This is a genomic window from Shewanella sp. 10N.286.52.C2, assembly GCF_002874545.1.
Lineage (GTDB): Bacteria > Pseudomonadota > Gammaproteobacteria > Enterobacterales > Shewanellaceae > Shewanella.
In genome coordinates this window covers 1-52,987 of sequence record NZ_MCTV01000024.1, presented here as the reverse complement: position 1 = coordinate 52,987, position 52,987 = coordinate 1, and the positions used below count along the sequence as shown (strand labels likewise).

The window sequence follows — 52,987 nt, the reverse complement described above, 5'->3', positions numbered from 1 at the left end:
TACAATGCAGTTACTTACAAATAGTGTCGATTGATCCGCTGTAGCAAATAACTACTCATGTTCTTCAGTTAATTTATCAACCATTTGGCTAACATCCGCCGGAGCAAGCAAGCTAAAGCATTCAAGTTTACGCTGAAGATCTTCAACATTTTTTGATAACTCATTGGCTGCAGTAGCAAAATTAGTGCGCTGCTGCGATTGACTATAAGTTCTGAGTAACCAGCGGTGTTTATGACTGAGTAGATTATCTAACTTTATCAGCTGAGCGGCAATCACTGCGTTAACCTTATTATGCTCTGATGACAAATAAGCGGTTATTTCAGCTCGCACTTGTTCGATCTCACTCATATTTATCGCAATGGTTGCCGGCGCGTCTTCATAGTTAAAGCTGCGGGCTAATATCGCCCTTGCATGCATTAATGCTTTAGGTTCTTGATTAAGTCTAAAATCATCTTCAAGTTTAATGGCATCACCAAGCTGCCCTTTTACCTTAATTTGTAGACCTTCAGCAAATGAAAAGACTAATGTGGTTCCCTGCCTTAACATGGTCGCGGATTTTTTCGGTGCGACACCTGAGCGAGTATACAAACGAAAGCCTTGGCCTACGCCACGTTTTAGCTGGCTAATGAGATTGTGATCATTATCTACAATCGTATTGACTTGCTCTTGAACAGACACCTTAAAAAGTGGCTGACAAGTTAAAATGATAGTCGCACCTTGCAGCACATTCGCATTATTAAACTTCAGCTCTTTTACTATGACCTCAGCAATAGGCTGGCTCAATGCCGGTAATATCGCAAAATCACTTACTTCATCAGGTAGGCTAAGATGTAAAGTCTGATGCTGATCCACTTCATATTTAACGGGCTGACTTAATAAATGGTTATACATGTACTTACCTCTGATTTTTTTAAATTGTAACCAGCAAAATGATTTGCGTCACCAATTAATACTTAAGCCTATAAAATTAAGTGCTTTTTATATAATTCAGCTTTAATGACAAAGCGGTTTTTATACCATCAACAAGGTTTAATAATTTGCTCAAACGTCCCTTAAACCAGCAAAAATGCTCGATGCTAGAGTTAAAATCCAGCCAAACAAGTTACCACAGGTAAACATTCGTAATTAACAGTGCTAAGATGGCAAAACATGAGTTATAGGACAATAGTTAATTATGGCATGCGCTTTACAACCTACTCTCTTCTGGCACGATTACGAAACCTTCGGGGTAAGCCCAGCAAAAGATCGCCCTTCTCAGTTTGCAGGCATCCGTACTGATTATGATTTAAACATCATTGGTGAGCCTGAAAACTTTTATTGTAAGCAAGCAACTGATTATCTTCCTAAACCTGAAGCAATACTTGTTACAGGGATCACGCCGCAATTAGCCAATTTAAAAGGCATGGTTGAATCAGAGTTTATGGGGCGCATTAATACCATTTTCAGCCAGCCCAATACCTGTGTCGTTGGCTACAACTCACTAAGATTTGATGATGAAGTTAGCCGTTATGGTTTTTACCGTAATTTCATTGACCCTTATGCCCGTGAATGGCAAAACGGCAACACTCGCTGGGATATCATTGATTTAGTCAGAGCCTGTTATGCCTTTAGACCAGAAGGCATCAACTGGCCATTAAAAGAAGATGGCTCGCCAAGCTTTAAATTAGAACAGTTAACCCAAGCTAATGGCTTAAGTCATGAACAAGCCCATGATGCCATGAGTGATGTTTACGCCACCATTGCCATTGCAAAACTCATCAAAGAGAAACAACCTAAGTTATATGATTATTACTTTAACCTTCGTAATAAAAATAAAGTTGCCGAATTAATCCAAGGCGACTTTATGCAGCCTTTGGTACATGTGAGTTCTAAAATCAGTGCAGCTAAAGGATGTGTCACTTTAATCGCGCCTGTTGCGCCGCATCCATCCAATAAAAACGCCATGATTTGTATTAATTTGGCAATGGATATTAGCCCACTGATCGACTTATCGGTAGAAGATATCGTCGAGCGCATGTATACCTCACGTGCCGATTTAGCCCCAGATGAATTACCGATCCCGTTAAAGCAAATCCACGTCAATAAATGTCCATTTATTGGTACGCCTAAGTTACTCACTGAAGAAGTGGCAGCAAGGCACCAATTTGATATGGACTTTGCCCGTCAGCAATACAAACTGTTCAAACAGCACCCTGAGCTACGAGAAAAAATGCAGGCGGTATTCGAGGCGAATAATCACCCTGCAGCGACAGATCCTGATTTAATGCTTTATAGCGGCGGTTTTTTTAGCCGCGCCGATAAAGCCAAAATGGAAATGATCCGCAATACCAAAGCCGAAAACTTAGCCGCGCTTAATCTAGAATTTGACGATCCCCGCATTGAGCAGATGCTATTTCGCTATCGTGGCCGTAATTACCCAGAAACATTAAGCCACGATGAGTCATTAAGATGGCGGGAGTTTTGCCAACAACGTTTATCAGATGCCGATTATGTGATTAATCTCGAAAACTTGTTGGAAGAAACCAGCGACAATGAACATAAGCAGAAATTACTAAAAGCACTGTGCATGTATTTACAAGCCTTATAACGCAAGCTTTTAGTCATTAATCATTTTATAAAGGAATTGGTCATGCAAAATCGCTTTATTGATAGCATCACCCAACTACCCAAGCCACTGGCAAGCGCATTAATACCATTACTTAATGACGATTTTTGTGGCCATATTGATGCAAGCCAATTAGCTCAGCTCGTCACAGCATCGCAAATAGATGAAGAGCAATTACTACTGAGCTTGTTGCCAATTGCTGCCGCCCTCGCCAAGCCAAGTATTAGTGAATTTTATGTCGGCGCAATCGCCAAGGGTGAAAGTGGTGATATCTATATGGGAGCCAATTTTGAATTAGCTTCTGAAGCTCTATTTCATACCGTCCATGCCGAGCAAAGCGCGATAAGCCATGCATGGCTCAATGGCGAGCAAAAAATTATTGATATTGTTGTCAACTTTACCCCTTGCGGTCATTGTCGTCAGTTTATCAATGAATTGGTCGACGGCATTGGTATTAAAATTCACTTGCCAGGTCAGCAATCACAGTTACTTAGTCATTATTTACCCTATGCCTTTGGCCCTGCTGATTTGCAGGTGACAAAACCTTTATTATCAAAAAGTAACATTGAGTTTAGTTTAAGCTCTGATGATCCCATGATAATTGAAGCCATAGATCAAGCAGGCCTAAGCTATGCGCCTTATACCAATAATTATGCTGCAGTGGTACTAGAAACCAAAGACGGCAAAACCTATTGTGGACGTTATGCTGAAAATGCGGCATTCAACCCATCTATGATGCCAATGCAAATGGCGCTATCTAATTTAATTCGCCATAACCGTGAATACAGTGATATCAACCGCGTTGTGCTCATTGAGTCATCAAAGGGCAAGATAAGCTTAGTCAATGCGACTATGGATACCTTGCAAGCGGTGTGCGCCATAGAACTTGAACATATCGTGGTTGACCCAAGTTAACTTATTAAATCTAAGTGACTAAATCTAAGTGACTAAATTTAAACCACTATATTTAAGCCACTCAATTTTAAAAATAGCATTGAATACAATCCATCGGCACCTTTGCTATGGGTTGTATTCAAATAGCAATAAATTAAAACACAGCCACATTTACACTCACATCTTAAAGCCTTACACTCTGCTCTTCCTTACTCGCTTGTTTCTTTAATGACATTAGAACCTTCATGCCAGATTTAACCGTATTAGCTGTATTTATTCCCACATTCTTTTTTGTATCGATCACTCCCGGTATGTGTATGACACTGGCAATGACCTTAGGTATGAGCATTGGCGTTAAACGCACCCTTTGGATGATGCTAGGTGAGCTTATTGGCGTGGCATTGGTGGCTATTGCGGCGGTGATGGGCGTGGCTAGCGTGATGCTAAACTACCCTGATATATTTGCAGTCTTAAAATGGTTGGGCGGCGCTTATCTTGCTTATATTGGCATTAATATGTGCCGTTCAAAAGGAAAAATGGCCATTATCGAAGGCCAGCAAACAGATACTAGCATCAGTAATTCCGCATTAATGTCACAAGGTTTTATAACCGCTATTGCCAACCCTAAGGGCTGGGCTTTTATGATTTCACTGCTGCCCCCTTTTATTAATGTAGACCAAGCTGTTGGAACGCAACTTTTCTGGTTATTGTCGATTATCATGCTCACAGAATCAGCTTCGATGTTAGCTTACGCCAGTGGCGGAAAGAGCTTGAGACTTTTTCTATCTCGTGGGGATAATATTAAATTAATGAATCGCATAGCGGGCAGTTTAATGGTCGGTGTTGGCTTATGGTTGGCCTTGGGATAATCTTATAAAACAGATAAGTACAAGACCTACGAACATGAGTAATGACATGAGCAATGCTATAAGTAATAGCATGAATAAAGTCACCTTAACAGGCTATATACTAGTCCCTGAAGCTGAATTAAAAGCGGTGATTGAAGCACTTAAGGTGCATAGCCAACTCACAAAACAAGAACCTGGCTGCTTATCATTTTCAGTCACACAAGATGCAAGCAACCCTGTTAAGTTTTACGTCTCTGAAACCTTTAAAAACCAACAAGCTTTTGATCACCACCAGCAAAGAACAAGTCATTCTAACTGGGCCCTTGTGAGTAAAAATGTCAGCCGTCACTATCAATTCAATAGCCTCATCAAGGATTAAATAGCGGCTTGCAAAGCAGTCATTCAATATCTGTTGATAAAAAGCACACCATTTGGCTTAGTTTGTCAAAGCTAGCCAAAAGCTATTTATAAGGCGAACTTTCAGCTAACTGCTGCATGTATTGCTTTATGTGCCGTTGCTCCTGCAGGCAATAATCTTCGATAGCATTGCTAAAGCCTTGATGAGCAAGGTTATGATTAGAATAAGTTTCAATGGGGACAAAACCTCTGGCCACTTTGTGCTCACCTTGCGCCCCAGCATCAAACACCATAAGCCCGTTCGCTATGGCGTACTCTATACCTTGGTAATAACAGGTTTCAAAGTGTAAGCCGTCAATAAATTGTAAGCAGCCCCAGTAGCGGCCATATAAATGCGTATCAGTGGCAAAGTATAATGCAGAAGCGATTAATTGTGCCGGCTGGTGCGTTGTTGCATCTGACGCTTTTGTCACTAACAGCAACTTAATACTTGCGCCCATAGTCTTAGCGATTTGATAAAAAAACTCAGCAGATAAATAACCGCCATGACCTGAGCGTTTTAAATAGGTTTGTTGATAACAAGCAATAAAGCCTTGCCATTGCGCAGCGCTGGCTTTATCGCCATCAATAAACTCAAAATCCAAATTGTGCCTAGCTAAAGCCTTGCGCTCTTTAATGATATTTTTGCGTTTACGTGACACTAATTGCAGCAAAAAATCATCAAAGTGCTGATAGCTATGATTATGCCAATGAAACTGAGTGCCTAGCCTTGAAATATTATCTTGAGCTAAATTCAAATAATCAGCCTTGGGTAAAAACAAACAATGCCAAGAAGAGTAATACCCTTGCCCAAGTGTCTGATTTAGAAATTCACTCACTGCAGCGATGATCTCGGCTTTGTTTAAACTTGATTGACAGCAATCAAACCCAATACGCTCACCACTTACTGGTGTAAATGGCACCGCTAGCACTAACTTTGGGTAATAGCTTAAGTCATTACGCTCATAAGCCTCAGCCCACGCCCAATCAAACACGTACTCTCCCCAAGAGTGAGATTTTTCGTAACAAGGCGCAATAGCAACAATAACACCTGCTTGCTTTACCACAATATGTTTGGGCAACCAGCCCGATTGCTCTGAAACACATTGGCTTTGCTCTAATGCATTAAGGTAATCAAATGAAGTAAAGGGGTTTTTATCTGAAAAAATACGTTGCCACTCAGCTTTAGTAATAACAGACACCGAATCATAAAAGCCAATATTCAAGTCAATAGTGTGTGTGATAGACATATTCCCTTAAAAAGCACAGTTACATATTGTGTATTAGATCATAGTTATGGCACATTGCAACACATGATTAAAATTATAAAGGATTGAAAATGAGTTTCTTTTCAAAACTAAAACCGATCGTCATATCAACAAGTATTGCGCTGACGTTGAGCATATCATCTTTTACTTCCCTACAACTGCATGCTGCAAATGAACAATCGATTTATAGCCGTTCTGATACTTCACAACCAATTTGGGCCAAACATGGCATGGTTGCCAGCCAAGAATCACTTGCAACCCGCATTGGTGTCGATATTCTCAAACAAGGTGGTAATGCTGTTGATGCTGCTGTCGCGGTAGGGTTTGCATTAGCGGTCACCTTACCTAGAGCCGGTAATATTGGCGGTGGCGGCTTTATGTTAGTTCATCTTGAAAAAGAAGATAAAACCATTGCTATCGACTACCGCGAAACCGCGCCAGCAAAAGCCCACAAAGATATATTTTTAAATGAACAAGGTGATGTAGTAAAAAAACTTAGCCGTGAACATGGTTTAGCGGTTGGCGTGCCAGGCACTGTGATGGGGTTTGAACTTGCGCTAAACAAGTATGGCACCATGAGTATGAGCGAAGTCGTTAAACCTGCTATTGAACTTGCGCAAAAAGGCATTTTAATTAATTCAGACTTAGCAGATTCACTTGATGGATTAAAACGCCGTATTTCACAATGGCCAAGTTCTGCCAAAATATTTTATAAAAGTAATGGCGACAGTTTTGCCGTTAACGACACCTTAGTGCAAAAAGATTTAGCTCATTCATTATCATTAATTGCTAAGCATGGCAGTAAAGGCTTTTATCAAGGCGAAACCGCTGAGAAAATTGTGGCTGCGATTCAAGCTGCTGGCGGAATAATGAGCATGAATGATTTGAAAAACTATCAAGTCATTGAAAGAACACCTGTAACAGGCGAATACCGCGGCTATAAAGTGGTATCCATGCCACCCCCTTCTTCTGGTGGTATTCATATCATTGAAATGCTTAATGTACTCGAGCACTATCCTATTGAAGAGTTGGGTCACAATACTGCACAAACACTGCATTTAATGACGGAAACCATGAAGCATGCCTATGCTGACAGAAGTGAGTATTTGGGCGATCCTGATTTTCATAACGTGCCGACAGATAAACTCACTAGTCAAAAGTATGCTGATTCAATCGCTAAACAAATTGCCTATAACAAAGCCACGCCTAGTGCCGAAATTAAGCCTGGTGATTTATCCGTTTACGAAAGTAATCAAACCACTCATTACTCTGTGGTCGATAAATGGGGCAATGCTGTATCAAATACCTATACCCTAAACTTCAGTTATGGTTCTGGGCTGGTTGCTGCAGGTACCGGCATTTTACTTAACAATGAAATGGATGACTTTTCCGCAAAACCCGGTATTCCCAATGCCTATGGCTTAATCGGCGGTGAAGCCAATGCAATTGATGCTCATAAAAGGCCACTAAGCTCAATGAGTCCAACGATTGTGATGAAAGACGGTAAACCATTTTTGGTGACAGGCAGCCCTGGTGGTTCACGAATTATCACCACCACATTGCAAGTAATCATGAATGTCATTGACCATAAACTCAATATTGCAGAAGCCACTGCCGCAGCGCGAATTCACCATCAATGGCTGCCTGATTACATTGGTGTTGAAACCAGTTTAAATAACGATACGGTGACTTTACTGGAAGCCAAAGGCCATCAAGTTAAAACCAGTAGCGCAATGGGCAGCACTCAATCCATAGTGATAACCGACAAGGGGTTGTTTGGCGCATCTGATCCACGACGAGCAGGTTCAGAAACCCTAGGGCACTAAAAATAAACCTCAAACATCTGCATTAACTATTTATGGACAATCAGCTACAACATAAATAGTTAATGCGCCTTTGTAGCGCTAACATTCATTGTGCTTATTATTTAAACACCGCTATAAACAATAAAATCACTCAAGCTTTGTAGATTAAGCCTGCCGCTATTTTTCATATATCCCAGCAATCCTCCTAACTTTCTACTAATGATGATGTTCAAACTTATGCAATTACAGCTCTATTTATACGCAAGATTGTATTATCAACTTAAAACCCAAACGCAATGTTAATAATAAGTTAACCCAGCAACGAAAACTAATTAAATTCCACTTCTTCGCAGCAGATTTTATATCAATATTTTAACAACTCAAAAAAACATTAAATAAAACTTAAGTATTTAAACATTACTGCCGATATTGTAACAACAAGAACAGACTTAAACATCGTAGCAACTATAATAACCACAAGGTAACAATTTTTATTTATAGTTCAATATCCGTTATAGGTAATTTTAAGCAAATGATGGATGCCACAGCTTTAAGGTGGCAATAAGTCAATATGAAAGGCATTAATTTTAAATACTAAAAACGTTTTACAACTTGAGAAAATGAAGTTATCGCACACAAGCAATAGCGATTTGCAATCAAAGATAACAAAAAGTAAAAGTTTCATTTTTAATATCAGCTATTTTACAACAGCCAATCATTATATAACCGAAACTTTAATGACTCACCTTTAGCTAGATAAGTAGGATTATTCGAAATGAAATTAAATAGCTTAAAAATAAAGCATCGGATCGCGTTATTAACCATTGTCGCAATATTTTCATTTATTATCTCGATATTAATTAACAATCAAAGCGTGCAACAAAATGCGCAACGGTTAAATGATCTTCAGTCTCAACTATATCCTGCGTTAAATTTAGCCACTATTAACGAAGGCCTGTTACTTCAATTGGAACAAAATATACAAACAGCGGTAACCACTGGCGAAGAAGAAAGCTTAGAGACTGCCGCCAATATGGTCAAACAAGTTATCAGCAACTTAGACGCAATTAAAAGCTTACTGCCTGCTGAGTCATTTGACGCTAATAATATGCAAAATGATTTATCACTGTATTTTGATAATGCACAACTTTTGGTCGCTGAGTTTTTAAAAAGTGATGTTGATTTTAATAAAATCACCATACAAGCGGCAGCCAATGCCAAACGCTATGAGCAACTTGTTGAAAAATTTAGTCAGAAACACTTAACTTTTTCTCAGCAGTTTGAATCAAGCATTGATACTACGCTGGCCAGTTCAGATACAGCAGCCAGTTCAATGCTTGCTATCGGTATCATTGCATCGATGTTTCTGATTGTGGTTGGTTTATTAGTTAACCGCTCAATCATTGTTACCCTTGAAAGTGTTACTCAGTCACTGCGTAATATTTCTGAAGGTGAAGGTGATTTACGCTCAAGAGTTGATTACCAAGGTAAAGATGAAATTGCAGATTTAGTCCATTGGTTTAACCAATTTGTTTCAAAATTACAGCTCAGCATTGCTGATACCAAGCAAACTACTGACAGTTTAGGGCTCGCTTCACAAACATTACTCAATAGCTGTAAAAATAGTGAACAAACAGTCAATGAGCAAAATCAATCTGTCGAACAAATATCCCATGCGATGAGAGAAATGTTCGTTAGCGTGGCCCACATTGCCGAATATGCCGCCAATGCTGCATCGGAAGCTGATAATGCCAATGAAGAAGCTTTACAAGGTCAACAAGTGGTCAGTAAAGCCATTACTACCATTAACCAGCTCTCTGAAGAAGTCAGAACAACCTCCGTTGTGGTCAATCAACTTGAAGCCTTTACCAGTAATGTGAATGACATCTTGGATACTATCCGCGGGATTGCAGATCAAACTAATTTACTGGCACTAAATGCGGCGATTGAAGCAGCAAGAGCCGGCGAACAAGGCCGAGGCTTTGCCGTTGTCGCAGATGAAGTTAGAACGCTTGCTTCACGCACTCAAGCCTCAACACAAGAAATTCAACAAGTATTGCAAGAGCTTCGCTCTACTTCAACACAAGCGGTTGATGCAATGCAGCGTGGAATAGAAACCGCAGAAGAAGGCGTAAAAACCACTTCACTAGCAGGAGATGCATTAATCAATATCACTAATAAAGTCAGTGCTATATCCATAGTTAATGACCAAATTGCCGCGGCCACTGAAGAGCAACACAACACTTCAGAACTCATTCAACAATATGTCGCAGATATTGAAACCAATGCCGCTAAAGTAAAAATTACCACGGATGAAATGGGCGGGATTAGTCATGATATTGAAGGGGTTAGCCAACAGCTTCAATCCATTACAGGTCAATTTAAAGTCTAATAATTAGAAATATAAAGGTAGAAAATCACACTATTTCTGCCTTAAGAATAATAACCAGGAGTAACACTATGAGTTTTAATTTGAAAGCGCTACCTTTAGCAATTTCAGTCGCAATGCTACCAGCACTTGCAGTGGCCAATGACGCTACCGATGAAAAATTAGCCAAACTTGAACAACAAGTTAAATCATTACAAGCAAATCAAACTGCCAATTTGACCGAACGCTTCAAATTCAACGGATTTATGACGGGCGCTTTCATCACTTCCGATAACAACGCAGGTTATGCCGGAGCAACCACTTCAGCTAACTTCAATGAAGGCAGCAAATTTGGTTTACAAGGTACGTTTGCAATTACAGATCAGACTCAAGCTGTTATGCAGTTGATGATGAGAGGCGAAAATGATTGGGATGTAGAAGCTGAATGGGCTTATATCTCTCATCGCTTTGAAAATAATATCCAGGCTCGTGCAGGTAAATTACGTATACCACTGTATATGTACTCAGATTATCTTGATGTTGGTTATGCCCAGCCATTTGTACGTCCACCATCAGATGTATACGACCCAGTGCCATTTACCTCCTATACAGGTGGAGATGTTAGCTACGATGTTGAATTTGATGATTCAACAATGACCATTCAAGCTTTTGGTGGACAATCTGAAGCTGCTGGCGTTGACATGAAAAATATTTTAGGTGTCAATGTTACTTGGACTGATGAAACTTGGACTCTACGAGGCTTATACGGTGAAGCAATTTTAGACGGTGATGTTAAGCGTCAAATTACACAAGAACTAATGCCAAATACCGAGATCGATGTCACTGTTACGCTACTAGAAATAGATCGAGAAAAAGGCACTTTCGCGGGCGTTGGCGCTAGTTACGATAATGGATCTTTCTTAGCCATTACAGAGTTAACACGCATCGAAGTGGATGGCGCTTATCCTGATTCTGATTCAGGTTACTTAACCTTGGGTTACCGTATCAATGACTTCACACCTTATGTAACAGCTTCTTTCTTCGAAACTAAAGATAACGATAGCAGAACTATTATTGATGAGGCTTCAGCAATTCAAGCCGCTATTTTTAATGGCCAAAGAAAGTCATACAGTGCAGGCCTACGTTGGGATGCACTTGATAATTTAGCCATAAAATTCGACGTCACATACTCTAATGATTTTGGCGAAACATCTGGTGGATTAGAGACTAACATAGCAAAAGAATTTGATGATACTACCGTGTATACCGTTCAATTTGACGCAGTATTTTAATTAGGAGTGATGAAATGAAAAAATTATTATCTATTTTAGCGCTCAGTGTGAGCTGTGTGTTTTCTGTTAATGCTGCCGTAGTAGTGATCGGTAATCCAGCCGCTGCTGATATCAGCAAATCCGATGCTAAAAAAGCCTTTTTAGGCAAAGGTTCTTCATTTGTCGTTTATGAACTTGAAGAAGGCAACCCTATCCGCTCTGAATTTCATAGCGCAGTAACGGGTAAGTCTGATGCTCAGCTTAAAGCTTTTTGGTCAAAGCAGGTATTTACTGGTAAAGGCACACCACCAGCAACCATTGGTGACGCATCAGGCATGAAAGCTGCAATAGCAGCAGATGCTAATGCTATCGGTTATATTGACGAAGCCGATGTTGATGGCAGCGTGAAAGTAATTCTAAAACCATAACATTGCTCGAAATAGTGTGACTTAAACATAGATTATAAGCCTTGTTTACATATCACTAGTTAGTAATAAATAAAGGACTTAACTCTCGTTAGGTCCTTTTTTGTATTCTTTTGTTACAAAAGTAATACAAAGGTAAACGAAAGTATGATCGAAATTTGTTAATCTAGCCGCAAATCATAAACAAATAACAATGATGATTTGTAACTCTTTAACGGTTTATACATCGGCATAGGGTTATTTAGACAACCATTTCAAAGCAAACAGGGAAATAATTATGAAGGGACTAACCCTCACACCAGTTTTTTCTGCCATCGCGTTAACTTTAGCGCTAAGTGCATGTTCAGATAATAACGTTGAAAGCGTCCAAACGTCTCAAGCACCCAATGCGGTTGCTACGGCTAGCACCAGCCAAGACGTGAGTAATCCATTTTTTAAACCCTATGATACCTTTATGGAAATCCCAGATTTCGATAACATCAAAAATGAGCATTTCTTACCGGCATTTGAAGCGGGTATTGCTGAGCGCAAAGCAGAAATCAATGCCATTGCCAATAATTCTGATGCTGCGACTTTCGCTAACACCATTGAAGCGATGGAGTTTTCTGGTGCGCTGCTCACTAAAGTATCGGGCGTTTTCTATAATTTGACCGGTGCTCACACTAACCCAGATATACAAACGATTTCAAAACAAGTGTCACCTATGCTGTCATCAGCTAGTGATGATATTTATTTAAATGATAAATTATTTCAGCGCGTTAAAACTGTTTACGACCAAGCTGAAACCTATCAACTTAATACTGCACAAACTAAGCTTCTAGAAGATACTTACAAACGCTTTACTCGCGGCGGAGCAAACCTATCAGCTGAAGACAAGAGCACTTTGCGTGCCCTTAATGAACAGATTGGTAAACTAAACTTAGAGTTTGGTGACAACTTACTGGCTGAAACCAATGCCTTTGAGTTAGTTATCGATAACAAAGCTGATTTAGCCGGGCTTCCTCAAGACGTAATCGACACTGCGGCAGCAACAGCTACAAAACGTGGCCATGAAGGCAAGTGGGTGTTTACCACGCAGCGTCCTTCAATTACACCATTTTTAACCTATTCTGAAAATCGCGATTTAAGAGAAGCGCTTTTCAAAGGTTATATTGAGCGTGCCAATAATAATAATGCCAATGATAACAAAGCAGGTTTAGCGAAAATTGCGGCACTTCGCGCACAAAAAGCTAACTTAATGGGCTATAAAACTCATGCTCATTTTGTATTAGAAGAACGCACAGCTAAAAGCCCAGAAAATGTTTACGCCTTACTAGATAAAGTATGGCCTGCAGCGCTCGCACAAGCTAATGCTGAAGTTGCTGATATGCAAGCCGTTATTGACTCACAAGGCGGTGACTTTAGCCTACAAGCTTGGGACTGGTGGTATTACTCAGATCAAATCCGCGTTGCAAAATACGACTTTAATGAACAACAAACTCGGCCTTACTTTTCGCTAGAATCAACATTAGAAGGGGTATTTTATACCGCTAATCGCTTATTCGGCATCACAATGAAAGAGCGCACCGACTTACCTAAGTACCACCCAGATGTCAGAACCTGGGAAGTCTATGACAAAGATGGTTCATTAATGGCTATTTTCATGGGTGACTATTACGTACGTGATACTAAGCGAGGCGGCGCATGGATGAATGCCTACCGCTCGCAATACAATATGAATGGCGTTGAATCAAAGCCTATTATTGTCAATGTACTTAACTACCCTCGCCCAACTGGCAATGAGCCTTCACTGCTAACATTTGATGAAGCTAGCACCCTATTCCACGAGTTTGGACATGCGCTACATGGAATGCTATCAAAGGTTGAATATGCTTCTCAATCAGGTACTTCAGTACCGCGAGATTATGTCGAGTTCCCTTCACAAGTGATGGAAAACTGGATGACGCAACCTGAAGTGTTAGCGCAGTTTGCAAAACATTATAAAACCGGCGAAGTGATCCCCACTGAACTTGTTAAGAAAATTCAAGCTGCCAGTAAATTCAACCAAGGGTTTGCTACCGTTGAATATATGGCAGCCACTAAGCTTGATTTAGACTGGCATACATTAACGGACACCAAACTAAGAGATGCCGCCGAATTTGAAGCTGAATCACTTGCCAATATGGGCTTAATTAAAGAAATTGCCCCACGATATCGCAGCAGTTACTTCTCGCATATTTTTGCCGGTGGTTATTCTGCAGGTTATTACAGCTATCTTTGGTCTGATATTTTAGGCGCCGATGCTTTTGAAGCATTTAAAGAAAATGGTATTTTTGACCCAGCAACAGCCCAAGCTTTTAGAGACAATATCTTGTCTCAAGGTGGCAGCGCCGACCCAATGCAGCTTTACCGTCAGTTCCGTGGTAAAGATGCTGGGATCGAGCCACTGTTAAGAAGCCGCGGCTTATTAGAAGATAACGCAGCAGAGTAACTTTATCAGAGTAAATCTGTAGACAATCCACTGCCTGCAAAGAACAAAGCCTGATGTGTTAACATCAGGCTATCTGAAAAAGCTCATCGTTCTCATCCAAAGCACCGCAGCTAAGCGGTGTTTTTTATGCTGATAAAGAAATACTTTATCGTCATTATAGCGCTGCACGATCAATTTACAGCCCATTTAATCAAACACTAAGCCGATAACAATCAAAAAATATTCAACAAACTGCTTCTATAACCATTTTAGTTAACTTATCACCAATCAAATCATAACTTTGCAATATAGTTTCTGTATAATCCACTGCAATTAACTCACAAATCAAACCCGATGAGTTAACAAAAATAATAGAGCACAAAAATCAAGCTCAGGGTCAAAATAAGAGAGAAAAATAATGGTAAACCAAAAGCTAATAGTCACTATTATAGTTGGCGTACTAGGCGTCAGCGCTTGTGATTCATTGCATGATCAGGCGACAGAAGTTAAGTCTGATGATGTTCAGCCCCTCACCGTCAATTTACGTATTCTAGAAACATCGGATCTTCATGCAAACATCATGGATTTTGATTATTACAAAACAAAATATGATCCGACCATAGGCTTAGCCCGCACTGCAAGTTTGATAAAACAACAAGGTCAAAGTGCTGATAATTTTGTCTTAGTTGATAATGGTGATTTGCTTCAAGGCAGCCCTATGGGTGACTATGTTGCCAATAATTTTAAACAAAAAAGCGCTAACAGTGATACTCACCCAGCTTATAAAGCAATGAATACCCTGGGTTATTCAGTAGGAAATATTGGTAATCATGAATTTAACTACGGTTTAGATTTTTTACACCAGTCTATCTCTGGAGCCAATTTCCCTTATATTAACGCCAACGTATTATGTGAAGCCGACTGTTGGGATAACAAAGTCAAAGGCGATAACCTATTTACCCCTTATATCATTGAAGAAAAAAACGTCGTCGACACCAATGGCGATAAACACATAATTAACATCGGCTATATTGGCTTTGTACCACCACAAATTCTTTTATGGGACAAACAAAACCTTACGGGTAAAGTCACCGTAATGGGAGTTATAGAAGCGGCTGAAAAGTTTGTGCCTATGATGAAAGCTCAAGGCGCTGACATTATCGTCGCTATTCCCCACTCTGGGGTCGGCAGCCCTGAAAACCCCATCGACATTAATGATGAAAATGCCACTTGGGCATTATCAAAAGTAGCGGGTATTGATGCGATTACCTTTGGTCATAGTCATTCAATATTCCCTTCAAGCACCTTTTCAGACCTTAAAAATGCCGATATAAACAAAGGCACCATAAATGGCGTTGCGGCGGTTATGCCTGGACGTTGGGGCGATAACCTCGGCGTTATCGATTTTAAGTTAGCATTACAAGATGGCAGCTGGACAATTGTTGACAGCATGGCCAAAGCCTTGCCTATTTTTGATAAAAAAGCGACTAACCCTGAGCTGGTGACTGCTGATAAAACCATAAGTGATGCTGTAGCTAAAGAGCATCAAGCTACATTGGATTATGTCGATCAGCCCATAGGTAAAGCATCGGCTGATATGTTTAGCTTTTTGACCTTAGTACAAGATGATCCCACAGTGCAAATTGTGTCAGATGCACAAATTGCTAAAGTGAAAGCTAACTTAACGGAGGCTTTAAAAGATATTCCGGTATTGTCCGCTGCTGCGCCATTTAAAGCAGGTGGCCGCCATAGCACTGCAGCAGATGCCGAGTCTTATGTGCAAGTCCCAAGTGGTGAGCTAACCTATAAAAATGCGGCAGATTTATATCTTTACCCTAACACCTTGGTTGCTGTTAAGTTAAGTGGCGCTCAAATTAAAGATTGGTTGGAATGCAGTGCAAATCAATTTAATCAAATTGATGTTAACTCTACTGAGCCTCAATACCTGATTAACTGGAATACCCACCGCACCTATAACTTTGATGTCATAGATGGTGTCAGCTACAACATTGATGTAACTCAACCAAATAAATTTAATGGCGATTGTGCATTAGTTAATGCCGATGCTAACCGAATAGTCGGGCTAAGTTACACTCACGGCGACACTGTTATCAGTGGTGCTGAATTTAATGCCAAAGAATTTATAATCGCAACCAATAATTATCGCGCATTTGGTGGTAAATTCGCCGGAACGGGTTCTGAATTCGTGGTAATGGAACTACCAGACACAAACCGTGAAGCCCTAGCTCAGTACATCACTGATGAAACTGAAGCCAATGGTTTAGTTGATCCAAGTGCTGATAATAACTGGGATTTCGTGACCATTAATTCGGCAACAAAGTTAGATATTCGCTTTGAAACCCAAAACAGTGAACTTGCTGATAAATTTATCAGCGGCTATCAAGTGAGACCTATGAGAAAGCGCACTGATATCACAGATGAATTTGGTTTTGCGATTTATAATATTGACCTGCAATCCGCTGTTAAAGCTAAATAATCAACCTTTAACATCAAAAAAGGCGCCGCGGCGCCTTTTTAGTTAATCTTAAAACAAGTCTAATCATCAAGTTCAAACATTAATCCCATTTTAGCAATTTGTGCCAATGGCACCTTATGTTGATTACGTTTTGCGCATAATTTTTGATGTTCAACACTGTTAGGCTCACCAGTCACCACTACTCTTACTTGATAACCCAAGGCCTTCGCTGCGGCTTCATAAGCCATATATTCCCAACGGCATACATTGGTATTGTCACAAATAACGTAAGGCTCGTTATGAGCCATCGCATTAATAAATGCGCTTAAATTAGCCTGGTGATACTGGGCGAGTTTTTTTGGATTAAAGCGGTATTCGCCATTACGAACAAAATAACTGTCAGTAGAGAAGTAACCATATTGCCGTATGTGTATGGCGTTATCTACACCTAACTGTTCAATGAATTCATTAACCCAAGTTGATTTACCACTACCCGGTAAACCGCGCATGATTATCGCAACTTTATCCCTACTCAAGTACTCATTTCCTTTGTCGCGACTTCACTGCCAAGGGTTTTACCGGCTAAAATTGACTCTACTAACGCAGGCACAACATCACCAGCTTTACCGGTAAAATGATATTGAAATTGGCTATGGCGATCTGCCGCTAACAGATTAACTTCTACTGTTTGTGCACCATGATGATTAGCGCTGTCGACAAAGCCCGCTGCGGGATAAACCGTCCCAGAAGTCCCAATAGCGATAAATAAATCACAGTTATCCAGCGCATCATGAATTCTATCCATACCAAATGGCATTTCACCAAACCAGACAATATGCGGCCTTAATCGTTTGGCAGGAATACAGCAGGTACAGCAATTGTCTTCACCAAAAGGTTCTCTAAGGACAAACGTTTGCAATGACTGTGGGCAGCGTCCTTTGGATAATTCTCCATGCATATGTAATAAACGTTTTGAACCTGCCCGCTCGTGTAAATCATCTACATTTTGAGTGATAACCAGTAGCTTGCCAGGAAACTCAGCTTCTAATTTTGCTAATGCTGCATGAGCGGCATTAGGATGAACCTCACCGCTATGGAGGTTTTCCCAACGGCTATTATAAAAACGTTCAACTAAATTGATATCGCGGGCATAACCTTCAGGGGTGGCCACATCTTCAATATGATGTTGCTCCCACAAACCGTCTTCATCGCGAAATGTTTTTATCCCCGATTCAGCGGAAATACCTGCGCCAGTTAAGACCACAATCTGCTGATACATGTGAATTCCTTGTTTTGATTATAATTATCATTACTGGGTACAAAGCTTGATAACCCTATTTAACATTATAGTGATATAAAAGCCGTTAATGCTCAATAATCCCTTAGTATAAGTAAGTTTATTAGGTGAATTTTAACCTATTGGTCAATATTGTATGGCTCATTGACCAAAATCACTGCTTATATGACGATTAACTCATTTGAAAGGTTCCAGTTTCTGATTGCAACACATATAATGATCTTAATTATCCACGGAGGAACCGATAAGGTTCTGTAATCAAGAGATTAGCGATGACAGATGGAAATCAAGCACTCAAGAAAGCAGGTTTAAAGATAACACTGCCACGAGTTAAAATTCTAGAATTAATGCAAGCCCCTGAAAACCAACATATCAGTGCAGAAGATCTGTACAAAAAATTACTCGATATTGGTGAGGAAATTGGCTTAGCTACTGTTTATCGCGTATTAAACCAATTTGATGATGCGGGTATCCTTAATCGTCACCATTTTGAAAGTGGCAAAGCGGTTTTTGAAATGTCGACCCAAAAGCATCATGATCATCTTGTTTGCTTAACCTGCGATAAAGTAATTGAATTCTCTGATGAGGTCATTGAACGTCGTCAAGACGAAATAGCAATGCGTCATAATATTAAGCTAACTCACCACAGCTTATATTTATACGGTCACTGCACCAATGACAGCTGTGATCACGCTGACGAATAATTATCGCCAAGCCTGATAAATAGTCATTAAAAAACCAGCATACTTGCTGGTTTTTTTGTTTTTACACTCGCCATAAGTTATGCCTTTATAAAGCCATTTGATACACATGTACTTTCGATCCGAGATATTCGCTTTCTGCATGTATGCTCATACCGAGCTTTTTCGCTATCGCTTCTGAACCTGTATTGCCATGTAAAATAAGGGCTATGACTAAATCAATATCGAACTGTGGCTTTAGTGTATCAACTACCGCTTGCGCTGCCTCATTGCCTATGCCCTTGCCCCAATATTCTGGTAAATAGCGATAACCTATTTCTACTTTGTCATATTCAGGAAGAAATTTCGGCCCACAAAAGCCAATGACTTTATTATCTTGTTTATGATGCACCGCCCAACGACCAAAACCATGCTTTTGATAATCAGCTTGAATAATTGAGGTAAAAATCTCTTTTGCTTCAGCTATGCTAGTGAGTGGCTCTTGGGGAATATAAGTTAATATTTCTGGAATGCTATTCATTAAAAATAATGCTTCGGCATCATCTTCAACAAAAGGTCGCAAGATAAGCCTTGGGGTTTCAGTAATAATAGCTGTGGGTTTTATGACGTTGCTCATGATTATCCTTAATCATTTAAATATTAATAGACAGTTAAACACAGAATAACACGCTGTAAAATATGAAATTATGGTTTTTAAAGAAATTATTGCAGGATAAAGCCTAGCGACAAAAAGCATAAAAACAAAAAAGGCGCCAAATAGCGCCTTTTAATTAACTCACTAGAATTTACCAGCCAGTTTTAGTACGCAGTGCTTTACCGATGTCAGCTAAAGAGCGAACTGTGCTTACGCCAGCAGCTTCTAATGCAGCAAACTTATCTTCAGCAGTACCTTTACCACCAGCGATAATTGCGCCAGCATGACCCATACGCTTACCTTCTGGTGCAGTAACACCAGCAATGTAAGATACAACAGGCTTAGTTACATTTGCTTTGATGAATTCAGCAGCTTCTTCTTCAGCAGTACCACCAATTTCACCAATCATTACGATTGCTTCAGTTTGTGGATCGTTTTGGAACATTTCCAATACGTCGATGAAGTTAGTACCTGGAATTGGGTCACCACCAATACCTACACAAGTAGATTGGCCAAAACCTTCGTCAGTAGTTTGTTTAACAGCTTCGTACGTTAATGTACCAGAGCGTGAAACAATACCGACTTTACCAGGCTTGTGGATGTGACCAGGCATGATACCAATCTTACACTCACCAGGAGTAATAACACCTGGACAGTTAGGACCAATCATACGCACGCCAGTTTCTTCAAGTTTAACTTTAACTTGAAGCATGTCTAAAGTTGGAATACCTTCAGTAATGCATACGATTAGCTCAATGCCACCGTCGATTGCTTCAAGGATTGCATCTTTACAAAAAGGTGCTGGTACATAGATAACAGTCGCAGTTGCACCCGTTTCAGCTACAGCATCTTTAACAGTATTAAATACAGGAAGACCTAGGTGAACTTGACCACCTTTTCCTGGAGATACACCGCCAACCATTTTTGTACCGTAAGCAATTGCTTGCTCAGAGTGGAAAGTACCTTGGCCACCAGTGAAACCTTGACAGATAACTTTAGTATCTTTGTTAATTAATACGGACATTATTTGCCCTCCGCAGCAGCAACAACTTTCTCAGCAGCATCAGTTAATGACGCAGCTGCGATAATATCAAGACCAGAACCTGCAAGCACTTCACGGCCTAATTCAGCGTTAGTACCTTCAAGACGGACAACAACAGGAACTTCTACACCGACTTCTTTTACAGCGCCGATAATACCTTCTGCAATCATGTCACAACGTACGATGCCACCAAAGATGTTAACTAAAACAGCTTTAACGTTTGAGTCAGAAAGAATGATTTTAAATGCTTCTGCTACACGTTCTTTAGTGGCTCCGCCGCCAACGTCTAAGAAGTTAGCTGGCTTGCCGCCATGTAGGTTTACGATGTCCATAGTACCCATTGCTAGGCCTGCACCGTTAACCATACAACCCACGTTTCCGTCTAATGCAACGTAGTTAAGTTCAAACTTGGCTGCGTGTGCTTCACGAGCATCATCTTGTGATGGATCGTGCATGTCACGGATTTTAGGTTGACGGAATAAAGCATTTCCATCGATACCAATCTTGCCATCAAGACAATGGATATTACCTTCGTCAGTGATCACAAGCGGGTTGATTTCTAATAAAGCGAAATCATGGTCTTCGAACATTTTTGCAAGCCCCATAAACACTTTAGTGAACTGCTTCATTTGAGTTGGGTTTAAACCTAACTTAAAGCCAAGATCACGTGCTTGGTATGGTTGAGGACCTGTTAAAGGATCGATAATTGCTTTGTGAATTAACTCTGGGGTTTCTTCAGCCACAGTTTCAATTTCAACGCCACCTTCAGTTGATGCCATAAACACAACGCGACGAGTCGCACGGTCAACAACAGCACCTAGGTAAAGTTCATTTGCAATATCAGTACAGCTTTCTACTAAAATTTTAGCAACAGGCTGGCCTTTTTCATCAGTTTGGTAAGTCACTAAGTTCTTACCTAACCATTTTTCAGCAAATGCTCTGATTTCTTCTTTATCGCCAGTGACTTTAACGCCACCTGCTTTACCACGGCCGCCAGCGTGTACTTGACACTTAACAACCCACATATCGCCGCCAATGTGACCAGCAGCTTCTACCGCTTCTTGGGCTGTATCGCAAGCGAAGCCTTCTGAAACTGGTAAACCATATTCGGCAAATAAGGATTTTGCCTGATACTCATGCAAATTCATGATGATCTATCCATATACTTCTTTATAAAATCCTACTGGCTCTAACGAGCCAGCTACGAGGGTATTGTCTAGTTGACTCTTAGAGGTCAAGCAATAGACGAGTTGGATCTTCAAGGAAGTCTTTAATAGCGACCAAGAAACCAACCGACTCACGGCCATCAACAATTCGATGGTCGTAAGATAATGCTAGGTACATCATAGGTTGAATAACAACCTCACCATTCACAGCCATTGGGCGATCTTTAATAGCATGCATGCCTAAAATCGCGCTTTGTGGAAGGTTTAAAATTGGCGTCGACATTAGCGAGCCAAATACGCCGCCATTAGTCACGGTGAAGTTACCACCGGTCATATCAGCAACAGATAACTTGCCATCACGGCCTTTGATTGCTAATTCACGCACATTTTTTTCAATTTCAGCAAGGCTCATGGTATCGGTATCACGTAATACTGGGGTAACCAGACCACGTGGCGTTGATACCGCAATGCTGACATCAAAGTAGTTGTGATAAACCAGTTCATCACCGTCGATAGACGCGTTAACTTCAGGGAAACGTTTTAATGCTTCAGTCACAGCTTTTACGTAGAAAGACATGAAACCTAAACGAATACCATGACGTTTTTCAAATACTTCTTGGTATTGCTTACGAATATCCATGATTGGCTGCATGTTAACTTCGTTAAACGTTGTTAGCATTGCCGTAGAGTTTTTAGCCTCTAATAAACGATTAGCAATAGTCTTACGTAAACGCGTCATAGGAACACGTTTTTGAGTACGACCTTCAAGTGGTGCAATTGGCGCAGGCGCTGCAGCAGGTTTAGCCGCAGGTGCTGACTTCACAAATGCTTCAACATCTTCTTTAGTCACACGTCCACCAACACCAGTGCCTTTTACTTTGCTTGCATCAAGGTTATGCTCAGCAATGAGACGGCGTACAGATGGGCTTAATGTATCATTTGACTCATCTGTAGATTCAGCTACTGGTGATGCAGCTTCTGCTTCTGCTTTAGTCACTTCTTGGCCTGAAACTGCACCAGCAACGAAGTTTGCAATCACTTGCTCACCAAGAACAGTGTCACCTTCTTGGAATAATAATTCGCTAATAGAACCATCTTCTGGCGCAACAACTTCTAGTACAACTTTATCAGTTTCGATATCAACTAGATTTTGGTCACGAGAAACCTGTTCGCCAGGTTGCACATGCCATGTCGCGATTGTTGCATCTGCAACTGATTCTGGCAGAACGGGTACCTTAATTTCGATACTCATGGAAAGCTTTCCTTTTATAATTTTCTATTACGACAGTTTTAATGCGCTATTAACTAATGCTTCTTGTTGGCGTGCATGCAGAGCAGGATAACCACAAGCTGGTGCAGCAGATGCCTCACGGCCAGCGTAGGTTAGTTCAGCTCCGGCAGGGATAGCTGCCCAGAAATGATGTTGGCTACAATACCAAGCACCTTGGTTCTGAGGTTCTTCCTGACACCAAACAAAATCTTTAACGTGCTGATAGTCAGCAAGTGCGGCTTGCATTTCTTCTTGCGGGAACGGATAAAGCTGCTCCACACGGACAATAGCAACGTTAGTAATTTCTTGTTTACGACGCTTGTCGAGTAATTCGAAATACACCTTACCACTACAGAAGACAACGCGATCAACCTTGCTCGCGTCTAATGCATCAAGCTCACCAATCACACTTTGGAAACTTCCTTCAGCGAGCTCTTCAAGTGTAGAAACCGCTAATGGATGACGTAGTAATGATTTAGGCGACATCACCACCAGTGGACGACGCATAGGACGTACAACTTGACGGCGTAGCATGTGATAAACCTGTGCAGGTGTAGAAGGAACACACACTTGCATATTGTGGTTTGCACAAAGCTGTAAGAAACGCTCAAGACGAGCAGATGAATGCTCTGGGCCTTGGCCTTCATAACCATGGGGAAGTAGCATCGTTAGACCACATAATCGGCCCCACTTTTGCTCACCTGAAGATAAGAACTGATCGATAACCACTTGAGCACAATTAACAAAGTCACCAAACTGCGCTTCCCAGATGGTTAATCCGCCCGGCTCTGCTGTGGCATAACCGTACTCAAATGCCAGTACCGAGGCTTCTGATAATACTGAGTCAGTAATATCAATCTCGCCCTGTTCATCAGCGACATTACGAAGCGGCAAATAAGTCGTACCATCATTTTGATTATGTAAAACTGCATGACGATGGAAGAAAGTACCACGACCAGAATCCTGACCGGTAATACGAACGCGTTTTTTATCTTCCAAAATGGTGGCGTAAGCTAAGGTTTCAGCAAAGCCCCAATCAACCGGTTTTTCACCGTTTGCCATCGATACACGGTCTTTATAAATCTTAGCGACCCGTGATTGCAATTTGTGGCTTTCAGGAATATCTACCATCTTTTGCGCAAGACCAATCAGCTTGTCAAAGTTCATTGCACCTTGATAGCTTTCATCCCACTCACGATTAAGATACGGCGACCAGTCAACAGTGTGTAACGTCATTGGACGCCACTCTTTCACTACACAATCACCTGCATCTAATGCATCACGGTAGTTATTGACAAGGCCAGTAACGTCATCAGCAGAGATACTATCTTCTTGAATTAATCGATCAGCATAAATCTTACGCGGCGTAGGATGCTTCTTAATTTTTGCGTACATTAGCGGCTGCGTTGCACTTGGCTCATCAGCTTCGTTATGACCATGGCGGCGATAACACACTAAATCAATCACCACATCACGCTTAAATTCGTTACGGTAATCCACCGCTAACTGCGAAATAAAGGCAACAGCTTCAGGATCATCTGCATTGACATGGAAAATAGGCGCTTGGACCATTTTGGCAATATCAGTACAGTATTCCGTTGAACGCACATCGGCAGTATTAGAGGTAGTGAAACCCACTTGGTTATTAATAACGATACGAATACTACCGCCAACTTTAAAACCACGGGTCTGAGACATGTTAAATGTCTCTTGCACAATACCTTGTCCAGTAATTGCCGAGTCACCATGAATGGTAATTGGCATAACTTGTAAACCATCGCTACAACCACGTCTGTCTTGACGCGCTCGTACTGAACCAATAACCACAGGGTTAACGATTTCTAAATGTGATGGGTTAAAGGCCAGTGCTAAATGAACGTTTCCGCCTGGCGTTTCGAAATCAGATGAAAAGCCTTGGTGATACTTAACGTCACCAGAACCTTGGATTTCATCATGCTTACCGGCAAATTCATCAAATAATTCAGCAGGACGCTTACCCAGTACGTTAACAAGGACGTTTAAGCGACCACGGTGAGCCATACCGACGACAATTTCTTTGGTACCTGCTTCACCTGCGCGATATAAAATCTCACGCATCATTGGCACTAACGCATCACCACCTTCAAGCGAGAAACGTTTTGCGCCTGGAAATTTTGCGCCAAGGTATTTTTCCATACCTTCAGCAGCATTTAGGCCTTCTAGAATGCGTTTCTTAGTGGTGTTATCGTAATTTGCTTTACCCAAAGACGGTTCAAGACGTTGCTGAATCCAACGCTTTTCATCGGTATCGGTAATATGCATGTATTCAGCACCAATAGAACCACAATAGGTACTTTTTAATGCATGAACTATGTCGGCTAATTTAAGGGTGTCACTACCGTATGCAAATGAACCGGTATTGAACTCACGTTGCATATCTTCGGCATCTAAACCATGAAATGCTGGGTCTAATTCAGATACTGGCTCACGGTGCCATAAACCTAACGGATCAAGGTTAGCATTTTGGTGACCACGAAAACGGTGAGCGTTAATTAACTGGAGGACTTTTACTTGTTTAGCATCTAACTCTGGGTCAGTAACACGGCTAGCGCCTTTGGCACGACCTTCTAATGCTAAACTGCGGAAATAATCACGTACTTTAGAGTGTGCAGTTTCAGGTAGATCTTGAGAAGTACCATTTACCGCAGGGAGATTATCAAAAACGACTTGCCAATCAGCGGTAACTGAACTTGGATCTTCTTGATAGGCTTCATACATCTCTTCTACGTAGGTCGAATTTGAGCCACTTAAATGTGACGATTCGAGCCAAGCTTTCATGATGCCTTGGTGCATTACTTTTCCTTCCAAACTTGATACACGTGCTTCGCCAATTTCATAATTGCGATACCTGGTTGCACCACAATCGAATCGTATTAACTCTTTCGTTTAACGCTGTTTATCAACTACGGATAATAGCGATATAACTATATAATTTAAACAGTTAATTACAAAGGTCTTCTAACACACACAAAAGAGTCATCCCCATAGTTGAAGATGACTCCCCAATAGAGCTATATAACAATAAATCCCAGCTCTATGTTGCGCATTTACACTGCTCGCTTCAGTAACATTGACTTAATGTGGCCAATGGCTTTAGTTGGGTTTAGTCCTTTAGGACACACATCAACACAATTCATAATACCGTGACAACGGAACACACTGTAAGCATCGTCTAAACCATCTAAACGCTCTTCAGTTGCCGTATCGCGGCTATCAATTAAGAAGCGATATGCATGCAGTAAACCACTTGGTCCGATAAATTTATCAGGGTTCCACCAGAAAGATGGACAAGCAGTAGAACAACAAGCACACATGATACATTCATATAATCCGTCTAAATGAGCACGCTCTTCAGGTGATTGTAAATGTTCACGAGCCGGTGTTTTCTCATCATTGATAAGAAACGGTTTAATTTTTTCGTACTGAGTGTAGAACTGAGTCAGGTCGACAATTAAATCGCGCACAACTGGCATGCCAGGAAGTGGGCGAATTTCAATTTTCTTACCTTTAAAAGTAGAAACAGGCGTAATACACGCAAGGCCGTTTTTACCATTCATGTTCATACCATCACTACCACATACACCCTCACGACATGAGCGTCTAAATGATAATGCAGGATCTAACTCTTTCAGCTTCATCAGTGCATCTAGTACCATCATATCGGTACCTTCTTCCACATCTAAACTGTAATCCTGCATATATGGTTTAGTGTCTACATCAGGATTGTAGCGATAAACTGCAAATTCCAATTTCATCGGGGCTTCTCCTAGTAGGTACGCTTGATAGGCGGGAATGCCGCACGAAGCTTAGGCTCCATGTTGACTTCACGCTTAGTCATTTCTTCTGTGACGGGGTCAAAGACGCTATGACATAACCAATTATCATCATCACGGTCTAAGAAATCCTCACGAGAATGCGCACCACGACTTTCTGTACGGAAGTTCGCAGCATAAGCTGTCGCAATTGCTGTCGCCATCAAGTTATCAAGCTCTAAACATTCAATACGTTGAGTATTAAATTCTGAAGAGTTATCAGATAACTTAGCATTCGCTAAACGATCGCGAATTGCTTTAAGCTCTTTAAGGCCTTCAGCCATTGCATCACCACTTCTAAATACAGAGAAGTTAAGTTGCATACATAACTGTAAGTCTTTACGAATAACAGCAGGATCTTCACCGTCTTTATTGCTTTCCCAGCGATTAAGACGCTCAAGTGATGCTGAAATTTGATCTTCAGATGGCGCTTTTGGATCCGCAGTCGCATCGAGTGCTTTACCTAAATGCTGACCAGCAGCACGTCCAAATACCACTAAATCCAGTAATGAGTTACCACCAAGGCGGTTTGCACCGTGTACTGATACACAAGCAATTTCACCTACAGCGAATAAACCCACGATATCTTGTTCAGTGCCATCAGCATTTTGACGAACAACTTGACCACTCACTTTAGCGGGTAGACCACCCATCATGTAATGACATGTTGGCAATACAGGAATTGGGCCATCTGCTGGATCAATATGCGCAAAAGTACGAGAAAGTTCACAAACACCAGGAAGACGAGCTTCTAATGTTTCTTTACCTAAGTGATCAAGCTTAAGTAAACAATGCGGCCCTAATGGACCATCTAATCCACGGCCTTCACGAATTTCTGTCATCATCGAGCGAGCAACAACATCACGTGATGCTAAATCTTTTGCATTTGGTGCATAACGTTCCATGAAACGCTCGCCATCTTTATTTAAAAGATAACCACCTTCACCACGACAACCTTCAGTTACAAGCACACCTGCGCCAGCAATACCCGTTGGGTGGAACTGCCACATTTCCATGTCTTGCATTTGAACGCCAGCGCGCATTGCCATACCAACACCGTCACCAGTATTAATATGTGCATTGGTGGTTGAAGCATAAATACGCCCTGCACCACCGGTTGCTAAAATGGTTGCCTTCGCTTTGAAGTAAACAATCTCGCCAGTTTCAATTTCAATAGCCGTACAACCAACTATTGCACCGTCATCGTTTTTCACTAAATCGAGTGCATACCACTCAGAAAATACTTCAGTTTTGTGTTTAACATTTTGCTGATAAAGACAATGAAGTAATGCATGACCTGTACGGTCAGCTGCAGCTGCAGTACGTGCCGCTTGCTCGCCACCAAAGTTTTTTGATTGGCCACCAAACGGACGCTGGTAAATAGTACCGTTTTCAAAACGTGAGAAAGGTAAACCCATTTGCTCAAGTTCAATAACCGCCTCTGGACCTGTCTTACACATGAACTCGATTGCTTCTTGGTCACCGATAAAATCAGAACCTTTCACGGTATCGTACATGTGCTGTTCCCAGTGATCTTCATGAGCGTTACCCAACGCAACGGTAATACCACCTTGCGCAGATACTGTATGAGAACGGGTTGGGAAAACTTTAGATAAAAGCGCACAGCTCTTACCTTCTTTAGAAATTTGTAATGCCGCTCGCATGCCAGCGCCACCAGCGCCAATCACTACTGCGTCAAATTCGCGAACTGGAATACTCACTTATACACCCCACACAATTAATATGCCTGCAGCTAGATAACAAAAAGCTGCTACGACAAAAACGAACTGAAGTAATCCACGCACTGATACGTTTTTAACGTAATCAGTTAACACTTGCCAAATACCAATCCATGAATGGATAAGTACAGCAACAAGCGCTAATAAAGTGAATACTTTCATTGGTAAGGTACTGAATAACCCCTGCCAAATTTCGTATGTCAATGGAGCGCTACACGCAATAAAACCCACCATAAAAATGGTATAACAGGCTAAAATTACGGCACTAGCACGAATTAAAATAAAATCATGAACACCACTGCGTCCAAGGCTTGCTGCATTTGTTACCATACCCAAATCCCCACGATGATAGAAAACGCCGCTGATAACACAAAGGCGATTTTTGCTGACGCTAAGCCAGAGGCAAGCTCTTCCCAACGACCGGTATCCATAATCAGATGACGTACGCCAACGATTAAGTGATAACCCAACGCGGTTAGAATTCCCCAAATAACAAACTTAACTAGCAGGTTATCAAAAAGAGATTGTAAGCCAGCGAAACTCTCAGGCGATGCTAAAGATTCATTTAGCATCCAAATAAGAATACCGACAGCAAACAGCATGATAACACCGGAAATACGGTGAAGAATTGACGCAATCGCTGTTGCAGGAAAGCGAATGGTCTGTAGGTCTATATGGACAGGTCTTTGCTTTTTCACGTTCTGCTCACTCAGCTCCATTGAGCATTATTTTTATTATTCATCTTGCTTTGCTTCTATTTGTTACACCAAACTACAAATGTAAACAAAATGTTGAAACTTAACAGACTACTATCAAACACTTAACCATTTGAGAATTCACTAATTTAGACAACGTAAAAATGTTTTCAAAAATGTGATGTTTGTCGCCCTTCAGGACGCAGGCAAGTATACTCAAGGCAATTGTCAAATACAAACATCACACTATGTAAAATTTGTTTTTTGATGTTTTTTTTGCAAAAAAACCATTGCTAACAAGGCGTCTAGCAAGCTTTATACCATGGTCTAATAAATTTAAACGCTTATTTAAATTGAAATGTGACACTAATTCACTGTAAAGTAATGTCCGCTTAACATGCCGCACTCACAGAAAAGAATGAAGTAAGGAGAACGGGGTATGGCTGACAATATAGCCAAATTAGAGTTACCGGGGACAGATTCGATCGAATTACCTATCAAGCAGGGAACTGCTGGGTTTGATGTAATCGATATCAGTAAACTTGGAAAGACAGGTCATTTCACCTTCGATCCAGGTTTTTTAGCGACCGCATCTTGCGAGTCTGCAATTACATACATTGATGGCGAAAAAGGTGTACTTACACACCGTGGCTATCCAATTTATGAACTAGCTACTGAATCTAACTATTTAGACGTTTGTTACTTACTGCTTTATGGTGAATTACCAAGCAAAACTCAATACGAAGAGTTTGTGGCTATGGTTAAGAATCACACCATGGTGAACGAGCAATTAGCTTCGTTTTTCAGAGGTTTCCGTCGTGATGCACATCCAATGGCTATGCTATGTGGTGTTACGGGTGCATTATCTGCGTTTTACCAAGATTCTCTTGATGTCAATGATGAAAAACATCGTGAAATTGCGGCTTTCCGCCTTGTTTCTAAGATGCCAACCATTGCAGCAATGTGCTACAAGTATTCAATCGGTCAACCTTTTGTTTACCCACGCAACGACCTAAGTTATGCAGGTAATTTCCTTAGCATGATGTTCGCTGTTCCGTGTGAACAATACCAAGTCAATCCAGTTGTTGAAAAAGCAATGGACAGAATCTTTGTATTACACGCTGATCATGAACAAAACGCTTCTACCTCTACGGTTCGTTTAGCGGGTTCATCTGGTGCTAACCCATTTGCATGTATCGCAGCGGGTATTGCTTCACTATGGGGTCCTGCTCATGGTGGTGCTAACGAAGCTTGTCTAAATATGCTTGAAGAAATTGGCAGTGTTGATCGCATCCCTGAGTTTATTGCTCGTGCGAAAGACAAAGCTGATCCATTCCGCTTAATGGGCTTTGGTCATCGCGTTTACAAAAACTTCGACCCTCGCGCTAAAGTGATGCGTGAAACATGTCATGAAGTGTTAGCTGAGCTAAATGTGAACGATCCTTTGCTAGATGTAGCGATGGAACTTGAACGCATTGCTTTAGAAGACGATTATTTCGTATCTAAAAAGCTTTATCCAAATGTTGATTTCTACTCAGGGATCATCATGAAAGCAATCGGTATCCCTACTAGTATGTTTACAGTGTTATTTGCACTTTCTCGTACTGTTGGTTGGATTGCACATTGGAAAGAAATGCTTGACCAACCAGGTCACAAAATCAGTCGTCCACGTCAGTTATACACTGGCTCAGACGAGCGTGACTTTGTCAGCATAGATAAACGATAACTTAATCGTTTGTGAAAAAAGCGCCTATTTAGGCGCTTTTTTAATGCCTAGAGAAGCTGTTTTGTTAGCGTTGACAGCCTCGCTCAATGAACACAAAAATCCCTTGCTGCGAACTTTGGTTACCATAGCAGCCAATTATGAATAAAACTGCCAAACACATTTATCCCCGTTTAAAGCTCATTCACCATAGATTGGTCATAAGCCACATTATCTAGGTCCGCTTCATTATTTACTAAATCCTAATAGCCGCCACAGGTTAATTTTAGTCGAAATTAAAGGGGCGCCGGCACTTTAGCGCTTGGTTTTGTATTACAAATTAGAATTAAATAAGCTTTAAAATATGTCCAAAGTACGCCATAAATCGGCCTAATTAACCCAATTACATTTGTGTTTATAGAAGGAGTTGCATCAGATTTGTGCTAGGCAATACAACTGCCTATTAGAAATATTGCCGATTTTAATTCATTTGAAGTTAAAGATTAAGCTAGAAAAATACTGTAAATCATCCAAAAACATTCATAAAATAGTCATTTTCATTCACGTTAGGCCCTAATAAACAATAAATTGAGTAAAAATATCAATTAAATCTGATATAAAAAGCTGCTTTTTAAATTATATCGCTATAAAGAAAATCTTTTTGTTCTAAAAAATGGCCATTAGAGATATTAAAACTTACAATTTGGTTTCCTTTTTACCCAGAATTTGGTCTTCTTTATACGCTTTTACACCTTGAAATATTTTCACGTTCATTTTATTTGTATTATTAATAATTTCTTGTTAAAGCCAAATTAATTCAATGGCCATTTACCCACAATCCTAATCAACAAAAATCAGAACCCTTAACTCAAATCTTAGTAAGCAATTTCACCATTTGTTGAGCATTCCCACTACCCCTTGTTAACATTTAAGTTCCTAAAATACCGCCACCCAATTAAAGCACTGAAAAATAACAATAATTTATTTTGGCACATTACGTGCTTTGTAAACATAAATTCAACATTTATTACATGTTATAACGTGACGTTTGCATGCTTTGGTTTCAGACTCTGTGGCATGTCACGTCACTTATAACACTTAGTTAATTGGCAGGTATCCCATGGAAAGGTTCAACAACATTAAAAAATTCACCTCATCCGTTTTTTGTATTACGGCATTTTCAATCATGCTTAGTGGCTGTAATGGTGAACAAGAAACAGCTGCAGAAGAAGAAAAATACGCGGTACCTGTTGAGGTATCACAAGTGACTCAAGGAAATGTGTCTTCATTTTATAGCACCACCGCGACGCTAGAAGCGCCCGAGGAAGCCCATGTTGTCACCCGAATTGCAGGCTTAATTACTTCAATAAACGTTGAAGAAGGCGATAGAGTTACAAAGGGCCAAGCACTGGCGACCATTGATGCCAAACGCCAACAATTTGATTATCAGCGTGCGCTTGCTGAAGTTCAGATTATTGAGCAAGAATTAAACCGCTTAAAACAGATGAAAAACAAAGAATTTGTAAGTCAAGATGTGATGGCAAAGCTGGAGTTTAACTTACAAGCCGCAATGGCTCAGCGAGATCTCGCAGAACTATACGTGATTGAAAGCCGCATTGTTTCACCTATCGATGGCATTGTCGCCACCAGGCATGTGAAAAAAGGCAATATGGCCAAAGAGTTTGAAGAGTTGTTTTATATTGTCAATCAAGATGAACTACACGGAATTGTACATTTACCAGAGCAACAACTTAATAGCTTACGTTTAGGACAAGAAGCGCGCATTAGTAATCAATACGCTAATAACAAGGGCTCAACAGAACAAGATATTATCGCTAATGTATTACGAATTAGCCCAATTGTTGATGCCCAAAGCGGTACATTCAAAGTAACTATCGCCATCAACAATAAAGACGCAACATTAAAAGCCGGCATGTTCACGCGTGTTGAGCTTAAATATGATACCCACAATGATGTTGTTACTGTGCCTTTTAACGCCATTATTAACCAAGATGACACCCAAGCACTGTATGTCATTAAAGATAACACCGCTAACCGTCGTGAAGTGATTCTCGGTTATCGCGAAAATGATAAAGTTGAAATTCTATCTGGTGTGCAATCTGGTGAACAAATCGTCATTCGTGGTCAGCAAAACCTTAAAGACCTGTCGTTAGTTGAAATCATCAGTCCGCTTTCTTACGCCAAAAACAGCCTAGCCAGCAAATAGACAAGGATGCGCCTACTATGTCGATAATTAATACTTCGGTAAAACGTCCTGTGTCAGTGTGGATGTTTATGCTGGCAATCATGCTATTTGGTATGGTCGGATTTACCCGCCTTGCGGTAAAACTGTTACCCGATCTTAGTTACCCAAGCGTCACAGTAAGAACCGCCTATGATGGCGCTGCACCTGTTGAAGTTGAACAGTTAATCTCAAAGCCCATTGAAGAAGCCGTCGGTGTGGTTAAAGGGCTGCGTAAAATTAGCTCTATTTCACGCTCAGGTTTATCAGATGTGGTGCTTGAGTTTGAATGGGGCACCAACATGGATATGGCCAGTTTAGAAGTGCGTGAAAAAATTGATACCATCGAACTGCCACTGGATATCAATAAACCATTATTGCTGCGTTTTAATCCAAACTTAGATCCAATTATGCGTGTGGCGCTGTCAGTACCTGATGCCAGTGAAACACAGCTCAAAAGTATGCGTACTTTTGCAGAAGAAGAACTAAAAAGACGCCTAGAAGCACTATCTGGTGTCGCCGCAGTGAGATTATCTGGCGGCTTAGAGCAAGAAGTTCATATCCTGCTAAATCAACAAAAGCTGCAGCAACTAAACCTTAATGCAGACGATATTAAGCGCCGTATTAATGAAGAAAACATCAATTTATCTGCGGGTAAAGTGATCCAAGGTGACAAAGAGTATTTAGTTCGCACCCTAAACCAATTTAATAACCTAGATGAGTTAAGAAATGTCATTGTCTATCGTGATGGTCAAACCTTAATTCGACTTGCTGAAGTTGCCGATATTGTTGACGGTTATAAAGAGCGCAGTGATATCACTCGTATTGGACAGGTAGAGTCTATTGAACTGGCAATATATAAAGAAGGTGATGCCAATACCGTATCGGTCGCCAAAAGGCTCAGTGCTGAGCTTGATGAGATTAACAGTGAAGCTGCAGATAATCAGTTAAAGGTTATTTATGACCAATCTGAGTTTATCCAAAGTGCAGTCAGTGAAGTAACCGCCGCCGCGCTGTTTGGCAGCTTGCTTGCTATGTTAGTTATCTACTTATTTTTACGTGACATTATTGCTACCTTAATTATTTCTATTTCCATTCCATTTTCAGTTATTGCTACTTTTAACATGATGTACTTTGCCGATATCAGTCTCAATATTATGTCTTTAGGCGGTATTGCACTGGCCATAGGCTTATTGGTTGATAATGCCATTGTGGTGCTGGAAAATATTGACCGCTATAAAGCGCAAGGGCTTAAAAAAGTTGCTGCAGCGCTTAAAGGCAGTAAAGAAGTGGCAGGGGCAATCTTTGCCTCAACCTTAACCACCTTAGCGGTATTTGTCCCCTTAGTTTTTGTTGATGGTATCGCAGGGGCATTATTTTCAGATCAAGCATTAACGGTAACTTTTGCTTTATTAGCGTCTTTATTTGTTGCACTAACGGCAATACCAATGCTGGCATCAAGACAGGGTTTTAAACAATTACCCATCGAAAATGAGCCGGAAGTAAAAGCCCTGCCAACCACTAAAAAAGCTAAAGCTGTGCATTATCTTAAATTCGTGTTTGGTTTCCCATTTAAGCTATTACTCAGCTATCTACCTAATGCACTATTAAACCTCATTATCATTTCAGCTCGATTCATTTCTTGGGCATTATCATTAGTGATGCGTCCATTAAGTGCTGCATTTAACTTTGGCTACCGTTTTGTTGAAAGCATTTATCACCGGGTATTAGCTCATGCGATGACGCATAAAGCTTTGACTGTCATTATCGCAATCATGCTAACTGTTGGTGCTGGCAGCTTATTCCCAAGACTGGGTGTAGAGCTAATTCCACCAATGAATCAAGGTGAATTCTATGTTGAGATCTTACTGCCACCTGGCACCGCGGTACAAAAAACTGATGCTGTATTAGAGCAACTAGCTTACTCCATTAGTGGTCGAGAAGAAGTAAAACACACCTTTAGCCAAGCAGGCAGTGGCGGCTTAATGACATCTGATACCGCCCGAGGCGGCGAAAACTGGGGGCGGTTACAGGTAGTACTGGCAGATCCTCAAGAGTTTAATGCTGTAGCCAATGACTTAAGGGCCACAGCAAGGCGTATTCCAGCCCTTGATGCCACTATTGATCACCCTGAGCTATTTAGTTTTAAAACCCCATTAGAGATCGAGTTATCAGGTTATGACTTACAGCAACTAAAGCACAGTGGCGAACAGTTGGTATCTGCTTTATCAGAGTCAGCCCGCTTTAGTGATATCAATACCTCACTTCGTGATGGTCAACCTGAGATCAGTATTAGATTTGATCATGCCCGGCTTGCGTCATTAAATTTAGAAGCGCCCACCGTTGCTAATCGTATTGCTCAACGTGTTGGCGGTACCATTGCCAGCCAATATACGGTTCGTGATCGTAAAGTAGATATTTTGGTGCGCAGTGAATTGGACGAGCGAAATAATATCTCAGATATTAACTCATTAATTATTAATCCAAACAGTAAGCACCCAATCCCATTAAGCGCAGTTGCTGATGTGTCTCTGCAAGTGGGCCCCTCTGCCATTAATCGTGTCAGCCAACAACGGGTTGCGATAGTGTCAGCTAACTTAAGTTATGGTGATTTAAGTGAAGCTGTAAAAGAAGCGCAGCAAATTTTAAATCAGCAACAGCTCCCCTCTTCTATCCAAGCGCGCTTTGGCGGCCAAAATGAAGAAATGGAACATTCATTTAAGTCTTTAAAAATCGCCTTGGTATTAGCGGTATTTTTAGTCTACTTGGTGATGGCGAGTCAGTTTGAATCCTTATTACATCCATTACTTATTCTGTTTGCTGTGCCTATGGCCGTTGGCGGCAGTATTATTGGCTTGTTTATTACTGGTACCCATATCAGCGTAGTCGTGTTTATCGGCTTAATTATGCTGGCAGGTATTGTGGTCAATAATGCCATTGTATTGGTTGATAGAATTAACCAACTGCGTAAAGAAGGTCATGATAAAGAAGTCGCTATAAGCACTGCAGCTAAATCTCGATTACGCCCAATAATGATGACCACCATGACCACCACCTTAGGCTTGTTGCCAATGGCAATAGGTGTCGGTGATGGTAGTGAAATCCGTGCGCCGATGGCAATAACGGTGATCTTTGGTCTTGGCTTATCTACCATGCTGACCTTATTGGTTATTCCTGCCCTATACGGTTTATTTGATAAAAAAAACTATCAACAAACCGCAATTAATCAAACCAAAAGCACTGAGTCTTTAGATTTGGAGACTCAATCATGAACCTAACAAAACTAGCCATTAAAAGGCCTGTCACCACCAGTATGTTCTTTTTGGCCATCTTACTATTTGGTTTAGCCTCTAGTCGATTATTGCCATTAGAAATGTTTCCCGGCATTGATATTCCGCAAATTCAGGTTAACGTGCCTTATAAAGGCTCTACCCCTGCAGAAGTGGAACGAGAGATAACCCGCGTATTAGAAGAGTCGCTAGCCACCATGAGTGGTATTGAAGAGGTCCGCTCAAACTCTTCTCAAGATGGTGCTAACATTCAGCTAAATATGAAATGGGGCGAAGATGTCGCCACAAAAAGCTTAGAAGCACGGGAAAAAATTGATTCGGTAAGACACCTGCTGCCTAAAGATGTGGAACGGGTTTTCATTCAGCAATTTTCTACCGCTGATATGCCCGTGTTAACGATTCGAATCTCCAGTGAACGTGAGTTATCAAATGCTTTTGATCTGTTAGACAAACAACTTCGCAAGCCGCTTGAGCGTATTGAAGGGGTCTCAAAAGTCACCTTGTATGGGGTTGATCAAAAGCAAATTGAAATAAGACTAGATGCCGACAAACTTGCTGCATCTGGCATTAATCCAGCTCAGTTGCAGCAACGTTTACAACAAGAAAACTTTGTCATTAGTGCTGGCACACTTAGAAATAATAATCAGGTGTTTCAGGTATCGCCCAAGGGAGAGTTTTTATCACTTGAAGATATCAAGGCAGTAAAGCTTAATAGCACCACTTCTGTTGGTGATATTGCCTCAGTCAAATTTACCCTCCCTGAAGCCTTTGAAGGGCGTCATTTAGACCAAAAATACGCTGTTGGTTTAGATGTGTTTAAAGAATCAGGCTCAAATTTAGTCGATGTATCTGAACGAGTGTTAGCCGTTATTGAAAAAACGAAACAAGATCAGCAATTTCAAGGCATCAAGTTATTCGTCATGGAAGATCAAGCTTATGGAGTTAAGTCATCACTGCAGGATTTATTGTTATCTGGCTTACTGGGTGCGCTGCTTTCTTTTGGGGTATTGTATTTATTTTTACGTAATTTAAAGATGACGTTAGTGGTCGTGTCATCGGTGCCAATTTCCCTTTGTATGACATTAGCTGGGATGTATTTTCTTGGTTACAGCTTAAATATTCTGTCGATGATGGGATTATTACTGGCTGTAGGCATGTTAATTGATAACGCCGTGGTGGTGACCGAAAGCGTGTTACAACAAAAGCAAAAAATTGCGTTATCAGATGATGGCGCTGCAACTGAAATAACAACAGCGGCCAATGAAAAAGCGGTACTTACTGGGGTAGAGAAAGTCGCCCTAGCCGTCTTGGCGGGCACATTAACCACAGCTATCGTGTTTTTACCTAACATTGTCGGGGTTAAGGTCGAGCTAACGATTTTCCTTGAGCATGTGGCCATTGCGATTTGCATTTCGTTAGCGGCATCATTACTGGTTGCTAAAACCTTAATCCCATTAATGCTTACTAAGTTTGATTTTCATATTGAGACCGAAGCTAAAGTCTCTAAGTTACAGCAGCTTTATCAACGCAGCCTAACCTGGGTACTGGCTCACTCAAAGCTATCAGGGGTTATTGCAGTGGTCATTTTAGTCTCTACCGCATTACCCTTAAGTTTAGTAAAACAAGATCAATCAGAAGGCGAAGGCAAAGATCGCCTCTACATTAATTATCAATTAGAAGGTCGCCACAATTTAAAAGTCACTGAAGCGATGATCAATCAAATGGAAGATTATCTTTATGCCAATAAAGAGGCCTTTATGATTGATTCTGTTTACAGTTATTACTCAGCAGACAATATTCAAACCACGCTACTACTGCAAAAAGATATTGAAACGCCAATGTCTGAATTGAAAGAAACCATACGTGAAGGTTTCCCTAAATATGCCGCAGCCAAGCCACAATTTGGTTGGGGCAATGAAAACTCAGGCTTAAGAGTCACCTTAACCGGTCGCTCGACCTCAGAGTTAATTCGCTTAAGTGAACAAGTCGTACCTCTGCTTAGCGCCATTGAAGGGCTTGAAGATGTGCGCTCTGAAGTCAGTTCTGCTCAGCAAGAAGTGGTGATTACAATCGATCGTGAAATGGCGGCAAGATTAGATTTAAAACTTAACGAAATCGCCTCTCACATTTCCATGGCGCTACGCGGTGCACCGCTTCGTTCTTATAGGCATGATCCTAATGGCGAATTACGCATTGAGCTCGCCTATGATAAAAGCTGGCAGCGATCATTAGAGCAGCTAAAACAATTACCGATCATTCGTAAAGGTGAGCGCCTATATAGCTTAGATAATCTCGCCAATATTAAGATACAGCCCCGCTTTGATACCATACGCCACTTTAATCGCCAAACTGCGCTGTCGATTGGCGCAAACGTGAATGACATTACCACTGAAGAAGCCCAAGAGCAGATTGAAAAGGTAATGGCCAATGTCAACTTCCCTTATGGATATGACTACTCGCTACGTGGCGGGTTTGAGCGTCAAGATGAAGAGCAATCCGTCATGGCAGTAAATATGATTTTGGCATTAATCATGATTTATATTGTGATGGCTGCCTTATTTGAATCACTGTTATTACCAACCGCCATTATCAGTTCAATCTTGTTCTCTATCACTGGGGTATTTTGGGCACTGTGGATTTCAGCAACACCTATGTCGGTAATGGCAATGATAGGGATCCTTATCTTAATGGGTATCGTAGTAAACAATGGCATTGTTTTGGTTGACCAAATAAATCAAAAAACGCCTAAATTAACCGATTTATCTGAATCTATCTTAGCCATCTGTATTACCCGTTTACGCCCGGTATTGATGACGGTTGCTACCACAGTGTTAGGCTTAGTGCCTTTAGCAATGGGCGACACTCAAATTGGCGGCGGAGGACCACCTTATTCGCCAATGGCAATCGCCATTATTGGCGGACTGTCGTTCTCAACTGTTACCAGTTTGTACTTGGTGCCGCTTTGTTATCAGGCGCTTTATCGCATACGTTATCAGTCATCGATAAAATTAGCTTCTGCTGACAAACGAGCCAAAAAGCTGCTACCTTGGACAGTGTAATCAGGATGCAAGCAAGCGCAACATTAAGCGATTAATGAGGCGCTTTACATTAAAGGACGACAAATGAAGCATAAAATTAAAACAAGTTTACTGGCATTATCACTAATAACATCTAGCGCTGTGGCTGATGATGACCGCTTCAAAGATGTAAAAATTAGCTCAACACAACTCAGTGACACTGCTTATATGTTTGTGGGATCTGGCGGTAATATTGGCGTGTCAGCCGGCAGTGATGGCATATTGATAATCGATGATCAATTTGCGCCGCTGGCGAACAAAATTAGCCAATCATTAAATAAAATCCAGCCCGGCAGCCCCAAGTATGTCATCAATACCCACTATCATGGGGATCATACTGGGGGTAATGCCCACTTTGGTGAGCAAGCGATTATTTTTGCCCATGACAATGTACTAACTCGGCTCAGCGCCGATAAAGATACGCCAAAATCTGCGCTACCTGTTGTCACCTACGCGACTGATATATCAATTCATTTTAACAAGGATACTTTGGTGTTGAAGCACCTCGGGCCTGGCCATACTGACGGGGATAGTGTTGTGATGTGGAAAAATGCCAACATTGTGCACATGGGGGATTTGTTTTTTAAAGACCGTTTTCCATATATTGATTTAAAGGGCGGCGGATCTGTACTTGGCTATCGTGACAATGTCGCTAAATTACTCGCATCAATGGATAATGACACCCAAGTGATCCCAGGTCATGGTGCACTTGCTAATAAAGATGATCTCATGAAATTTAAGCATATGCTGGATCATTCCATTAATTGGATGAACAAGAATATCCAAGAAGGCCACTCGTTAGCCAATATTCAAGCGAAAGGAATGCATAAGAAATGGAAAAATTGGAGCTGGAATTTCATATCCGAAGAAAAATGGATTGATACTCTTTATCAAGGACTGAAAAAATAGCGTAAAACTTTCCTATATTGGCTGCTAACACTGTATTTATCAGCGCAATATAGTGATGCAAACTAGGATATAAACAGCCATAAAAAAGCGCCATTAAGGCGCTTTTTCGATAACAATCAAATTACGACTCGATTGGCTCAGCTCTATTTTCCAGCAACACTGGAATACCTTCAGTAATTGGGTAAGCTAATTTATCTGCTTTACAAATCAATTGGTCGGCTTCTTTATCGAATTCTAATTTACCCTTACAAACAGGGCAAGCCACAATCTCAAGTAATTTTTTATCGAACGCCATGGAGGTTTCCTTGTTTATCTTTTATGACTTGGTTAAGTCTATTCAAAAAAGCGGTATCAAATTCAGTATTAAGCTTCGCATTTACAGGCAAATACCACCAGTTATCTTGTGCAAAATCGCGACATTTAACCGCATCTTTCTCGGTCATGATCAATGGATGCTGCTTTGAGAGCTGTTTCAGTTCATTTTCATCAAATGCTTGATGATCTTCAAAAGCTTTAGTCTCAGCAAGGCTAAACCCTTGCAATGATAAGCTGTCAAAAAAACGTTGAGGGTTACCAATACCTGCCATTGCAATAGCAGCTTGTGGTTGCCATTGCTGAGTTGAATTGGGTTTTACAGGCTTAAGGGCTGCTGGCGTTAAACTCATCGCCACTTCATTGCCTTGCACTACACCGCCATTATTTAATACCCAATCAATGCTATTTAAACGCCATAAACCTTCACGTAACGGGCCTGCAGGTATTAAGCATTGATTACCATAACGGCGCTGACCATCAACAATATTGATCTCAATATCACGTGCAAGCGCGTAATGCTGTAAGCCATCATCACTAATAATCACATCTACATTGGTTTCACTCAGTAACTGTTTTGCAGCGTCAATGCGTTTCGCCCCGACCACCATAGGAACTTGTGTTCGAGCCACAATCATTGCTGGTTCATCACCCACATCTGCGGCGTTATCGGTTGCTTTGACGGTTTTTACCCCATCAATATTGACACCATAACCACGACTGATCACCCCAGGGGTGAAGCCTTGCTGACGTAATAAGTTAATCAAGTAAATAACCGTTGGGGTTTTACCACTGCCACCAGCGGTAATATTGCCAACAATCACCACAGGGACATCCAATACTTGCGCTTGTTTAAAACCAAGTTTAAATGCCCAGCGCCTGACACTGGATATCAACCCAAATAGTGCACTCAGTGGTAATAATAACCACTTAGCGCGGTGTCCTTGGTACCAAATTTTATTGACTAACGCCTGCATTTAACTACCAAATTGCATTTGATATAAGTTAGCGTACACGCCCTCTTTTGCCACTAAGTCGCTGTGAGTACCACGCTCAACTACTTGGCCTTGATCGATAACTAAAATCTCATCAGCACTTTCAATGGTTGATAAACGGTGGGCAATCACAATCGAGGTACGATTATGGCGCAAGTTATCAAGACCTTGCTGAATCGCTTTTTCTGATTCAGTATCAAGGGCTGATGTTGCTTCATCTAATATCAATACTGGCGCGTCTCGCAACATCGCCCGAGCGATAGCAATACGTTGACGTTGGCCACCCGACAGCAATACGCCATTCTCACCCACCTGAGTATCTAACCCCTCAGGTAAATTTTCGATAAATTCCATCGCATGAGCTAGGGTTGCAGCTTGTAAAATTTGTTCGCGAGTGGCTTCACCTGGATAAGCATAAGCAATGTTATTAGCTATAGTGTCGTTAAATAAAGTAACTTGCTGTGATACTAACGCCACCTGATTACGTAATGACTTTAATTTGTAATCATAAATATCAACGTCGTCTAAGGTAATTTGCCCTTCTGACACGCCGGTATAGAAACGGGTGATTAAGCTGGCAATGGTTGATTTACCCGAACCACTGCGTCCAACAAGGGCAATGGTTTTACCCTGCTTCACTTCAAAATCAACATGAGTTAAGGCTGGTTTTTCTTGCTCAGGATAACTAAAGGTAACGTTATTGAATTTTAAATTACCTTTAACGCGCTGAGTTTCAAATTCACCCGTATCGGCTTCAGGTGCTGTATCTAGCAGTTCAAAAACTGTGGTACATGCGGCAATACCACGTTGAAATTCAGCATTCACACGGGTTAAGTTTTTAATCGGCTGAAGCATTGCCATCATCGCGCCCAAAATGGCCGCAAATGTGCCTGCGGTTAAATCGGCTTTTAAGCTTGGGAATGTGGCGGCGTACAATACAAACGCTAACGCAAATGAACCGATGATCATAATAACCGGTTGACTGACGGCTTGAGCTACAGCAAGTTTCATATTTTGCTTGCGGTTACCCTCATTAACTTTTTGAAAGCGCTCGACTTCAGTCTTTTGTCCACCAAACGCCAACACATTCTTATGACCTTTAATCATTTGCTCAGTGGTTGCGGTGACATTGCCCATGGCTGCTTGGATGCGTTTAGAGACTTTTCTGAAACGCTTACTCACAACGCTAATCACTATCCCCATTAATGGGCCAATGACTAGGATGCACATGGAAAGTTTCCAAGAATAGATGAACATGATAGCTAACATACCAATGACGGTAATAGAGTCACGTACAATAGAGATTAACGCACTGCCTGATGCACGGGCAATTTGTTCGGTATCAAAGGTCACTCGAGAAATGAGGTTACCACTATTTTCGCGATCGATATAGCTTACAGGCAAACGCAAATAATGCTCAAACACTTGCTGACGCATATCCATGATTAATCTCGAGCTCATGTAAGACACACAATAAGTCGACACGAAATTGGCTAAGCCACGTAGGGTAAACATTCCAATAACCACTAGCGGTGCCATGATCATAATATTGTTATTGGAATTAAAGCCGCCGTGACTCGGCACTTCTACGCCCGCGACCACTGACGGAGTTTGACTAAAGCCTTCGTCAATAAATGGTTTGATGAAGTAAATGAATGCAGCGTCAACCAAGCCGTAGGTCAATAATGCCAATACAGCTAACAGAAACATCCCTTTCATTGGGACAAGATAAGTTAGAAGGCGCTTAAAGACGCTCGACATTTCGTTATTAGTTGTTGTCATTGATTACATTAATACTCGAATTGCTAACAAAGGCGTATTCTACTCTGGTTTAACTTGGACACCAAATCTAAACAAGTTGTTATACCAAAATGGCTCAATAACTGTACGATACGGTCGAATTTTATAACTTTGACGTTTAAAATCTATACTAAGCTGGCCTGTTTCGCCACTGACAAGCGTGGTAACACCATGGGTTTTATAGCGCTCAACAACGTCATGTTTAGGAAAACCATACTGATTAGCAAAACCCGCAGTAAAAATTGCCTCGCTGGGATTAACGGCCGCAATAAACTCTGCAGACGATGAAGTACGACTGCCATGATGTGGCACAAGTAGGATATCAGCATCCAGTAAAGAGCCGCTTTGTATCAGCCGCTGTTCAGTTTGTTTCTCAATATCACCGGCCAGTAAAACACGGTTATTGCCATCATCAATATGCACAACACAAGACTGGTTATTATCACTTTTTGCTGCCATGTTACTGGTTAAAGTAATGGCTAAATTAAACCAATTAAACGTCCTATCATCGCATTGCTTTTGAGTTTTATCGGCTAGTTGCGCATCAAACTGCACTGTATTGGTTATATCAGTTTGCTGGTACTTATCGATATTACTGATAATAGTTAGCTTATTGAAATGCTTAAGTAGTTCATTCACCCCACCAGCATGATCATTATCGTCATGACTTATGATTAAATAATCTAGCTCAGTCACACCTTTAGCCATTAATGTGGGTATCACCACTCTTTGGGCGTAACTAAAATTGTCACCATAAGCCGCGCCAGTGTCATAAAGTATGCCTTTATGACCTTGTTGTAATAACACCGCCATGCCCTGACCCACATCTAATACATGCATTTGCCACAACAGCTTAGTCGATAGGGGTTGAGTATTATCTTTGATAAAGCCATATACCTGAAACATAAAAGGCAGCGCCATTAATCCAAAGCATACTCGCCAATGGATGTCGCTAGCCCACTTAAATAGAAACAGTCCTAAGGCAAGTAATAGTAAACTGACTGTCAGCGCATCTGAAAGGTGAAATTGAGCCAAGGGTAACTGCCCACTTAGGCTTAACAGGTAGTAAAAAGGGGCAAGGCTATGATCAGTAAGCCACAATAATGTGCTAACTATTGCATAACTTATAAACTCAGGTGCAGGTAACAGCATTAAGACACTATTTAGCAATAAAGCCAACATACACAGCGGAATAACAATGACACTAAACCATGGCACCATCAAAAAGTTAATCCAAATACTGTGGATTGAAATACTACCAAATAACAGCGCTTGTATTAGCCCGAGGCCGATAAATAAGCGCCACTGAATCGCCCAAAAATTAATTAGAAAACCCATCAAATTTGACTTAAGCTGACTCAAACGCCGCAATCCTCGAGCCCTTAAGCTATCATCTTGCTGAATTTGAACATCCGTTAACTCGACAGCTGTGTTCAATTGCTGGGGATTTAACTCCGTTGTGGATTTAACCCCAAGATAGTCGATGGTAAATAAAATTATTGCCAATGCGCTAAAGCTAAGCCAAAAACCAGCACTTAAACTGGCAAAAGGGTCAAATACCAACACCGCAAATAACGCCCATATCAAGCGCTGCCAAGTCGAGGCGTGTTGTCTAAATACGGTTAGCAACACAATCATTAACAGCATCATCAATGCCCGCTGAGTGGATATAGCCATCCCAGCTAAATAACCATAACCAGCAGCAACCATTGCTGCCATTAATACCGCCAAGATGAGATTACGCCGAGAGGATGTTGCCATGAAATTTAACAATAACAGCCTAAATAAACTCCAGCTAAGACCAAACACTACAGATAAATGTAACCCTGAAATCGCAACTAAATGACCTGTGCCCGTTGATCTTAACGCCTGCCATTGCTCGGTAGAAATGTCAGTTTTATCGCCAAACAACAACGCATTGATGATGGGATAATGACTTAAATGTTGTAATTTCGGTTTGAAATCACTAATTACTCTTTGCCTTAAAGACAATTTATAATCGATAAGCTGTGACTGTTTAACACTGCCTTTTGCGACAATGTGTTGGCTTAATAAATATTTTTGTTGATTAAAACCACCTTGGTTAATCGGGCTGGTAATGGGCTTCATTCTGGCGTCAAACGCCCATACCTGCCCAACTTTTACCTCAGGCGCTTGTTGCCAATTAAGTCTATAGTATCGCTTGTAAAGCGAATGTTGCGCTGATAGTAAAACAACATTAAAGCTTATCCAGTCGCTGTTTTTGCTAACTAGTGATACTATCTGTGCCTTAAATTGTTTTCTGACTGGATGTTCAGCTTCTTGATGTGAAAATAATGAATAAAAACAAATGGAAACCCAAAAGACACCTAAAAGGCAGCCACTGATGAATGGCCACCTCTTTAACGTGAGTACCCCAATAACAAACATTAAAACCGCTAGCGATATTGGAAGTAAACTTGGCAATAAATTGCTAAATAGGACGCTAACGCAAAATCCATAAACAAATCGATTTATCATCGGTTAATTAAAGACAGTAATCGCATATATGCCAAAAAAATTATTACAAAAATTTATGCCGAAGCCTGAGACTTTACGTAACAATAAATATTTACGTATTTTTGGTGGTTTGCTGGATAAACCAAATTTATGGACCCTCAACCGAAAATCGGCTCCGGGGTCCTTTGCGGTGGGCTTATTTGTCGCTTGGTTACCATTTCCTTTTCAAATGGTTATTGCTGCAGGCATGGCGATATTTTTTAACGTCAATATCCCATTGGCAGTGGCATTAGTTTGGATAACAAACCCGTTTACCATGCCATTTATGTTTTATGCTGCCTATATTTTAGGAGCAAAAATTCTTGGCCATAACACTGCTCATTTCAATTTTGAAGCCAGCTGGCAATGGGTTGAAAGCTCTATCAGTACCGTAGGGCCGCCATTTTTACTGGGTTGCATTATACTCGGTGCAATATTTGCCTTTATCGGTTTTTTTGTGATTAAGAGCTTATGGAAGTACTCGATTTTATTTAAATGGAAAAAAAGAAACTAATCACACAACTGTTCGCCCTAGTGAGTAAAATCGAATTACCAATAAAAAAGTCAGCTTTGTGCTGACTTTTTGCTTTTAAAGCTCAGGTTTAGATTTGAGTTATCGACCACACTCTACCGATAGCGACAACAATAACGATTGTGATAAATACCGTTATTAAGACTGCTGAAAATACTCCTGTTGCAACAGTGCAAAGCCGCACTCATCGCTCCACTTCCCTTTAAAAAATATATTCTTTAAGTAATGGGCCTCTTTTCGAAATCCAAGCCTTTCTAGTAACGCTATTGATGCTAGGTTCTCGGCATCAGTTATCGCCGTTATGCGATGTTTGTTTAAGCTGACAAACAAATAATCAATCACTGCTGCCAGTGCTTCAGTAGCAAAACCTTGCTGCTGATACTCTCTCGCTATGGTAAAACCAAGCTCCATCTGCATATCGTCGACAAAATGCACTGCTACATCGCCTACTAGCTGTTGGCTTTTATCGACAATAGCTAGCTGAAACCAGTTACCAGCAACACCAAACAAACCATAATCCATACTGGTAAACAGCGCCTTGGCATCTTCGAGCTGATAATCATCCCAGCTTTGATATTGCGCAATCACAGGATCGGCTCGATAAGCTACAAATGCTGCTAAATCATCGGCTTGAAAAGCGCGGAGCGTCAGCCTTGTGGTTACTATTGTTGGTGTTGCAATCATTACTAATGATACTCTTGATGTAGACACTGTCATAACAGCCAATATTTAAACATGCTAGCTGCTTTGAATATTACATAAACTAAGTTATTTAGCGTGTTTAATCCTAGCCACTAAAAAATCTACCGCCGCTTTGACCTTAGGGACATGATAGCGCTGCTTTTGATAAATAAGATATACCCCGAAATCATCACTTTGACTGGCTGATAATGGCGGCTCAAACTGTAATTCAGTCAGCTGATTAGATTCAAAAAATGGTGCTAGCACCCAGCGCGGCATCATCACTATGCCTTGATGTTGCAGCGCTTTATCGATTAACCACTCACCAGCATTACTGATCGCCTCAACAGGGGCTGATACATCATGCCACTGGCCATTAATTTTACTTAGCCACGGCACGCGGCCTTTTGGCGAGCGATAATATAAGCCTTTATGTTGTTTAAGCTCATTTGGGTGTAAAGGTACGCCATAGTCCGCTAGATACTGCTGGGTCGCTGCTGGTACAAACTGGTTGTCCATTAACCTTATCGCCACTACGCGATCATTAGGGGCATAACCACCACGAATGGCAATATCCACATCATCACGTCCAACAGACGACAGTTCATCGCTGAGCTCAATATCTAAAATCACTTTGGGATATAACCTTGAGAACTCATCCATCAATGGCAGCAGCTGTTCACGGCCAAAGCCAACCATGGCACTAATGCGTAATTTCCCCATAGGTTCAGTTTGATAACTTCTCACCGCCTCATTGCTTTGTTCAAGCTGATTTAGCAAGCTTGATACTTGCTGATAATATTCTCGGCCAATCTCAGTCAAACTGACGGCGCGGGTTGAACGCTTTAATAACGTCGCCCCAAGGGAGTTTTCAAGATCTGCAACCCGTCTTGATAATGATGATGCCGGTACAGAAAAAGCCTTAGCCGCTTGGGTAAAGCTGCCTAACTCCACCACTTTCACAAAATATTTAAGCGCCCGTAATTGATCCATAAAAGCCTCATTATTGTTTTTAAAGCAATAAAGTATCGCTTTTTAGCTACTATATCTTATCAAAAAGAAAAGCAATAATGCATTCAATAGCAAAATTGATAAAAATAAAGACAAGGAACAACAATGAGCACATTTACCGCCATCAACTTAGTAAAGCGTCCACAAGGTGGCCCAATCACCGCTGATATTTTTGAAGTGGTACAAAAGCCAATGCCAACCGTGAACCCAGGCGAGATTTTAGTAAAACAAAATCATATGTCATTAGACCCTGCCATGTTTGGTTGGATGCAACCTGATACTGACAGCTATATTCCGCCAGTGAACTTAGGTGAAGTAATGCGCAGTAGCGGTGTCGGTGAAGTCGTTGAAAGCCATCACCCCGATTTTAAAGTTGGCGATCGCGTGATGGGCATGATGGGCTGGCAAGAATATTTTCACAGTAATGGTCAAGGCTTAAACAAAGTTGATGCGCCATTACCAGACGAAGCAATACTGTCTGTATTTGCGCTACCGGGATTAACCGCCACTCAAGGCCTATTTAATGTCGGTAAGCCCAAAGCTGGCGAAACCATTATTGTTACCGGCGCTGCGGGGTCTGTTGGCTCAATTGTTGGTCAACTTGCTAAAGCAGATGGCCTAACGGTTATTGGGGTAGTTGGTAGTGATGAAAAAGCAGATTGGATTGTCAATGAACTTGGTTTTGATTCAGCCATTAACTACAAAACCGATGATCTTGAAGCCAAACTTGCACAATGTGCCCCAAATGGCATCGACTTATTCTTTGAAAATACCGCAGGCCCAATCCAAAGCCTAATTATCGATAAAATGAACCCACATGGCCGTGTCATGGTTTGTGGTTTAATTGCCGATTACAGCAGCCAAACACCGGCACCGGGCCCTAGCTGGATGAATATTTTAAAAAGACGCCTCACGATTCAAGGCTTCACAATGCCTGATCACTTTGGCGAAGTGCCAAGCTTATTGGCTAAGCTCACCCCTTATGTACTGCAAGGTAAAATCAAACACCGCGCCCATGTACTTAATGGCTTAGAGTCATCAATTGACGGATTGAACTTATTCTTCTCTGGTGCCAACAAAGGCAAATTGATGGTTAAGCTTTAATAGGCTTCAGTGCCAACGCTGACAAGCGCTAGGGTTAAAGCAACAAAAAGGTATTAATGCAGTGGCATTAATACCTTTTTATTTTGTCATCTTCTCCTAATTCCACCGAGAATTACTGCACCTACCTCAGCGTAAAATACAATAGCCAATTAAAATGGGTGATGAGATGGACGCTCCCTATTCCGGCGTCAATGCGCCAAACTGATGTTGACCATTCAGTTACATAAGGAGCGTCCACTATGAAAGTTACCACTATTGCTATCGATTTGGCAAAAAATGTCTTCAACGTTCTCGGCATGGATGTACACGCTAAACAGCTTTTTAATAAACGACTTAACCGTATTCAACTTGTCGAGTTCATGCAGCTTCAACCGCCTTGTAATGTGACATTTGAAGCTTGTTATTCTGCACATTACTGGGGAAGAAAATTCAACAGTATGGGGCATCACGTCAAACTCATACCCCCACAGCATGTGACTCCTTTTGTCCGTGGCAATAAAAACGACAAAAATGATGTCATGGCTATTTTTGAAGCCAGTTTGAGACCCCATATTCGTTTTGTCCCTGTAAAAACAGAAGAGCAACAGGAAGTATTAATGCTTCATCGAGTCAGAGAGCGCTTAGTTCGACAAAGAACCGCCTGTACAAGTCAAATTCGTGGCGTATTAGTTGATTTTGGCATCTGCTTCCCTCAAGGCTATAGCGCGTTTGAGCTGGCAATGTGGGACATTATGAATGATGACCATCAACGCCCGTTAATCAAGCTGATGGCGAATGATTTCTGGGACGAGTATCAAGTATTGACCAAACGTCTGAAACAAATTAACTCACTGATAGAACAACTTGCCATGCAAGATCCTAATGGCAGTATTTTACTCAGCATTCCAGGTGTAGGACCTATTATCGCTTCCGCTTTTGCGGCTTCAATCGGCTCAGGTCAAGCCTTTAATAGCCCAAAAGAACTGGCTGTCTGGTTGGGGTTAACCCCAAAACAATTTGCTTCAGGTACTAAAAGCGTCCATTCAGGAATAACCAAGCGAGGTGACGGCTATCTGCGTAAGCAACTGATACACGGCGCAAGAACCGTCGTTAGCCACGCAAGCAAAAAACAAGATGACTTAAGCATGTGGATAAACCAGCTTAGGACTCGAAAAACCATGTGTTGTACTGTGGTGGCTACAGCCCATCGCTTAGCAAGGTTGATGTGGATATTACCGCAAAAACAAAACCCCGTATCAGCCTCAGTATGGTGCCTATCATGTTGCATGTTAAAACCGTTGTCGCTATCTTGCACAGCTCGGTCTGGCCAAGGGTATTTAACCCGAGTGGGTGATATGAGTGGCGAGATAGCACATTAATAACTCACCAGGGTTGTTGTAAACGATGAAGTAATGGCTCAGTCCAACCAATGTAAGCCAGAAAAGGCCAAGGATGAACTTAATCCGAATGGGTGTTTCACAATTAAACGGCGCAGTGGTACGGAATTCATTAGGGGCACAGCTACACTGTTAAGCCCGTATATATGGCAGTACAACCGCTTTAAGCGGTACATGAGTGACATCAATAACAACAGCAAGTGTGAATAGTTTAGAAGAAAACCAAGGTCAAAAGCCTTCGGTAGGCAGACTATTGTCTTGACTCACCGGGAGCGTCCATATATGGCCATGTTATTGTTAACACAATCACAAAATAAGCCCGCAATGCATTATCAGCCATACAAGTGTAAAGCTCAGTGTATGCAGAGGAATATGCATAACTCGTCACTGTTACTCCTTTGCCCTTTTAGCCAGACAATCTAGAATACAGTAACCCGATTGGGCTAACTCAGTAAAATTGAGTACAATCGACCTTTTTTTGACAAGGATAAACTCTCCAATGGAACCAAATGTAATTCATGAAGCAGCTAAGCAACTGGTCCCAGTGCAAGCCTTTCTGGCTTTTACTTTGGCTATCACTGCTTTATTTATGGGGAAATTCATCATTTCCAAAAGTGCTGTATTGCAAAAGTATAGTATTCCAGAGCCAGTCGTTGGCGGCTTTTTCTGCGCCAGTATCGTCGGTATTTTGTATTACGCCTTTAATATCCAAGTTCAATTTGAACTAGACGTGGCCGATATACTATTGCTCTACTTTTTTGCGGGGATTGGCCTAAAAGCCGACTTTGCCACCCTTATCAAGGGGGGGAAACCTTTATTAGTACTATTGCTGCTTGCCGGTTTATACATTTTTTTGCAAAACCTGTTAGGCATCAGTGTTGCCACGCTATTTGGCTTTGACCCCAAGGCGGGTTTAATGTCTGGCTCAATTTCACTCACTGGGGGAGTTGGCACCGCAATGGCGTGGGGCCCAACCTTTGTTAACGATTTGGGTATTGCCAATGCCTTAGAGCTAGGACTTGCGTCCAATACCTTAGGCTTAATTGCAGCGTGTTCGGTTGGCGGTCCCATTGCTGCTTATTTAATGAAACGCCATAAACTAACCGGTAACCATGATAGCGAACTGGATATAGGTACCACTCACAAAGACGGTGACAAAGGGCTACAAGTTGATTACTTTGGTGTTTTAAGGGCTTGGTTATTCTTAAATTTATCCCTTATCGGGGGGCATTTCATCAATGCAGCCTTAACCGATCTAGGTTTAAAATTACCCATGTTTGTGGCCTGCTTGTTAGCCGGTATCCTTATTGGGAACAGCTTAAAGATTTACGTATTACGAAAGAACAGTACTAAATTATTAAATAATGTACGTGATGGTGAAAAAGGCCTGACATTAATTCAAGATATTTGTTTAGGCATGTTCTTAACCATGGCCTTAATGGGCTTAAAGGTATGGGAGCTAGAAGGCAGCTTCTTCTACATCCTCGTGATCATTGGTCTACAAGTACTGATGTCGGTGCTTTACACGATTTTTGTGGTGTTTCGAGCCATGGGTAAAGATTACGAAGCTGCGGTGATTTGTGCCGGCTTTGGGGGGGTGACATTAGGCTCCACGGCAACAGCCATCGTGAACATGACGGCTGTAACCCAACAACACGGCGCCGCCCATCGGGCCTTTATTATTTTACCGCTGGTCTGTGGTTTCTTTATCGATATCGTAAATGCCTTGTGGATTAACTTTTTTGCCTATTACTAATCATCAGCTAACACACATTTCTCTGATTTAACTTCACGGCCTTGTTCACTGCAAGGCCGTTTCTTTATTTCTAAACGCCAGCCAAGCCAGTCAACAACACGCAAGTGAGTTGCTAAAATCTAATTAATTAAAAAGCCACCCATTAATTAATTAAAATGTTAATTAAAAAGCCACCCATTATTTAGAAGTTATAACATAACGCCTTTCGATTTGAGTTGCTAACACCTACATTCATTAACTGATGTGATTATTCCAGCCAAAGGACTAAATACTTCATCATTAATCACCAAAAATTAATTAACAAAGCCACCCATTATTTTGAAGTTATAACATATCGCCTTTCGTTTTGAGTTGCCAACACCTACATTCATTTACTGATGGACGATCCCTGTCAAAGGACTGAATATTTCATCCTTAATCGCCAAAATTAACTCATAAACTAAATTCAATCCAGCAGAAAAAGTGGGAAATGCTTTTATTTGA

At 41.2% G+C, this 52,987-nt stretch carries 38 protein-coding genes and 1 pseudogene; 20 read left to right on the top strand and 19 right to left on the bottom strand.

The features are described from left to right. Nucleotides 1–51 precede the first annotated feature (51 nt). A complete protein-coding gene (locus BCU94_RS09300; RefSeq protein ID WP_102476224.1) occupies nucleotides 52–891 on the bottom strand; it encodes a hypothetical protein in 840 nt (279 codons plus the stop codon). Nucleotides 892–1,174: 283 nt separating this feature from the next. Here BCU94_RS09300 and sbcB point away from each other — a divergent pair, with 283 nt between their 5' ends. From sbcB to BCU94_RS09280, 4 genes are all read left to right on the top strand, one after another. Continuing rightward, nucleotides 1,175–2,587 carry an exodeoxyribonuclease I gene (sbcB, locus tag BCU94_RS09295; protein WP_102476223.1) on the top strand — a complete coding sequence of 471 codons (1,413 nt, stop codon included), beginning with the start codon at nucleotides 1,175–1,177 and terminating at the stop codon, nucleotides 2,585–2,587. A 42-nt stretch (nucleotides 2,588–2,629) separates the two neighbouring features. After that, nucleotides 2,630–3,520, top strand: coding sequence for a cytidine deaminase (gene cdd / locus BCU94_RS09290; RefSeq protein WP_102476222.1), 891 nt, complete (start codon nucleotides 2,630–2,632; stop codon nucleotides 3,518–3,520). A gap of 224 nt (nucleotides 3,521–3,744) precedes the next feature. Then, nucleotides 3,745–4,368 carry a LysE family translocator gene (locus BCU94_RS09285; RefSeq protein WP_102476221.1) on the top strand — a complete coding sequence of 208 codons (624 nt, stop codon included), beginning with the start codon at nucleotides 3,745–3,747 and terminating at the stop codon, nucleotides 4,366–4,368. 46 nt (nucleotides 4,369–4,414) lie between these two features. Next, a complete protein-coding gene (locus tag BCU94_RS09280) occupies nucleotides 4,415–4,726 on the top strand; it encodes a putative quinol monooxygenase (protein WP_241904050.1) in 312 nt (103 codons plus the stop codon). 82 nt (nucleotides 4,727–4,808) lie between these two features. On the opposite strand, the gene BCU94_RS09275 is transcribed toward BCU94_RS09280, so the two are convergent. Continuing rightward, nucleotides 4,809–5,993: a GNAT family N-acetyltransferase gene (locus BCU94_RS09275; protein ID WP_102476219.1), complete on the bottom strand. Its 1,185-nt coding sequence runs from the start codon at nucleotides 5,991–5,993 to the stop codon at nucleotides 4,809–4,811. A gap of 89 nt (nucleotides 5,994–6,082) precedes the next feature. On the opposite strand from BCU94_RS09275, the gene ggt reads away from it, so the two are divergent. The 6 genes from ggt (at nucleotide 6,083) to BCU94_RS09245 (ending at nucleotide 16,826) form a co-directional block, all read left to right on the top strand. Next, a complete protein-coding gene (gene ggt, locus BCU94_RS09270) occupies nucleotides 6,083–7,837 on the top strand; it encodes a gamma-glutamyltransferase (RefSeq protein ID WP_102476218.1) in 1,755 nt (584 codons plus the stop codon). 754 nt (nucleotides 7,838–8,591) lie between these two features. Then, nucleotides 8,592–10,208, top strand: coding sequence for a methyl-accepting chemotaxis protein (locus tag BCU94_RS09265; protein WP_102476217.1), 1,617 nt, complete (start codon nucleotides 8,592–8,594; stop codon nucleotides 10,206–10,208). 68 nt (nucleotides 10,209–10,276) lie between these two features. Beyond that, a complete protein-coding gene (locus BCU94_RS09260; RefSeq protein WP_102476216.1) occupies nucleotides 10,277–11,476 on the top strand; it encodes a hypothetical protein in 1,200 nt (399 codons plus the stop codon). A gap of 14 nt (nucleotides 11,477–11,490) precedes the next feature. Further along, nucleotides 11,491–11,883, top strand: a complete 393-nt coding sequence (locus BCU94_RS09255) for a phosphate ABC transporter substrate-binding protein (RefSeq protein WP_102476215.1) — start codon at nucleotides 11,491–11,493, stop codon at nucleotides 11,881–11,883. A gap of 274 nt (nucleotides 11,884–12,157) precedes the next feature. Next, entirely contained in the window at nucleotides 12,158–14,350 is a 2,193-nt protein-coding gene (locus BCU94_RS09250) for a M3 family metallopeptidase (protein ID WP_102476214.1), read from the top strand. Nucleotides 14,351–14,747: 397 nt separating this feature from the next. Next, nucleotides 14,748–16,826: a bifunctional 2',3'-cyclic-nucleotide 2'-phosphodiesterase/3'-nucleotidase gene (locus tag BCU94_RS09245; protein WP_102476213.1), complete on the top strand. Its 2,079-nt coding sequence runs from the start codon at nucleotides 14,748–14,750 to the stop codon at nucleotides 16,824–16,826. 59 nt (nucleotides 16,827–16,885) lie between these two features. On the opposite strand, the gene BCU94_RS09240 is transcribed toward BCU94_RS09245, so the two are convergent. After that, on the bottom strand, nucleotides 16,886–17,314 hold the full coding sequence (locus BCU94_RS09240; protein ID WP_102438341.1) for an AAA family ATPase: 429 nt from the start codon (nucleotides 17,312–17,314) through the stop codon (nucleotides 16,886–16,888). Nucleotides 17,315–17,337: 23 nt separating this feature from the next. Further along, nucleotides 17,338–18,084 (bottom strand): Sir2 family NAD+-dependent deacetylase, encoded by a 747-nt coding sequence (gene cobB / locus BCU94_RS09235; RefSeq protein ID WP_102476212.1) that lies wholly within the window; start codon nucleotides 18,082–18,084, stop codon nucleotides 17,338–17,340. A gap of 290 nt (nucleotides 18,085–18,374) precedes the next feature. Here cobB and fur point away from each other — a divergent pair, with 290 nt between their 5' ends. Then, nucleotides 18,375–18,806 carry a ferric iron uptake transcriptional regulator gene (gene fur / locus BCU94_RS09230; protein WP_076537462.1) on the top strand — a complete coding sequence of 144 codons (432 nt, stop codon included), beginning with the start codon at nucleotides 18,375–18,377 and terminating at the stop codon, nucleotides 18,804–18,806. 85 nt (nucleotides 18,807–18,891) lie between these two features. On the opposite strand, the gene BCU94_RS09225 is transcribed toward fur, so the two are convergent. The 9 genes from BCU94_RS09225 to sdhC all read right to left on the bottom strand — a co-directional run bounded on the left by BCU94_RS09225 (nucleotide 18,892) and on the right by sdhC (nucleotide 29,224). Beyond that, nucleotides 18,892–19,392 (bottom strand): GNAT family N-acetyltransferase, encoded by a 501-nt coding sequence (locus tag BCU94_RS09225; RefSeq protein ID WP_198590874.1) that lies wholly within the window; start codon nucleotides 19,390–19,392, stop codon nucleotides 18,892–18,894. Between the two features lie 196 nt (nucleotides 19,393–19,588). Then, the gene (gene sucD, locus BCU94_RS09220) at nucleotides 19,589–20,461 is read right to left on the bottom strand and encodes a succinate--CoA ligase subunit alpha (RefSeq protein WP_102438301.1); all 873 of its coding nucleotides are present in this window, start codon (nucleotides 20,459–20,461) and stop codon (nucleotides 19,589–19,591) included. Continuing rightward, on the bottom strand, nucleotides 20,461–21,627 hold the full coding sequence (sucC, locus tag BCU94_RS09215) for an ADP-forming succinate--CoA ligase subunit beta (RefSeq protein ID WP_076537457.1): 1,167 nt from the start codon (nucleotides 21,625–21,627) through the stop codon (nucleotides 20,461–20,463). Before sucC ends, sucD begins: the two co-directional genes overlap by 1 nt. A gap of 79 nt (nucleotides 21,628–21,706) precedes the next feature. Further along, complete coding sequence (odhB, locus tag BCU94_RS09210) at nucleotides 21,707–22,897, bottom strand: 2-oxoglutarate dehydrogenase complex dihydrolipoyllysine-residue succinyltransferase (RefSeq protein WP_102476210.1); 1,191 nt, start codon at nucleotides 22,895–22,897, stop codon at nucleotides 21,707–21,709. A 27-nt stretch (nucleotides 22,898–22,924) separates the two neighbouring features. Further along, on the bottom strand, nucleotides 22,925–25,747 hold the full coding sequence (sucA, locus tag BCU94_RS09205) for a 2-oxoglutarate dehydrogenase E1 component (RefSeq protein ID WP_102476209.1): 2,823 nt from the start codon (nucleotides 25,745–25,747) through the stop codon (nucleotides 22,925–22,927). A 254-nt stretch (nucleotides 25,748–26,001) separates the two neighbouring features. Next, nucleotides 26,002–26,709 (bottom strand): succinate dehydrogenase iron-sulfur subunit, encoded by a 708-nt coding sequence (locus BCU94_RS09200; protein ID WP_076537448.1) that lies wholly within the window; start codon nucleotides 26,707–26,709, stop codon nucleotides 26,002–26,004. A gap of 11 nt (nucleotides 26,710–26,720) precedes the next feature. Further along, on the bottom strand, nucleotides 26,721–28,487 hold the full coding sequence (gene sdhA, locus BCU94_RS09195) for a succinate dehydrogenase flavoprotein subunit (RefSeq protein ID WP_102476208.1): 1,767 nt from the start codon (nucleotides 28,485–28,487) through the stop codon (nucleotides 26,721–26,723). Next, the gene (sdhD, locus tag BCU94_RS09190) at nucleotides 28,488–28,835 is read right to left on the bottom strand and encodes a succinate dehydrogenase, hydrophobic membrane anchor protein (protein ID WP_076537444.1); all 348 of its coding nucleotides are present in this window, start codon (nucleotides 28,833–28,835) and stop codon (nucleotides 28,488–28,490) included. Further along, a complete protein-coding gene (gene sdhC / locus BCU94_RS09185; RefSeq protein ID WP_102438307.1) occupies nucleotides 28,829–29,224 on the bottom strand; it encodes a succinate dehydrogenase, cytochrome b556 subunit in 396 nt (131 codons plus the stop codon). Before sdhC ends, sdhD begins: the two co-directional genes overlap by 7 nt. Before the next feature lie 415 nt (nucleotides 29,225–29,639). Between sdhC and BCU94_RS09180 the strand changes: the two genes are divergently transcribed. The 5 genes from BCU94_RS09180 (at nucleotide 29,640) to BCU94_RS09160 (ending at nucleotide 40,420) form a co-directional block, all read left to right on the top strand. Then, a complete protein-coding gene (locus BCU94_RS09180) occupies nucleotides 29,640–30,926 on the top strand; it encodes a citrate synthase (protein WP_102438309.1) in 1,287 nt (428 codons plus the stop codon). A gap of 1,096 nt (nucleotides 30,927–32,022) precedes the next feature. Next, nucleotides 32,023–33,129 carry an efflux RND transporter periplasmic adaptor subunit gene (locus BCU94_RS09175; RefSeq protein ID WP_102438311.1) on the top strand — a complete coding sequence of 369 codons (1,107 nt, stop codon included), beginning with the start codon at nucleotides 32,023–32,025 and terminating at the stop codon, nucleotides 33,127–33,129. Between the two features lie 17 nt (nucleotides 33,130–33,146). Further along, entirely contained in the window at nucleotides 33,147–36,416 is a 3,270-nt protein-coding gene (locus tag BCU94_RS09170) for an efflux RND transporter permease subunit (RefSeq protein ID WP_102438313.1), read from the top strand. Beyond that, nucleotides 36,413–39,493, top strand: coding sequence for an efflux RND transporter permease subunit (locus BCU94_RS09165; protein ID WP_102438315.1), 3,081 nt, complete (start codon nucleotides 36,413–36,415; stop codon nucleotides 39,491–39,493). Before BCU94_RS09170 ends, BCU94_RS09165 begins: the two co-directional genes overlap by 4 nt. Before the next feature lie 63 nt (nucleotides 39,494–39,556). After that, nucleotides 39,557–40,420 carry an MBL fold metallo-hydrolase gene (locus BCU94_RS09160; RefSeq protein ID WP_102476207.1) on the top strand — a complete coding sequence of 288 codons (864 nt, stop codon included), beginning with the start codon at nucleotides 39,557–39,559 and terminating at the stop codon, nucleotides 40,418–40,420. Nucleotides 40,421–40,541: 121 nt separating this feature from the next. Here BCU94_RS09160 and BCU94_RS09155 read toward each other — a convergent pair whose 3' ends face one another. The 4 genes from BCU94_RS09155 to BCU94_RS09140 are packed head-to-tail and all read right to left on the bottom strand — an operon-like array spanning nucleotide 40,542 to nucleotide 46,026. Then, nucleotides 40,542–40,715, bottom strand: a complete 174-nt coding sequence (locus BCU94_RS09155) for a Trm112 family protein (protein WP_076537432.1) — start codon at nucleotides 40,713–40,715, stop codon at nucleotides 40,542–40,544. Continuing rightward, on the bottom strand, nucleotides 40,702–41,709 hold the full coding sequence (lpxK, locus tag BCU94_RS09150; protein ID WP_102476206.1) for a tetraacyldisaccharide 4'-kinase: 1,008 nt from the start codon (nucleotides 41,707–41,709) through the stop codon (nucleotides 40,702–40,704). The genes BCU94_RS09155 and lpxK overlap by 14 nt, the downstream gene beginning before the upstream one ends. Further along, nucleotides 41,710–43,509, bottom strand: a complete 1,800-nt coding sequence (gene msbA, locus BCU94_RS09145) for a lipid A export permease/ATP-binding protein MsbA (protein WP_102476205.1) — start codon at nucleotides 43,507–43,509, stop codon at nucleotides 41,710–41,712. It lies immediately after the preceding gene. Between the two features lie 39 nt (nucleotides 43,510–43,548). After that, nucleotides 43,549–46,026: a DNA internalization-related competence protein ComEC/Rec2 gene (locus tag BCU94_RS09140; RefSeq protein WP_102476204.1), complete on the bottom strand. Its 2,478-nt coding sequence runs from the start codon at nucleotides 46,024–46,026 to the stop codon at nucleotides 43,549–43,551. Between the two features lie 28 nt (nucleotides 46,027–46,054). Between BCU94_RS09140 and BCU94_RS09135 the strand changes: the two genes are divergently transcribed. Beyond that, a complete protein-coding gene (locus BCU94_RS09135) occupies nucleotides 46,055–46,558 on the top strand; it encodes a DUF2062 domain-containing protein (RefSeq protein WP_102438323.1) in 504 nt (167 codons plus the stop codon). 156 nt (nucleotides 46,559–46,714) lie between these two features. Here the strand turns inward: BCU94_RS09135 and BCU94_RS09130 are convergent, their stop codons facing one another. Further along, nucleotides 46,715–47,260: a GNAT family protein gene (locus BCU94_RS09130; protein ID WP_241903516.1), complete on the bottom strand. Its 546-nt coding sequence runs from the start codon at nucleotides 47,258–47,260 to the stop codon at nucleotides 46,715–46,717. Nucleotides 47,261–47,344: 84 nt separating this feature from the next. Next, nucleotides 47,345–48,250, bottom strand: coding sequence for a LysR family transcriptional regulator (locus tag BCU94_RS09125; protein WP_102438327.1), 906 nt, complete (start codon nucleotides 48,248–48,250; stop codon nucleotides 47,345–47,347). A gap of 123 nt (nucleotides 48,251–48,373) precedes the next feature. Between BCU94_RS09125 and BCU94_RS09120 the strand changes: the two genes are divergently transcribed. The 3 genes and pseudogenes from BCU94_RS09120 to gltS all read left to right on the top strand — a co-directional run bounded on the left by BCU94_RS09120 (nucleotide 48,374) and on the right by gltS (nucleotide 52,504). Then, on the top strand, nucleotides 48,374–49,372 hold the full coding sequence (locus BCU94_RS09120) for an NADP-dependent oxidoreductase (protein ID WP_076537421.1): 999 nt from the start codon (nucleotides 48,374–48,376) through the stop codon (nucleotides 49,370–49,372). Between the two features lie 239 nt (nucleotides 49,373–49,611). Beyond that, nucleotides 49,612–50,644 (top strand): annotated as a pseudogene (locus BCU94_RS09115) (IS110 family transposase). A gap of 603 nt (nucleotides 50,645–51,247) precedes the next feature. Beyond that, a complete protein-coding gene (gltS, locus tag BCU94_RS09110) occupies nucleotides 51,248–52,504 on the top strand; it encodes a sodium/glutamate symporter (RefSeq protein ID WP_076537419.1) in 1,257 nt (418 codons plus the stop codon). Nucleotides 52,505–52,987: the final 483 nt, after the last annotated feature.

Coding starts and splice junctions, on each gene's coding strand:
- sucC (WP_076537457.1), bottom strand. CDS start 21,627: ATGAATTTGCATGAGTATCAGGCAAAATCCTTATTTGCCGAATATGGT.
- BCU94_RS09260 (WP_102476216.1), top strand. CDS start 10,277: ATGAGTTTTAATTTGAAAGCGCTACCTTTAGCAATTTCAGTCGCAATG.
- cdd (WP_102476222.1), top strand. CDS start 2,630: ATGCAAAATCGCTTTATTGATAGCATCACCCAACTACCCAAGCCACTG.
- sdhC (WP_102438307.1), bottom strand. CDS start 29,224: ATGGAGCTGAGTGAGCAGAACGTGAAAAAGCAAAGACCTGTCCATATA.
- BCU94_RS09170 (WP_102438313.1), top strand. CDS start 33,147: ATGTCGATAATTAATACTTCGGTAAAACGTCCTGTGTCAGTGTGGATG.
- fur (WP_076537462.1), top strand. CDS start 18,375: ATGACAGATGGAAATCAAGCACTCAAGAAAGCAGGTTTAAAGATAACA.
- BCU94_RS09255 (WP_102476215.1), top strand. CDS start 11,491: ATGAAAAAATTATTATCTATTTTAGCGCTCAGTGTGAGCTGTGTGTTT.
- BCU94_RS09245 (WP_102476213.1), top strand. CDS start 14,748: ATGGTAAACCAAAAGCTAATAGTCACTATTATAGTTGGCGTACTAGGC.
- BCU94_RS09240 (WP_102438341.1), bottom strand. CDS start 17,314: ATGCGCGGTTTACCGGGTAGTGGTAAATCAACTTGGGTTAATGAATTC.
- BCU94_RS09160 (WP_102476207.1), top strand. CDS start 39,557: ATGAAGCATAAAATTAAAACAAGTTTACTGGCATTATCACTAATAACA.
- BCU94_RS09200 (WP_076537448.1), bottom strand. CDS start 26,709: ATGAAATTGGAATTTGCAGTTTATCGCTACAATCCTGATGTAGACACT.
- BCU94_RS09275 (WP_102476219.1), bottom strand. CDS start 5,993: ATGTCTATCACACACACTATTGACTTGAATATTGGCTTTTATGATTCG.
- msbA (WP_102476205.1), bottom strand. CDS start 43,509: ATGACAACAACTAATAACGAAATGTCGAGCGTCTTTAAGCGCCTTCTA.
- cobB (WP_102476212.1), bottom strand. CDS start 18,084: ATGTATCAGCAGATTGTGGTCTTAACTGGCGCAGGTATTTCCGCTGAA.
- BCU94_RS09175 (WP_102438311.1), top strand. CDS start 32,023: ATGGAAAGGTTCAACAACATTAAAAAATTCACCTCATCCGTTTTTTGT.
- BCU94_RS09135 (WP_102438323.1), top strand. CDS start 46,055: ATGCCAAAAAAATTATTACAAAAATTTATGCCGAAGCCTGAGACTTTA.
- odhB (WP_102476210.1), bottom strand. CDS start 22,897: ATGAGTATCGAAATTAAGGTACCCGTTCTGCCAGAATCAGTTGCAGAT.
- BCU94_RS09125 (WP_102438327.1), bottom strand. CDS start 48,250: ATGGATCAATTACGGGCGCTTAAATATTTTGTGAAAGTGGTGGAGTTA.
- lpxK (WP_102476206.1), bottom strand. CDS start 41,709: ATGCAGGCGTTAGTCAATAAAATTTGGTACCAAGGACACCGCGCTAAG.
- gltS (WP_076537419.1), top strand. CDS start 51,248: ATGGAACCAAATGTAATTCATGAAGCAGCTAAGCAACTGGTCCCAGTG.
- sdhD (WP_076537444.1), bottom strand. CDS start 28,835: ATGGTAACAAATGCAGCAAGCCTTGGACGCAGTGGTGTTCATGATTTT.
- BCU94_RS09155 (WP_076537432.1), bottom strand. CDS start 40,715: ATGGCGTTCGATAAAAAATTACTTGAGATTGTGGCTTGCCCTGTTTGT.
- BCU94_RS09120 (WP_076537421.1), top strand. CDS start 48,374: ATGAGCACATTTACCGCCATCAACTTAGTAAAGCGTCCACAAGGTGGC.
- sucA (WP_102476209.1), bottom strand. CDS start 25,747: ATGCACCAAGGCATCATGAAAGCTTGGCTCGAATCGTCACATTTAAGT.
- sbcB (WP_102476223.1), top strand. CDS start 1,175: ATGGCATGCGCTTTACAACCTACTCTCTTCTGGCACGATTACGAAACC.
- BCU94_RS09280 (WP_241904050.1), top strand. CDS start 4,415: ATGAGCAATGCTATAAGTAATAGCATGAATAAAGTCACCTTAACAGGC.
- BCU94_RS09165 (WP_102438315.1), top strand. CDS start 36,413: ATGAACCTAACAAAACTAGCCATTAAAAGGCCTGTCACCACCAGTATG.
- BCU94_RS09285 (WP_102476221.1), top strand. CDS start 3,745: ATGCCAGATTTAACCGTATTAGCTGTATTTATTCCCACATTCTTTTTT.
- BCU94_RS09140 (WP_102476204.1), bottom strand. CDS start 46,026: ATGATAAATCGATTTGTTTATGGATTTTGCGTTAGCGTCCTATTTAGC.
- BCU94_RS09130 (WP_241903516.1), bottom strand. CDS start 47,260: ATGATTGCAACACCAACAATAGTAACCACAAGGCTGACGCTCCGCGCT.
- sucD (WP_102438301.1), bottom strand. CDS start 20,461: ATGTCCGTATTAATTAACAAAGATACTAAAGTTATCTGTCAAGGTTTC.
- BCU94_RS09250 (WP_102476214.1), top strand. CDS start 12,158: ATGAAGGGACTAACCCTCACACCAGTTTTTTCTGCCATCGCGTTAACT.
- ggt (WP_102476218.1), top strand. CDS start 6,083: ATGAGTTTCTTTTCAAAACTAAAACCGATCGTCATATCAACAAGTATT.
- BCU94_RS09265 (WP_102476217.1), top strand. CDS start 8,592: ATGAAATTAAATAGCTTAAAAATAAAGCATCGGATCGCGTTATTAACC.
- BCU94_RS09180 (WP_102438309.1), top strand. CDS start 29,640: ATGGCTGACAATATAGCCAAATTAGAGTTACCGGGGACAGATTCGATC.
- BCU94_RS09300 (WP_102476224.1), bottom strand. CDS start 891: ATGTATAACCATTTATTAAGTCAGCCCGTTAAATATGAAGTGGATCAG.